Consider the following 43,684-nt stretch of genomic DNA (forward strand, 5'->3'; position numbering starts at 1 on the left):
GGGTCCGGGAGAGCGCCTCCGTCAGGGCCTTGATGGCCCGCGAAACAGTGGGCTGCGACACGCCCAGGATCTCTCCGATCACCGCCTGCACGATGTTCTGACGCAGGTACATCAAAGTCGCCCGCAGCGACCCGGACAGGCCCAGGATCGGCGGATAACCCTCGACCCCCTCCTCGCGCAGCCAGGCGAGCAGCCCGTCGAACTCATCATCAGTGGCCCGTGGTACACCCCATCATGATGGCCCACTCCTTCCAGGGTCATGAGGGCTTTTCTTCTACACCCATGATACCCCACGGGGGCGGGCCATCATCATATCGCCTCACGGAAATGACCCAGAACACACCCATAATAGCCTTCTACAACACGCGACATTTAGGGATTTAGGGTGCGAATCAGTTTGCTTTTATCAGGAACTTACGAACACTGTACGCGAGATCATTCTCAAGCAATTGGCGAACCTCTGTCTGTTCAGGAGTAGGGTCGATCTTGGCTAACGCCTCAGCAAAATCGCGTCGCACTCTTGGATCAATATCGGTAGCCAGGCGCAAACCAAGATGAGACGGAGAAGAGCGTTCTGTCCAAATGATTGCGGCGAGCGAACGAGAAGCCCAGCCTTGGCCAGCAAGAAAGCCTAAGTCTTCATCAAGGATGCCGGTGTTTCTGAGCTTCTGAAGCACTCGGGTCGGCCAGTAACTGGAGCGGTCATCTGACCCAAACAGCTGGTAAGTCAAATGCTTGATTCGAACATGCTGTTCTTCATCTACAGCCAGACAGGCCGCCAAATACAGGGCTTTCGTCGGAGTGCTGCCATTGTCGAACGACATGCGTACAGCACCGAGTCTGTGAGCAAAAACGGCTTGGGAATCGTCGAATTCTGAAGAAACTGGATCGGTAGCTATACGAATGGCAGCCTCGCAGTATTTTCGGCGAGTCAGTTCATCAAGCCCTTCTACTAGATTTGAGGCCGCCAGCAGATAGTCACCACGGTCAGTTAAAGCAACACGAGTATCCTCAGAACGTTTCAGTAATTCATCAATAACAAGACCTCTCCGCTCCGCTGACATAGAACGAATCATGATTGAGTCACCTATAGCATTTGTGCCGATTTCATACATACCAGGAACGTGTTCCAACGAGGATGCAAGTCGATTAAAGGCGGCGCTAGATTCTTCTACTGAACCCTCGATACCAAACAGATCTATGAGCGCTTCTTGAGCCCACTGGACACCTCTCCTGACTTGTTCCTCCAAACAGGGTTGTGCTATCTTTGGAGAATCAGCCAGAGCCTCCATGGTAATACTTTTACGGGCTTTTTGAGAACGGCTCATTAGTGGGACTAAATGCGCAATTGCTCGGTGTTGTAGCAAGGGCTGACTTAACGCGATTCTCGCAATCGTTATGGCCTCATCCTCATCATGAAAACGATAGTGATTAGAATCAATGTCCGACTGCTTCTCAAAGTGTATCAAAACCGTTTTTGCTTGTTCTACCGTTAGTCGATCAGCAGTTTCCGACAAGACTTTAATGGCATTAAGGTACCGAGAGTATTGGCATGCGCAAGGATCAATGAGAGTACCGTTTTCAGCATTTTTGAGCTCGCCAAGAATCCTCTCTAAGAGAATTTCAATCATTTCATTTGGAATGAAGTCCGCCTCAGCGGAGAGCAAACTGTAAGCAGTTCCAACAGTCCAATAGTTCGGTACGTCTAGACTATCCTCAATATCAATGTATCGGTCTGTATACTGGGCAGCGAGATCTTTCATCCCTGATACGTCAGCAGCTCTTGCCAGATGGCGGGCTGCCGCTTCGGGCTCGTTAGCAGCGCCAAGAACCGCACCGAGTACCCGACGCGCACGTTCCTCACCAACCCAGTCGGCCGAAGATATCGTCTGACGCAGTGCACGTTGGGCGGCAATAGCAGCGGGCCTTAGATTCTGAACACGCAACATTTCCAACGCGGTTGTGTACGCACTATTATCTTTGGTCAAAATATAATCTGATGATTCTATCTCCCCCAGAGCTATCTCGACGGGGAGCAGTTCGTCTACCGCGTCCAAAGTCCATCGTGATCGAAAAGCACGACGACTAAATGTCCAAGTTTGTGCATCTGTCCAGCAGCGCGCAAGACAAGCATCGCTAACTGCTTCATCCCACAACGCGTCGGCTTCTCTAAATTGTTGATGTATAGCCTGATGGCGCGCATACCGAGCGATAACTAATGACCCTAGGGCGTATCCAATACGCCTTCTCCTCGCATCACCGAGAACTCCCGACCAATCTTCAGTAGCCTCAGCTAGAAGGAGTCGAGCACGAATTCGCTGCGTTTCATCGAACTCATCATTATCTATGAACCTAGAGAATAAACTCGATGCTTTCTTCAGCCAATCCAGTCGATCATTGGCTAGAGCAATCTCACCCGCAAGTACTGCAAGCCGCAACCAGTCTTCATTACCATCATGTTTAAAATAATCTAATTCTAATAATCGTCCTAACGGATTCATAGTTAAGTCAACCGCGTGCCTGGCGACCTCAGCAATCGCGTTTACCTGTTCATCGTCAGATGCGTCGTTAGCTATTTTTCGCAGATGGCGTGCATTAATTTCAGCTGCAACTACTCTCCCTTTTTCCAAAGCGATCCAGATCTCGTTCATAAAAGTGCGAGCAGCCTCACCGGCTCGTCCGAGCGTGATCAAGAGCTGGGTTCTATAAGTCTCATGTTTCATTGCGTGGGCCTGGAACCCGGACTCACGCAAGAGTTGCTGCCCCTTTTCAAATAGATTAAGAGCACGAACCGGATCTTCGTTACGAATATTGTGTGCTTTTTTGAACTTTTCATCCGCTCCAGTAACTTTTTCTGGTGTCCGCACGATAGCTTCACTAACAACTACGGCATTCACCTCGGGAACCTTGATAGGGGAGAGAGTAAAAGGTCTACAGAATTTCTCGGCAGTCGGCGTTCCAAAAAAATCAATGACAATCTCTGGACGCCCCCTTAACTTCACAGATAGTTCTTCATTATCCCACAACTCCAGAAGAACTGGATGGAGCATTCTTTGACATTGTTGAAAAGCGTCGACAATAGTAGTGTCGTTGGCCTCGCAAGCAACACCAATGATAAATCTCTTAATTTCGATTGGTCGTGTAGTCGTGCGAAATTTTTCGACAGCTTTCTGCAAGTCTGACGCCGTGAATCGTTTATATTTTTTACTCTGCAGGGCAACTCCATCTTGATTGGAGTCGACCGCAATGATGTCAAGACCGTGTTGAGTTTGCCCTAGTCGTCCGTATAACTGCGCGTTCCGCAAACCTTCAACATCACGCAAAATGCGCACCTGAATTCGTTCAAAATCCTTCCAGGAGAGTTTGTCGAACGGGAGAATCGGACTCCCAGTAATAGGAGCTGATACAATACTGCTGGGCCTGTCTTCCAGTTCAGAATCGATTGATAGTGGAGTCCACTCTTCGTCGGTAGGCATATAAACCATTTTCAAACCTTTCCTGCGAGAACGTGCGCTCGAAATTACATGCTTGTCAGAAACATCTTTAGTAATCAAAAAAATTGAATCCATTTCGATGTCGCAGGGGATTCGGAGTAGTCACGCATACCATCATTCGACCCCTACACCGCAATACCGATCGACAGATCTGAACCACTACTTCTGGCGAAAAGTATCATTAAAGAAAAAATTGACACAAATACTTTTATTAAAGCCTGGTGGAGCTAGGGGGATTCGAACCCCCGACCTCTTCCATGCCATGGAAGCGCGCTACCAACTGCGCCATAGCCCCGAAGGGAGACCGCCATCGGCTCGCACCGGGCGGCTGGTGGAGCTAGGGGGATTCGAACCCCCGACCTCTTCCATGCCATGGAAGCGCGCTACCAACTGCGCCATAGCCCCTCGGACGGGCGCCGACCCTCGCGGGCGACGGGGCCAACTCTAAGGACTGGCGCGCCGCCCGGCAAATCCGTCCCGCGTGCGGTACCTCACCCGGGCGGCCGCCCGCGTGCCGTGCGCACCGCGCGCCCGCGTCACACGACCCGCCCGGACGGTCGGCCCCGCGCGACGGCGTCGGCGCGGACCGGCCCGCGCGGCCGGCGCGGCTCACTCCCCCACCGGGGCGGCGTCCCCCTTGTTCCAGGTCCTCACCAGCCATCCCGGCGCGCGCTCGCTGTCGCGCAGCACGGCGTAGTGGCAGTTGTCCATGCCGCGCAGCCCGAACCAGGCCGTGGGGTCCAGGCCCAGCAGGAGCGTGGCCCCCAGGGTCAGGGCGGAGCCGTGGGCGACGACGACCACGCGCCCCTCCCCCGTCCGCGAGGCGATCCGCTCCAGGGCCGTCCCGACCCTGCGGGCCACATCGATGCGCGGCTCGACGCCGACGCCCTCGGGCTGGCCGCCGTCGCGCCACACGGCGTACTGCTCGGGCCACCCGTCCATCATGGCGGCGCGGTCCAGGCCCTCCCACACGCCGAAGGAGCGCTCGATGAGATCGGCCTCGACCTCGATGTCCAGCCCGGTGAGATCGGCCAGGATCTGCGCCGTCGTGCGCGCCCGGCTCAGCGGGGAGGACACGATGCGGTCGGGGCGCGGCGACGCCAGGATCCGCGCCGCCGCGGCGGCCTGCGCCAGGCCGGTGGCGTTGAGGGGGATGTCGACCTGGCCCTGCACCCGGCCCACCAGGTTGTGATCGGTCTGGCCGTGACGCCAGAGAATGAGCTCGGTCATGCCCCGCCCCGCGGGTTCACTCGGCCGGCGCGGCCCCGGCGGCCCCGCCCGCTGCGGCTCCGGCATCCCCACCGGCCCCGACGACCCCGACGGCTCCAGCGGTCGCGCCGGCCCCGTCCCCGGCGTCCCCGGCGGCTCCATCGGCCGCGTCCGCGTCGGTGGGCAGATCGATGAGGGGGCAGTCGCGCCACAGGCGCTCCAGGGAGTAGAACTCGCGGTCCTCGGTCTGCTGGACGTGGACGACGATGTCCCCGTAGTCGATCAGGACCCAGCGGGCCTCGTCGAAGCCCTCGCGCATCTTGCGCTTCGCACCGGCCTTGAACATCGCCTCGTCGACGGCGTCGACGATGGAGCGCACCTGCCGGTCGTTGGCGCCCGAGACGATGAGGAAGACGTCCGTCAGGGCCAGGCGCTCGGAGACGTCGATGGCGATGATCTGCTCGGCCTTGCGCTCGGCGGCCGCGCGTGCGGCGGTGCGGGCGAGTTCGATGGCGTCCGGCGTGGCGCTCACGTATCTTCTCCTGGGGTCGATCGCGCTCAAAGAAGCATGGGGGCCGGCGGCGCCGACAGCGCCGACAACTCGGCGGGCCGGGGCGAGGGCGGCGGGGCGGAGCTGGACTTGCCCCCGCGCAGGAAGAAGAACCACAGCAGGGCGGCCACCACCGCGACGACGAGCAGGACCAGCACGATGAGAACCGCGCGGTTCGGCCCCCGCCGGGGCGCGGGGGCGCTCCTGACGGTCGGCGCGCCCGGCCACGCCTGCCGGGCGGCCACCTCGTCGGGCGTGGGGGCCATGGGCGGTTCGGCCGCCGCGGTGCTGCCGTAGGGGCTGTCCAGGCGAGGAGGGCGCCCGGCGTTGTCAGGACGCCCGGAGTGTCCGGAGTGATCGGGGCGCCCGGGGTGTCCGGAGTGATCGGGGGAGTTGTGCAGAGCCCTCCACCGGGGGCTGTCGATGCCGTCGAAGTCCTCGTCGACGAACTGGACGGAGGTGAGCTCGCCGGTCGCCCCGTCGACGGTGCGCACGCCCTGCACGGAGGAGGGGATCCTCACAATGGGGCGGCGCGACGGCGTCGTCGGGCTCGACGGGGACATCTCCGACGGCGAGGCCTGCGACGGACTCGAGGAGGTCCAGGGCGAGGGCTCGGCCTCGGGGGCCAGGGGGGCCGGCACGATCGGATTGGCGGCGGGCGGGGCGGGTTCGGGCCGAGCCGACGCCCGGGCCAGCGGCTCGGACGTGAAGGACCCCGCCGGCGAGGTCGGCGACCGGTAGTCCGACCGCGGTCCGGGCCGGCCGGGCGAGGCCGTCGGTGCCGGCCCTCCGGGGTCGGGGCTGAACTGGAACGGTCGGCCGGACTCCGCCGGCCCTCGGGCCGGGCCCCCGGAGTCGGAGCTGAACCCGGACGCCCGGGAGCCGGTCTCGGCGGGCTGGGACGCCGCCGAGCGGGAGGAGAACACCGAGCGGCGCTCGGGCACCGTCGAGGGCGCGCCGGAGAAGTCCATGCGCACCGGGGGCGCGTCGGACGAGTCCGGCAGGTCCGCGGGGTCCATCATCCCGGTCTCCTGGGCGGCGATGGCCAGGACCTCGTCGGTGGTCCGACGGGGCCGCCAGCTGGGGACGGAGTCCTGCGGCTCGGACTCCGCGGCGGGCGGCGCGGACGGTGCGGAGGAGGCCGGTGAGGCGGACGGCGCGGACGACGCCGGCGGCGCGGATGAGGCCGATGACGCCGGCGGCGCGGACGAGGCGGACCTCGCGGACGAGGCGCGGCGGCGCCTGCGCGGGGCGGGCTCCGGCGCGGCGGGCAGATCGCCCTCCAGAACGGCGGCCGCGGCGGCCTCCAGCCCCGGCGCGGGCCTGGCCGCGGCCCCGCCGCCGGACCTGGCCGCGGCCCTGGTCCCGCCACCGACTCCGCCGCCGGACCTGGCCGCGGCCCCGGACCCCGGTCCGGGCAGCGCCGCGTGCGCCCCCGTCACGGCCCGCGGCTCGGCGTCGGGCTGGTTGGCGAGGGGGTTCTGCAGCGCCTTCGCCTGCTCCACCGTGAGCTCGCCGGCCTCGACGGCGGCCCTGAGGGCCTCGGCCTCCTCGCGCAGGCGCTTGAGCTCCCGGCGCGTGAGGAGGGGCTGCTGCCCGGTGATATACGCCTCGCGCTCGGCGGCCCGCTCCGCCCGCCTCATCGAACGCCGGGAGCGGCGGAAGCCACCGGAGGAGCCTGCCGGCTGGTCATCATTGACGTCGGTGTTCTCACTCACCGTCGTTCTCCTTCCTCAGGGACTGCTCACGTGCAACGCGCGCCGTCATCGAGGTGGTCGACGCCTGGCGCTGGGTCACACGATAGAGGCCGTACTTGCGGATGTACTGAACAACGCCGTCGGGGACCAGATACCACACGGAAGCACCGCGTCCCACTCGTTCACGGCAGTCGGTCGAGGATATCGCCATGGCGGGCACCTCGACGAGGGAGACGCGGTCCGCGGGCAGACCGCCGTCGGTCAGGGCGTGCCCGGGGCGGGTCACCCCGACCAGGTGGGCGAGGCCGAAGATCTCCTCGTTGTCCTTCCACGTCAGGATCTGCGCCAGGGCGTCCGCGCCGGTGATGAAGTACAACTCGGCGCCCGGGTACTCGGCGGCGATGTCGTGGAGCGTGTCGATCGTGTACGTCGTCCCGCCCCGGTCGATGTCGACCCGTGAGACCGTGAAGCGGTTGTTCGAGGCCGTGGCGATCACCGTCATGAGGTAGCGGTGCTCGGCGGGCGTGACCCGTCTGCCCTTCTTGAAGGGCTGGGCCCAGGTCGGCACGAAGACGACCTGGGCCAGCCCGAAGACGTTCTGAACCTCGGACGCCGCGACCAGGTGGCCGTGGTGGATCGGGTCGAAGGTCCCACCCATGATCCCGATACGCAGGGGCTGTGAACCGACGCTCACGGACGCTCCCTCCCGGGGTCGGGCGGGCCTCTCGGCCGCCAGGACACTCCTCGATCTCGGTTCCGCGCAAGACGCGCAGTACCACCATCCTGCCACGTCATCGCCCTCGGAGCGGGATGAACGCCGGTCGGCGCGGGCGGAACGGGCGGGGAGGACGCCCCTCGGCCACGCCCGGAGCCGCGCCGGGGCCCGGCGCGCGGCCGCCCGGGGCCCGGCGTGCGGCCGCCCGGGGGCCGCCGCGCGGCCGTCCGGGGCCCGGCGTGCCGGGCGACGGGCGCGCCCGCGGATCGCGGTCCGACGCCGGGCCCGCCGTCGGACCGAGCGGCAGAACCATCCCATCTGACTGCTCCCGACGTCATCAACGTCCAAAGCCTCATCGCATGTCACACGCAGGATTCGTGAGCCTCGTCTCTGCTCTATGCTGCCCCCAACCCCTCGAAAGCCCCCGCAGCCGCGAGGCACTCCGATGCACACGGGAGCAACGATGACCCGACACGAACGCCTCTCCGCCATCCTCGGCATGATCGTCGAGGAGGGAACCGTCCACATCGATGACATCACCGAGCGGCTCGGCGTCTCCGCGGCCACCGCCCGGCGGGACCTCGACCTGCTCGCCGAGCAGCAGCTGATCACCCGCACCCGTGGAGGGGCGTCGGCCAACCCCACCTCCTCCGAGCTGCCCCTGCGCTACCGGACCTCCCGCATGGGCGAGGAGAAGACGCGCATCGCCCGCGCCGCCGCCGCCATGGTGCGCCCGGGGGACACGATCGGGCTCAACGGGGGCACCACCACCACGGAGGTGGCGCGCGAGGTCGCCCTGCTGCCGGACCTGACCGACCCGGAGACGCCGGTCACCATCGTGACCAATGCCGTCAACATAGCCAGCGAGCTCACCGTGCGCCAGTGCGTGCGCGTCGTGGTCACCGGCGGCGCCGCCCGCGCCCGCTCCTACGAGCTCACCGGCCCCCTGTCCTCCCTCATCCTCCCCCAGATCTCCATCGGCACCCTGTTCCTCGGCGTGGAGGGCGTGAACGACCGCGGCGTCTACGCCTCCCACGAGAGCGAGGCCGCCGTCAACGCCGCCCTCGTGCGGGCGGCCCGCAGCGTCGTCGTCGTCGCCGATCACACCAAGCTCGGCCGGGCCGCCTTCGCCCTCATCTGCCGCACGAGCGAGATCGATGAACTCATCACCGACGAGGCGGCGGAGCCCGAAGCGGTCGAGGCGCTGCGGGCCGCCGGCGTCGAGGTCCATCTCGTCTGAGCCCCGTGCCCGCCGGGAGCGCCGGACGCGGTGGGATCGACGGGCTGGTCGTCGGGGGCGGTTCCGGCGCCCGCCCCCGCTCCACCCCCGCCAGCCGTCCACATGGTGGGACGGCGTCTCGCATGTCGTGACGCGCCCCGGCTCGCGAGATCGTCACTTAACCCGCGAGCACGTACCTCTAGCAGACGTGCTCGCGGGTCAAGTGACGTGCTCGCGGACCGCGGCGCAGATCCCCGGGCGCCCAGGACGCCGAGACGCGGACGGCGACAGTCCCGACGCGGACGGCGACGGCCCTGGCGGGCCCGGTGCACCCGGGTGAGCCCCGCGCCGGGACCGGCGAACCCGCCCGTCCCGCCCCGGCGGAGGTTCCTGAGAACTCTCTCATCATCGTCTCATGGCCGTCTCCTGGCCCCCGCCGATCCTGGTTCCACAGGCCTGGAAAAGGAGAGGCACAGTGAGTCAGGACACCACCCGCATCGTGCTCTACAGCCATGACGCGCTCGGGCTCGGGCACCTGCGCCGCAATCTCGCGCTCGCCCATCAGCTCGCCCACGACCTGCCGCGCCTGACCGGATCGGGCGTCACCGGCCTGCTGGTCGCAGGTCTGGCGCCCCCCGCTGACTTCCTCCTGCCCCCGGGATTCGACTGGCTCATCCTGCCGGGCTTCACCAAGGGCCCCGTCGGCTACCGCCCCAGGCGCCTGCGGGACACGCCCCAGTCGCTGGCGGCGCTGCGCTCCGCCCTCGTCGCGACCGCCCTGACCGACTTCGCCCCCGCGCTCGTCATCATCGACCGGCACCTGTACGGGGTGCGCGGCGAGCTGCGCGCCCCGCTGCACCGCCTGCGCGAGGCCCGCCCCGCCACGCGCATAGTCCTGGGCCTGCGGGAGGTCCTCGACGACCCCGAGACGGCCGCCTCCGAGTGGGAGGCCCTGGACTCCCCCGACGCCCTGCGCCGGATCATCGACGAGGTCTGGGTCTACGGCGACCAGCACGTCCACGATCCCCTCGCCTCCGGCGAGATCCCGGACTTCCTGCACGACCTCGCCGTCTTCACCGGATACCTCGCCGACGGGCGTGCCCTGCTGGACCGCGAGCGCTGCCGGAGCGAGGCCCCTTTCGTCCTGACCACCGTCGGCGGCGGCTGCGACGGGGCGCGGCTGCTCACGATGGCCGCGGGTCTGACCCCTCCGCCCGGGTACCGCCACATGCTCGTCACCGGCCCCCAGCTCGGCGAGGCCGACGCCGCGGCCGTGCGCGACGCCGCCGCGCCGGGCACCGAGATCCACCGGTGCCCGCCGGGACTGAGCCGGTACATCGAGCGGGCCTCCGCCGTGGTGACCATGGGCGGCTACAACACGGTCTGCGAGGTCCTGGCCTCGTCGGCGCCGGCCCTCATCGTGCCCCGCGAGGAGCCGCGCCGCGAGCAGCTCATCCGCGCCCGCGCCCTTGAGGACGCGGGGGCCGTGGACGTCATGAGGGACGCCGATCTCGACGCCGGGGCCCTGACCCGGTGGGTCGCCCGGGCGGTCACCCGCCGGGTCCTGCGCGCCCACCTGCGGCGCGACGGGCTGCGCGCCTCCACCCGCCGGGCCGCCGCCCTGCTGCGCCCCGATCCGAGTATCAGTCACCGACGACAGGAGAAGGCCTCATGAGCCGCACCGGATACGTTCTCAAGGTCTACCCCCGCTTCTCCGAGACCTTCATCGTCACCGAGATCCTGGCCCGCGAGGAGCTGGGGGACGACCTGACCATCTACGCGCTGCGCCCCACCACCGACTCGCGCTTCCACCCGGAGATCGCCCGGGTCCGCGCGGGGGTGTCGTGGATGCCTCGCCCCTTCAAGGCCTGCGAGCTGTGGAGCCTGCTGGCGGACTCGCTGCCCGACGCCGGGCAGCGCTCGCGCCTGGCCGGGATCATGCCCGTCCTGGCGGACCTTCCGGGTGACGACGTCGCCCAGGGCGTGGCCCTGGCGGCGGCGGCGCGGGCCGACGGCGTGACCCACCTGCACGCGCACTTCGCCTCCCTGGCGGCGCGCATCGCCTGGATCGCCTCGCGCCTGAGCGGCATCCCCTACACGGTGACCACCCACGCCAAGGACATCTTCCACGACGGCGTCGACCCCGTCTGGCTGCGGCGCGTGTGCTCCGACGCCGATCGGGTCATCGCCATCAGCCGGTTCAACGAGCGCCACCTGCGCACGGTGCTGGAGGGGACCGGGGCGCGGATCTGCCTGCGCTACAACGCCCTGGAGCTCGACCGCTTCCCCTTCCGGCCGCCGGCGCCGCCCGCGCCGGGCACCGCCCTGAGGGTGGCCGCGGTGGGCCGCCTGGTGCCCAAGAAGGGCTTCGAGGTCCTGCTGCGGGCGCTGGCCGCCCTGGTCGAATCCGGCGTGGAGGTCACGGCGGTGATCGCCGGCGAGGGGGAGCTCGGAGACTCGTTGGCCGCGCTCGTGCGGGAGCTGGGGCTGGGCGAGCGGGTCCAGCTGCCCGGGGCGCTGACCCAGAGCGAGGTGAAGGCCCTGCTGCACGGCTCCCACGTCCTGGTCGCGCCGTGCGTGCCCGCCGCGGACGGCAATGTCGACGGCCTGCCCACGGTGGTCCTGGAGGCCATGGCCTGCGGGACGCCGGTGATCGCCACCGAGGTGACCGGCATGCCGGAGGTGGTGCGCGACGGCGAGACCGGGATCCTGCTGCCCCCGGGCGATGCGCTGGCCCTGGCCCGCGCCCTGCGGGGCCTGGCCGACGGGTCGGTCGATCCGGCCCCCCTGGCGGCCGGGGCGCGCGGGCTCATCGAGGAGGAGTTCGACTCCCGCGCCCAGGCGGCGGTGCTGTCCGCCTGGCAGCGCGGGCGGCCGGGTGAGCGGCCGGACGGGCAGCCGGACGCGGAGGCGCGGGGGGCGGAGCGGCCGGGTGAGCGGCGGCCGGAGCAGCCGGCCGGGCGGCCGGCCGGCGCCGGGACGGAGGAGGTCGGCTGATGCGCGTGTCCTATGTGTGCCTGGACCCCGGCGTGCCCGTCTTCGGCGCCAAGGGCGCCAGCGTCCACGTCCAGGAGGTGGTGCGCGCCCTGCGCCGCGCCGGTCACGAGGTGGTCCTCCACGCGGCCCGCCGCGGCGGCCTCGTCCCCGCGGACCTGGCCGACCTGACGGTCGTGGAGACGCCGGTGCGCGCGGACGACCCCGCCGGGCGCGAGCGGGCGCAGGCGGAGGCCTCCCGGCGCGCGGCCCGCGACGTCCTGGAGCGCGGCGCCGACCTCGTCTACGAGCGCTACTCCCTGTTCTCCACCGCACTGGCCGACGTCGCGCGCGCCGCGGGCGCGCCCGGCGTGCTGGAGGTCAACGCCCCCCTCATCGACGAGCAGAGCAGGCACCGGGTCCTGGTGGACGGGGCCGGCGCGCTGGCCGCCCTGCGCGCCCAGGCCGGGCGGGCGCGCCTGACCGCGTGCGTGTCCGACCCGGTGCGCCGGTGGGTGGAGCGCCTGGTGCCGGACTGCCGCGCCGCGACCGTGCCCAACGGCGTGTCCCTGGAGCGCATCCGCCCCTCCCGGGAGGATCCCGGCGGTGTCGTCGTCGTCTTCGTGGGGACCCTCAAGCCCTGGCACGGCGTGGACGACCTGCTCCGGGCCGCGGCGATGGCCCGCGCCCCGTGGAGCCTGCGCATCATCGGCGACGGCCCGCAGATGCCCGCGCTGCGCGCCCTGGCCGGCGGCCTCGGGCTCGACGTCGACTTCCGGGGGGAGGTGGCCCCCGAGCGGATCCCCGCGCACCTGGCCGGGGCGGCCATCGCCGTCGCCCCCTACCCGGACTTGGGCGGGGCGGACGAGCAGTACTTCTCCCCCCTCAAGGTCCTGGAGTACCTGGCCGCGGGCCTGCCGGTGGTTGGCTCCGCCGTCGGTCAGCTGCCCGGGATGCTGCGCGGCGCCGGGGTGCTCGTGCCGCCCTCCGACCCGGCGCGCCTGGCCGGGGCGATCGACGCCCTGGCGCTCGACGCGGACGAGCGGGCCCGCCTGGGCGCCGCGGGGCGCCGGGCGGCCGAGGAGCGCCACGGCTGGGACCGGGTGGTGGCCGACGTGCTCTGCCGGCTGGGGCCGGAGGGGGGCGCGTCATGAGCGCCCGCGTGCGCCGCTCGGCGCTCACCCGCACCCTGCGCCTGGTGGGCCCCGACCTGCGCCCCCACCTGCTGATGGTGGCGGGCGGGACCCTGGCCCTGATGTGCGAGGTCGTCTTCCGGGTGCTCGAGCCCTGGCCCATGAAGATCGTCGTCGACTCCGTCCTGTCCTCGCTGGGCACGAGCACCGGCTACGCGCCCGCCAGCGTCCTGGGCCTGGTGGCCTGCGGGGCGGGGCTCGTGGGGCTCGTGTTCATGCGGGCGCTGTGCAACTACCTGGCCACCGTGTCCTTCGCGCTGGCCGGCTCGCGCACGGCGATCGCGCTGCGGGCGCGCGCCTTCCGGCACGTGGCGGGCCTGTCCCAGCAGTTCCACGCCCGCAACCGCAGCGCCGACACCGTCCAGCGCCTGGTCTCCGACATCGCCCGCATGCAGGACGTGGCCGTGACCGCCGGCCTGCCGCTGGCCGCCAACGTGCTCACGCTCCTGGTCATGGTCGTGGTCATGTTCGTCCTCGACCCGCTGCTGGCGCTCGTCGTCGTCGCGGCCGTGATCGTCTTCCTGGTCACCTCCTCGGGCAGCTCCAAGCGGATCACGACGGCGTCGCGGCGCACCCGCAAGAGCGAGGGGCAGCTGGCCAACACCGCCCAGGAGGCGCTGGCCACCATCAAGGTGGTGCAGGCCTACGGTCTGGAGGAGCTGATCCTGGACCGCTTCATCGGGGCCAACCGCGACTCGCTGCGCACCGGGGTGCGCTCCCTGCGCCTGGCGGCGCGCCTGGAGCGCTCCACCGACGTCCTGGTGGGCGCGGCCACCGCCCTGGTCATGGTCGGCGGCGGGCTGCGCGTGCTCCAGGGGGCGATGACGCCGGGGGACCTGGTCCTGTTCACCACCTACCTGCGCACCACCATGAAGCCCCTGCGGGACATGGCCAAGTACACCGGGCGCATCGCCCGCGCCACCGCCTCGGGCGAGCGCGTCGCCGACCTCATGGCGGTGGTCCCCGACATCGTCTCGCCCGCCTCCCCCCTGCCCCTGGGACGGGTGCGCGGGCGCATCGACTTCGACGGCGTGGTCACCCGCTACGACGGCGACGAGGTCCTCCACGGCATCAGCCTGACGGTCGAGCCGGGCGAACACGTGGCGCTCGTGGGCCCCTCGGGGTCGGGCAAGTCCACGCTGGTGTCCCTGGTGGTGCGCGCCCTGGACCCGGTGGCCGGCGAGGTCCGCCTCGACGGGCTGCCCCTGCCGGCGCTCGACCTGGGCGAGCTGCGCGCCGGCGTGTCCGTCCTCCACCAGGACGCGGTCCTGCTCACCGGCACCATCCGCGACAACATCCGCATGGGGCGGCCCGACGCGACCGACGCCGAGGTCGAGGCCGCGGCGCGCCGGGCGGGCGCCCACGACTTCATCGTCTCCCTGCCCGGCGGCTACGCCACCCCCGTCGGGGAGCGGGGCGACACCCTGTCCGGGGGACAGCGCCAGCGCGTGGCCATCGCCCGGGCGCTGCTGCGCGACACGCCGGTGGTCATCCTCGACGAGGCCACCACGGGGCTGGACCCCGCGGCCCGCGCCCTCGTGCTCGACGCCGTCGACCGCCTCGCGCGCGGCCGGACCACGCTCATCGTCACCCATGACGCCGACGTCGCCGTGCGGGCGGACCGGGTCGTGTGGATCGAGGACGGCCGGGTCGTCCTGGACGACTCCCCCGAGCGCCTGCTCGCCCGCTCCCGGATCTTCCGCTCCTGGACCGGGGCGAGCCCGGCGCCGGGCGCGCACGCCGCCGGAGGCGGGCGCCATGGACGCTAGCACCCCGGCCGCCGTCGAGGCCGTGCTCGACCAGGACCGGCTGTCCGAGCTGATCGGCCGGCCGGTGCGCGCCGCCCGGCTGCGCATCAAGCCGGACGTGTCGCTGACGGTGGGCCTGGAGGACGCGGCCACCGGCCGGCCCGCCGGCTGGGCCCGCCTGATGTGGCCCTCCGGCCGCGCCAAGGCGGACAGGGCCGCGCGCCGCGCCCGCGCCCGCGGCCTGCGCACCGTGCGGCGCGAGCTCGACGGCGGTCTGGTGCTGCACGCCGGTCGGCTCGCCTCCGACCCCGCGCTCATGGAGCACGTGGGCCGGGCCGCGGCCGGCGGGCTCGTGGAGGGCCCCGACGGCGCGCGGGTGCTGCGCCACAACCCCCTGCGGCGCCTGGTCGTGCGCACCGGCGCCGGGGTGGTGCGCATCACCTCCGCCCCCCAGGACGACGAGCTGCGCCTGCGGGGCTTCATCGGCGACCGCGTCCCGGGCGCGCCCATCCCCGCCGCGGCCCCCGGGTTCGCCGCGCCGGGCCCGCCGGTGCACGTCAGCGCCCTGAGATTCGTGGGCGACACCGACCTGGAGCGCGCGGCGCGCCCGGGGGCGAGTGCGGCGGGCGCGCTCGCCGCGGCGAGTACCGCGGCCGGGGCCGCCCTGGCCGCCCTGCACGCCTCGACCCGGCGCCTGCCCCCCGACCTGGCGGCCCGTCTGCCCGGGCGGCGGGCGGACGGGCGGCGGGCGGGAGCCGTCCACGCCTCGGTCCTGCGGGCCCTGGACCCGGCGCTGGCGGCCCGGGCGCTCGCCCTGGACGAGCGCCTGCCCGCCGATCCGCCCGCGCCCCGGGTCCTCGCCCACGGCGACTTCACGCCCGACCAGGTCCTGGTGCGCCTGGACGACGGCGCCGTGTGGCTCACCGACTTCGAGCGCTCCCGGCTGGCCCCCGCCGCGACCGACCTGGGCTCCTACCTGGCGGTCGTCGACGGCGCGGCGGCGCGCGCCCTCCTGGACGGCTACGCCGACGCCGGCGGGCGGGTGCCCGACGGGCCCGGTCTCGCGGCGGGGACGGCGCGCGCCCGCCTGGCGCGCCTGGCCGAGCCGCTGCGCCACGCCGACCCGCTCTGGCGCGAGCGCATCGGCCGGGAACTGGAAGAGTTGGAGGGGACATGCGCGACACACTGACTCGACCCCCCGGCGCCGGGTGCGGCCCGGCCCCCGCCCTGGCGCGGATCCCCGGGCTGCGCCGGGCCTGGCCGGAGGCCGACGGCGCCGTCGTCTTCGAGGCCGTGGACGCCGACGGCCTGCTGCGGGCCGGGCGCGTCGACCGCGCCGGGGCCCGGCGCCTGACGCCCTACGCCGCGGACCCCGACCTGCCCGGCCTGTCGCCCGCCCTGGCGGCCGACCTGGGCGGGCGCCTGGTGGTCCACCGGCTGGGACGGCGCGCGGTCGTCGTCGGCGAGCGCCTGGTGCGCAAGCTCGTGCGCCCGGGCCGGGCCGACCGCCTCTGCCCGCCGCGGACGCGGCGCGCCTTCGGGGGCGCCGGCCTGCGCGTGCCCGAGGTCGTGGGCCGCGGCTCCGACCACGTCGACCTGGAGCTCGTGCCGGGACGGCCCCTGCACGAGCTGGGGGACGCGGGGCTGGCCGGCTGGCGGCGCCTGGCCCGGGTGTGGCCCGACGTCGTGCGGGGCGCGGACGCGCGCGCCGCGCTGCCCGAGCACACGGGCGCGCACGAGGCGGCCGTGCTGCACCGGTGGCTGGTCCGGGCGCGCGCGGCCGGGGCCCTGGACGCCCTGGACGCCGCGGCGGGCGGCCGGGGCCGGATCGAGCGGGGCGTCGAGCGGGCGTGCGCCGCCCTGGGCGAGAACCCCCGCCCCGCGGTCGCGGCCCACCGGGACCTGCACGACGGCCAACTCCTGTGGGATGGGCGCGAGCTGTCCCTGATCGACCTGGACACCACCGCCGCCGCCGAGGCCGCCCTGGACCTGGGCAATCTCGCCGCGCACGCCGACCTCGCACGCGTGACCGGCCGCCTGGGCGCCGCGGCCCACGACCGCGTCCTGGGCCTGCTGGACGACGTCGCCGCGCGCCTGCCCACCGCCTCCCGGCGGCTGCGCGCCTACACTGACGCCGCGCGCCTGCGCCTGGCCCTCGTCCACGTCTTCCGCCCCGGCGCCGGCGCCTGGCTGGCGGCCTGGACCCATCTCGCCCTGAACAGCACCACCACCCTCGGATGGAGAGCAGAATGAGACTGACAGTGATCGGCTGCGGCTACCTCGGAGCCGTCCACGCCGCGGCCATGGCCGACCTGGGCCACCACGTCCTGGGCGTGGAGACCGACCCGGCGCGCCTGGAGCGGCTGGTGCGCGGGGAGGCCCCCTTCTACGAGCCCGGCCTGGACGAGCTGCTGCGCCGGGGCGCCCGGGAGGGGCGCCTGCACTACGCCACGGCGCCCGGCACCACGCGCCGCACCCGCGCCGACGTCCACTTCCTGGCCGTCGGCACGCCCCAGTCGCCGTCGGGCCGCGGGGCGGACCTGAGCCACCTGTGGCGGGCGGTCGACACCCTGGCGGCGACGCTGCCGCCGCGCGAGCGCCTGGACGAGCTGCCGCTGGTGGTCGGCAAGTCGACCGTGCCGGTGGGCACCGCCCAGCGGGTCGCCGACCGCCTGGCCGGGCGCGCCCTGGTCGTGTGGAACCCCGAGTTCCTGCGCGAGGGCCTGGCCGTGTCCGACACCCTGCGCCCCGACCGCATCGTCTACGGCCTGCCGGCCGACCCCGCGCGGGCCGAGCGGGCCCGCGCGGTCCTGGACGAGGTCTACGCCCCCATCCTCGAGGCGGACGTGCCCCGGCTGACCATGGACTACCAGACCGCCGAACTGGTCAAGACGGCGGCCAACGCCTTCCTCGCCACGAAGATCAGCTTCATCAACGCCATGTCCGCCCTGTGCGACGCCGCGGGGGCCGACGTCGCCGTGCTGGCCGACGCCATCGGGCGCGACGCGCGCATCGGCCACCGCTTCCTGCGCGCCGGCATCGGCTTCGGCGGGGGCTGCCTGCCCAAGGACCTGCGCGGGCTGGAGCAGCGCGCCGCCGAGCTGGGCGCCGACGGCCTCGCCTCGTTCCTGGACCGGGTCGACGCCATCAACCGCGGGCAGCGCGACCACGTGACGCGGATGGCCCTGGACGCCCTGGGCCCCGATCCCGCGGGCCGGGCGGTGACGATCCTGGGCGTCACCTTCAAGCCGGACAGCGACGACCTGCGCGACTCCCCCGTGCTGGAGGTGGCGCTGCGCCTGAGGGACGCCGGCGCCGTCGTCACCGTCCACGACCCCAGGGGCCTGGCGGGCCTGTCCCGCCACCACCCCGACCTGCGCGCCCAGCCCGACGCCCTGCGGGCGCTGGAGGGCGCCGAGCTGGTCATCCTGGGCACGGAGTGGAAGGAGCTGACGGACCTGGATCCTGCGGCGGCGGCGGCGCGGGCGGCCCGGCCCGTGCTCATCGACGCGCGCAACGCCCTGGTCCCCTCCCGGTGGACGGCGGCCGGGTGGGACTACCGCGGCATCGGCCGCCACGCCGGTCCGCGGCGGAGCGCGCCCGCACCCGATCGCGCGGACGCCGCGGCCGGATGAACCCCGCCGCCGCGCTCCGCCGGGCCACGATCCGCACCCGGCTGACGTGGACGATCATCGCGGTCTCCCTGATCGCCCTGCTCACCTCCGGGGCGGCGGTGTGGGTGCTGGGCCTGCGCAGCCTCCACGACGACGTCGACACGCGCCTGGCCCTGACCCGCGCCGAGCTGCGCCAGATGGCGGGCAGGGGGGCCGACCCGGTGACGGGCCGCGCCCTGACCGACCCCGCGCAGGTCGTCCTGGCGCACCTGGAGCGCTCGAACCTGCCGCCCTTCGACAGCGAGCTCGGCATTGTCGACGGGCGGGCGCGGTGGGTCTCCGCCCAGGGCGACGGGGCGTCCCTCCGGTCCGACACGGCGCTCATGGACCGGCTGCTGGCGCTGTCGCAGACGGACGAGTCGGTCATCGAAACCGTCGAGACGGCCTCCGGGCGCCACCGGGTGCTGGTCGTGCCGCTGAACGACGGCGTCCAGCGGGCCGCCCTGGCGCGCGCGGTCGACCTGGGCGCCGCGGAGGCCGAGCTGCGGGGCACCATGGGCCTGTACGCGGCGTCCGCCGTCGTCACGGTCGCCCTGGCCGGCGCGCTGTCGTGGTTCGGCGTGGAGCGGCTGCTGCGCCCCATCGAGGAGCTGCGCCGGGCCACCGACTCCATCGACGAGCGCGACCTGACCACCCGCGTGGCGGTGCGCGGCCGGGACGACCTGTCCGCCCTGGCCGGCGCCGTCAACCGGATGCTGGACCGCGTCCAGCGCTCCGTCGAGACCCAGCGCGAGCTCCTCGACGACGTCGGGCACGAACTGCGCACCCCGATCACGGTGGTGCGCGGGCACCTGGAGCTCATCGACGCCGCCGACCCCGACGACGTGCGGCAGACCAGGGAGCTGGCCCTCGACGAGCTCGACCGCATGGGGACGCTGGTCGCGGGCCTGCTGGAGGTCGCCCGCAGCTCGAGCGTCGACTTCGTGTCCCCCGCGCCCACCGACGTCGCCGCGCTGACGGCGCAGGTCCTCGACAAGGCCCGCGCGCTGGGGCCCCGGGACTGGATCCTGGGCTCCAGCGCCGAGGTGACGGCCGCGCTCGATGCGACGCGCATCACCGAGGCCTGGCTGGAGCTGGCGACCAACGCGGTCAAGTACTCCGCCCCGGGCTCGCCGATCCGCCTGGGGTCGCTGGTGGCGGGCGACGAGCTGCTCCTGCGGGTGGAGGACCGGGGCATCGGCATCGCCCCGGAGGATCTGCCGACCATACGCCGCCGTCTGGCGCGCGCCCCGCAGGCGGCGGCCATGGCGCCGGGGACGGGCCTGGGCCTGAGCGTCGTGGAGAATATCGCGGCCGCCCACGGCGGGGCCCTTGACGTGGAGTCCGCGCCCGGGCGAGGATCAATCTTCACCCTGCGCCTGCCGCTGACGCCGGCCCGGGGCGCCGCCAACGAGTCGGGAGGAGTCCCGTGAGCACCGTGCTGATCGTCGAGGACGAGGCCCGCATCGCCTCCTTCCTCACCAAGGGCCTCAAGGCCGCGGGCTTCACGCCCCGGGTCGTCACCAGGGGCGGGCAGGCCGTGGAGGCGGTGCTCATGGGCGGGATCGACCTGGTCCTGCTGGACGTGGGGCTGCCCGACATCGACGGCTTCGAGGTCCTCGAGCGCCTGCGCGGGCAGGGCGCGAGGACGCCCATCATCATGCTCACGGCCCGCTCCTCGGTGGCGGACCGCGTCGCGGGCCTGGAGAACGGGGCCGACGACTACATGCCCAAGCCCTTCTCCTTCGAGGAGCTCGTCGCCAGGGTCCGCCTGCGCCTGCGCCCGACGGCGCCGGAGGGCGGGGCGGACGGCCACCTGATCGAGCACGACGGGCTGGTCCTGGACCTGCGCACCCGGCGCGTGAGCGTCGAGGGGCGCTGGGTCGACCTGTCCGCCCGGGAGTTCTCGCTGGCGGAGACCTTCATGCGCCACCCGGGTCAGGTCCTCAGCCGCGAGCAGCTGCTGGAGCGGGTGTGGGGGATGGACTTCGACCCGGGGTCCAACGTCGTCGACGTGTACGTGTCCTACCTGCGGGGAAAGCTCGGCAGGCAGCGGCTGGAGACGGTCCGGGGCGTGGGCTACCGGCTCGTGTAGGCCTGGCCCGCGCGCGGGTCGCCCGGGCCGGCGGCGGTCAGCCGACCTGCGGGCGCGCCTCACCCCGCCCGGGCGCGCGACGCCGCGCCGCGCCCGGCCGTGCGGCATCAGGCCCGGCCCGGGCGAGGGGGCTCAATCGCCGTCGAGATCCTCGGCCTCGTTGCCATCCGCCGCGTCGTTGTCGGGATCGTCCGGGGAGGAGGGTGTGGGCAGAACCTGGGGCGGGGGCGCGACGACCTCGGGCGCCGCCTCCGCCCCGGCGGGCGCCCGCGCCGCCGAGTCCGCCGAGTCCGAGGGCCCCTGCGCCGCCGAACCCGCCGACCCCGCCGGGTCCGACGAGTCCGAGGGCTCCTCGGCCGTCGGCGGGCCCGCGGGGGCCGGGGGCGGGGAGCCCTCCGCGTCGCGGGGCGCGGACGTCATGGTGATCCCCGGCTCGCCGACGGGCTCGGCGGGCCCGCGCAGCACGACCGCGGCCAGGCCCGCCAGGGCGGCCGCGGCGCTGAGCGCCACCCCCGCGGCGACCGCGCGGCCGCGCCGGGCCCTCACGGGGCGCCCCCGCCCTCAGGGCCGCACATGGCCGTCCCCCTCGACGATCCACTGCGTCGTGGTCAGGGCGGCCAGCCCCATGGGGCCGCGGGCGTGCAGCTTCTGGGTGGAGATGCCCAGCTCCGCGCCCAGCCCCAGCTGGCCGCCGTCGGTGAAGCGCGTCGAGGCGTTGACCATGACGGCGGCGGAGTCAACCGCCGCGACGAAGCGGTTCATGCAGGCCACGTCCCGGGTGAGGATCGCCTCGGTGTGCCCGGTGGACCACCGCGCGATGTGGGCGACGGCCTCCTCCAGGTCGGCGACGACGCGCACGGCCAGGTCGGGGCTGCCGTACTCGGTGGCCCAGTCCTCCTCGGTGGCGGGCACCAGCAGGTCCTCGTGGCCGGAGCCGGCGGCCGCGGGGGCGAGGAGGGCGCGGGCGGCGTCGTCGGCGTGAAGGGTCACTCCCCCGGCCCACAGGGCGGCCGCGGCGTCGGGCAGGAGGGCCCCGGCGGCGTCGCGGTGCACCAGGAGGGTCTCGGCGGCGTTGCACACGCCCACGCGCTGGGTCTTGGCGTTGACGATGATCGGCACGGCGGCGGCGACGTCGGCGGAGGCGTCGGCGTAGATGTGGCAGTTGCCGCTGCCGGTCTCGATGACGGGCACCGCGGACTGCTCGACGACGGCCCTGATGAGCCCGGCGCCGCCGCGCGGGACGAGGACGTCGATGAGGCCGCGGGCCCGCATGAGCGCGGCGGCCCCCGCCCTGCCGGCGGAGTCGATGGTGGCGACCAGGTCGGCCGGCAGGGCGGCGTCGGACAGGGCCCCGCGCAGGACGTCCACAATGGCGGCGTTGGTCTTCTCAGCGGCGCTCCCGCCGCGCAGCACGACGGCGTTGCCGGACTTCAGGGTCAGGGCGGCCACGTCGACGGTCACATTGGGGCGCGCCTCGTAGATCATGCCCACCACGCCCAGGGGGACGCGCACGCGGCGCACCCGCAGGCCGTTGGGCAGGGTGCGGCCGTCGACGATCTCGCCGACCGGGTCGGGCAGGCCCGCGATCTCGCGCAGGGAGTCGGCGATGGCCCCGATGCGCTCGGGCGTCAGGGCCAGGCGGTCGACCAGGCCCGCCCTCATGCCCGCGGCGCGGGCGCGCTCCAGGTCGGCCCCGTTGGCGGCCAGGATGCGCGGGGCGGCCTCCACGAGATGGTCGGCCATGGCGCGCAGCCCGGCGTCCTTGACCTCGCGGCGCGCCCCGGCCACCGACCGTTGGGCGGCGCGGGCGGCGGTGGCGGTGCGGGCGACCAGATCGGCGGCCTCCTGCTGGGACGACGGGGCGGCGGCGGTCTCACTCATGGCACCACCATACGGTGCCGGGCGGCCGCGGACTCCGCGAACGGGTACCGGATCACGGCCTGGTGGCGTAGGATGCCCCTGCGAGGGCATTCGACCGTTCCGCCCACGGCTTGAGCATCCGCACCGCTCGCCGTGGGTCGACCACCACCACCCGCGGTCGGGTGCCCTCGCCTCACGTCCGGGCGGAGGCGCCGATCCCCGCCTCTGAGCCGCCAGTTCTGGTGATAAGGGCTCAGTAGTAGGCTAAAAGTAGGCAGAGCGAGCAGAGAAACAGGGACGCCTATGAAGATCACGCACCTGGCGGCGAGCAACTGGCGGAACTTCAAGAACGTGGAGTTCGATGTCGGCGAGCGCCTGTTCGTCGTGGGCCCCAACGCCGCGGGCAAGTCCAACCTCCTCGACATCTTCCGCTTCCTGGCCGACATCGCCGGTCAAGGTGGCGGGCTCGCCTCCGCCGTCGATCGTCGGGGCGGCCTGAAGAAGGTCCGCAGCCTGTTCGCACGCACCAACGCCAAAGAACGTCTCGTCGTCGACGTGACACTGCGGGACGGCGGCGACTCATGGCGCTACAGACTCTCGGTCAAGGGTGAGGGGAAGGGGCGGAACCGCCCCGTCGTCGACGAGGAACTGGTCGTGAAGAACGGAGAGGAACTGCTCAGGCGTCCCGACGACCGGGATCTGATGGATGAGGTCCTCCTGACCCAGACGCATCTCGAGCAGATCGCATCCAACCAGAGCTTCCGCTCCATCGCCGACTACTTCGATCGAGTCCAGTACTTCCACCTCGTCCCCCAGATCATTCGCGACCCCTCGCGCGCTGTAGTCGCCGATGACGACCCCTTCGGAAGCGATTTCATCACCCAGATGAACGCGACCCCAACTCGTATCCGTGATGCGTGGCTCGGGCGCATGCAGCAGGCCCTGCGCGCAGCAGTGCCCGGATTCGAGTCCCTGACCATTGAGACGGACACCGCCGGCAGACCGCATCTGATCGCCGGCTATAAGAACTGGCGGTCAACGCCTTCGAAGCAGAACGAGGCCGACTTCTCCGACGGCACCCTGCGACTCATAGGCCTGCTGTGGGCCATTATCAGGACGCCGGCGAACCCGAGGATCCTGCTGCTGGAGGAGCCCGAGCTGTCCCTCAACAACGCTATCGTGAGAATCCTGCCCTCGGTGCTCGCGCAGGCGCGGCGCTCCTCCGATCTCCAGATCATCCTGTCGACCCACGCCCCCGAGATCCTCAACGACGAGGGGATCGGCCCCGATGAGGTCCTCGTCCTGCGGGTCACGGACGACGGCTCGCGCGCGGACCTCCTCTCCTCGCTGCCGAAGGCGATGGACGACCTCGACCTGGGGCTGACCGTCTCGGAGGCCGTCGACGGACTCATCGCCCCCGCCGATCTCGCGGGTCTGCTCAAGGCCGCGCGGAGTCGTCGATGACGGACAGACCCGCGTCCTGCACGCCCTTCTCAACAAGTGTGCCCCTGAACATCGGAAGGTTATTCAACGGACGGCGATGCGGATCCGGTGGCGAGATCGCCGGGTAGGCGTCGAGCACGTCACTTAACCCGCGAGATCGTCACTTAACCCGCGAGCACGTACCTCTAGCAGACGTACTCGCGGGTTAAGTGACGATCTCGCGCGCGGGGGCAAGTTCCCGCGGGCCCCGTCCGACCGTCAGGGCGCCCGTCGTGGTCGCCGCCCGCCCCGCGGCGCCCCTCCCGAGGTCCCGCGGCGGCGCAGGTTGTCCGAATCTGTTGCAAAGGCCCCGATCGAGCCGGGGCACCGGAAGAGAAACGTTGATATTCCGCGCTTTCCTCCGCCGCCGATCCTGGCCCGGGACGCCTTTGCAACAGATTCGGACACGATCCCGCCCCGAACCGCCCCAGGAGCCCCACCCGCACCACCACGATGAACTTCAACAAGAGATATTGACCGCGGCGGCCCCGCCGGATCCCGATTCTGGCGCTCCGGGAGGATCGTTCGGGCCTGCACCTCGGATGCGCTCGACGGATTCCGCATGATTCCGCGGTTCTGATGGCGGCGCGGTCGAGTGCGGGGCGGAACGATCCTCCCGGAGCGCCATTTCCCGCCTCGGACGGGCTCACGGAGCGGGGAACCCGAGCCCAGTGGGACGAGTGATGCGCATGGAACCCGATCGGCACCGGAACGGGGCCGGCCGTGCGGCATCGGGATCGGCCCGAACACCAACGGGGTCGCCCGCACGGCGCCCTCACGCGCCCGCGGTGCGCGGCAGTTCGGCGAGGTCGTCGCGGTGGACGACGGGGGTGACGTGGTCGGGGGCGGCCCCGCCCCGCCGCCGCGCCTCCAGGACCTCCTCGATCTCGGCGGAGGCGTAGCGGCAGATGCCGCGGGCGATCGTCCCCTCCGGGCCGACCACTTCGATGACGGCCCCGGACTCGAAGTCGCCGTCCACCCCGGTCACCCCGGGCAGCAGGAGCGACTTCTTGCCCTCCACCAGGGCGCGGGCCGCCCCGGCGTCGACGATGACGCGCCCCTCGGGGATCGAGGCGTGGGCCATCCACAGCCTGCGGCTGGGCCGGCGCGGGCCGGTGGGCAGGAACCAGGTGCCCAGCCCGGCCGGGACCCCGGGCGCGCCCAGGAGGCGGACGGCGTCGTCGGCGTCGGCGATGAGGGTGGCGGTCCCCGAGGCGCAGGCGATCACAGCGGCCTGGACCTTGGTGCGCATCCCCCCGGTGCCGATCGCCGACCCCCGCCCGGCGACGCTGACGCGGACCAGATCCTCGGGCCCGCGCACGAGGCGCACGGGCTCGGCGCCCGGCGCGTCCGGGCGGGCGGTCCACATCCCGTCCACGTCGGTGAACAGGACCATGACGTCGGCGGCCACGAGGTGGGAGACCAGCGCGGCCAGGTGGTCATTGTCCCCCAGGCTGAACTCGGTGGTCGCCACGGCGTCGTTCTCGTTGACCACGGGCACCGCCCCCATGGACAGCAGGGCGTCGAAGGTCGCGCGCACGGTGCGGTAGTGGTGACGCACCGCGATGTCCTGGGCGGTGAGCAGCACCTGGGCGGTGACCACCCCGTAGGCGCTCATCGCCGTCTGCCACCGGGAGACCAGGCGCCCCTGCCCCACGCTGGCGGCGGCCTGGAGCAGGCGGAGCTCATCGGGGCGCCGCTCCAGCCCCAGCGGCGCCAGGCCCGCGGCCACCGCGCCGGAGGAGACCAGGACGACGTCGTGCCCGCGCCGGCGCAGCCCCGCCACGAGCCGGGCGACGATGTCGATGCGGTTGAGGTCGAGCCCGCCGTCGGGTCGGGTCAGCGACGTCGAGCCCAGCTTGAGCACCATGCGGGCGCCCGGCGGCAGGCGGTCGGGGCGGCCCGGGACGACCGCGGCCGGGCCCGTGCCAGGGCCCGACGTCGAGCCCGTGCCGGGGCCCGACGCCGAGGCGGCCGAGCCCTGGCCGGGCGCGGGCCCTGGCGCCGCCCCGCGCCCGCTCACGACTCCCCGTCCCAGCCGGGATCGGTCCACAGGCCCTCGGCGGCCTCGTCGCGCAGCTCCTGGCGGGCGGCCTCCTTGGCGTCCATGGACTCGTGGTAGCGGGCCCGCCGCTCGACGTTGGTGCGCCGACGGCGGTAGTCCTCCACGCGCGCGTCCGTGCCCCGGGCGCCCAGCAGCTCGGCCCCGGCGGTGATGGTCGGCTCCCAGGTGAACAGCACGCCGCCCTCGACGTCCCCGATGAGGACGGTGTCGCCCGCGTGCGCCCCGGCCCGCACGAGCTGGTCCTCGACGCCGGCGGCGGCCAGGCGGTCCGCCAGGTAGCCGACGGCCTCGTTATTGGCGAAGTCGGTCTGGCGCACCCAGCGCTCGGGCTTGGCCCCGCGCACCTGGTAGACCTCGCCCTCGGCCGGGTGGCGGATGAGGCGGACCCGGGCGACCGGCTCCGCGCCGCGCCGTGAGACGGCGGCCGGGCGGATGACGGGTCGTTCGGGCCCGGTCCGGGCGGCGGCCTCCCGCCGGGCGGCCCCGACCAGGTCGGCCAGCGCGAAGGACAGCGCCCGCAGCCCGGTGTGGGCGACGGCCGAGACCTCGAAGACGGGCAGGCCGCGGGCCTGGACGTCGGCGCGCACGAAATCGGCCAGCTCGGCGGCGTCGGGCACGTCGATCTTGTTGAGGACCACCACGCGGGGCCGCTCCATGAGCGGGGCGCGGCCGGTGAGCGCCGGGTCGTCCTCCTGCTCGCCCAGGCGCTGGGAGTAGGCGGTGAGCTCGGCCTCGATGGTGTCCAGGTCGCTCAGCGGGTCCCGGCCGGGCTCGAGGGTGGCGCAGTCCAGGACGTGGACGATGACCGAGCAGCGCTCGATGTGGCGCAGGAACTCCAGCCCCAGGCCCCTGCCCTCGCTGGCGCCGGGGATGAGCCCGGGCACGTCGGCGATCGTGTAGCGGACCTCGCCGGCCTCGACCACGCCCAGGTTGGGCACGAGCGTGGTGAAGGGGTAGTCGGCGATCTTGGGCCGGGCGGCGCTCATGGCGGCGATGAGGGAGGACTTGCCGGCGCTGGGGTACCCCACGAGGGCGACGTCGGCGACGGTCTTGAGCTCCAGGACGACGTCGAGGCTCTCGCCGGGCTCGCCCAGGAGGTGGAAGCCGGGGGCCCTGCGCCTGGAGGAGGCCAGGGAGAAGTTGCCGCGCCCGCCCGTGCCGCCGGCGGCGACGACCAGGCGCGCCCGGGGCTCGACCAGGTCGGCCAGGACCGCGCCGTCGGCGGTCTTGACCACGGTGCCCTCGGGCACGGGCAGGACGAGGTCCTCGCCGTCGGCGCCGCGCCTCCAGCCGCCCATGCCGGGGGTGCCGTTGCCGGCTCGGCGGTGCGGGGAGCGGTGGTAGCTCAGCAGGGTGGTCGTGCGCGGGTCGGCCACGAGCACGACGTCGCCGCCGTGCCCGCCGTCGCCGCCGTCGGGCCCGGCCAGGGGCTTGTACTTCTCGCGGTGGACGGAGGTGCAGCCGTTGCCGCCGTCCCCCCCGGCCACGTGGAGGACCACTCGGTCGATGAAGCTGGGCATGGGTCCTCTCCTGGGCGGGTGCGGCCGCGCGGGCGCGGGCCGGGGCGGATGGCGGGTGGCCTGCGACGGCGCGAGGGCGGACGGCCGCAGCCGTCCGCCCTCGCGGATGCCGTGGTGCTCGGAGGGCTCAGGCCTCGGGGAGCACGACGTCGACGACCCTGCGGTCGCGGCGGGTGCCGAACCGGACGTGGCCGGCGGCCTTGGCGAACAGGGTGTCGTCGTTGCCGCGGCCGACGTTGGCGCCGGGGTGGAAGTGGGTGCCGCGCTGGCGGACGATGATCTCGCCGGCCTTGACAAGCTGGCCGCCGAAGCGCTTGACGCCCAGGCGCTGGGCGTTCGAGTCGCGACCGTTGCGGGAGGAGCCGAGACCCTTCTTGTGTGCCATGGTGGAGCCTCTTTCTGTGCAGGCTGGGCGTTGGGGACCGGGGCGTTCAGAATGCCGCGCCGGCGGTCACTTGATCGCGGTGATCTTGACGGCCGTGAGCTTGGCGCGGTGGCCCTGGCGCTTGCGGTAGCCCGTCTTGTTCTTGAACTTGAGGATATTGATCTTGGGGCCCTTCTTCTCGCCGAGGATCTCGGCGGTGACGGAGGCCTTCGCCAGATCGGCGGCGGCGGTGGTCACCGTGTCGCCGTCCACCAGCATGAGGGGGGCGAGGTCGATCTCGTCACCGACCTCGCCGGCGAGCCTGTCCACAACCACGACGTCGCCGACGGAGACCTTCTCCTGACGGCCGCCGGCCTTGACGATCGCGTAGACCACTTGAATGCTCATCTCTGTCGATTCTTCGGACAGCTGCGGCGGCTGCGACAAGGCCCTCCGCACTGGCTGCCTCCTGGGCGGGGTGCGAAACGCACCGACAGGCAACTCTAGGCGATCGGCCCCGGCGGACCAACCCGCCCGCGGCCGCGGCCCCTGTGTTCTTCCGCACGCCGCTCCCCCGCGGCCCTCGCGCGCGGGGCGTGCGGGGCGCGTGCGCGCGGGGCCGCGGAAGGGACTCCCCGAGGAAGACGGCAGCGGGGTGCGCGGGGCGCGCGGAGCCCGCGCGCGAGGGCTGCGCCGGCGCCTCAGTCCCGCTCCGCGGGCGGGTCGGGCTCGGGCTCGTCGTGCTCGGCCCCGTCCGGGGCGAGCCGGTCCTGGTGGGCGTGTTCGGCGGCGGCCGCAATCTGCGCCAGGGCCCCGCGCACGGCGGCCCGGGTGGTGGCGTCGGAGGAGGCGTCGGGGTCCTCGCGCCGGTCCTTGCGCCCGCCGCGCGGGGCCTGGGACGACTCGTCGCGGCCCTTGCGGCCGCGCTTGCGGCCCGCGCGGGAGGCGGAGGCGGACGTGTCCGCCTCCTGGTTCTCCACCGGCGAGGAGTGGACGATGAAGCCCCGCCCGCCGCAGCACTCGCAGGGGGTCGAGAAGGCCTCGACGAGCCCCTGGCCCACGCGCTTGCGCGTCATCTGCACCAGGCCCAGGCTGGTGACCTCCGTGACCTGGTGGCGGGTGCGGTCGCGCCCCAGGCACTCCACCAGGCGGCGCAGCACCAGGTCCCGGTTGGACTCCAGCACCATGTCGACGAAGTCGATGACGATCATGCCGCCGATGTCGCGCAGGCGCAGCTGGCGGACGATCTCCTCGGCCGCCTCGATGTTGTTGCGGGTGACCGTCTCCTCCAGGGTCCCCCCGGCGCCGGTGAAGCGCCCGGTGTTGACGTCGATGACGGTCATGGCCTCCGTGCGGTCGATGATGAGCGTGCCGCCGGACGGCAGCCAGACCTTGCGGTCGAAGCCCTTGGCGAGCTGCTCGTCGATGCGGTGGGCGGTGAAGACGTCCTCGGGGCGCACCCAGTGCTCGAGGCGGTCGACCAGGTCGGGGCTGAGGTCGCGGACGTACTTCGAGATCGTGGCCCAGGCCGCGTCGCCCTGGACGACGAGGGAGCGGAAGTCCTCGTTGAAGACGTCGCGCACCACCCGCACGGCCAGCTCGGGCTCGCCCTTGAGCAGGACCGGTGCCTTGCCGGAGCCGGACAGGATCCGCTTGGACTTCTTGTCGATGGTCTGCCACTGCTTGACCAGGCGCTCGACGTCGGCGACCAGCTGCTCCTCGCTGGCGCCCTCGGCGGCGGTGCGCACGATGACGCCCGCGTCGTCGGGGACGATGCGCTTGAGGATCTTCTTCAGCCGCGAGCGCTCGGTGTCGGGGAGCTTGCGGGAGATGCCGGTCATGGTGCCGCCGGGCACGAGCACGAGGTAGCGCCCGGCCAGCGTGACCTGGCTGGTCAGGCGCGCGCCCTTGTGGCCGATGGGGTCCTTGGTGACCTGGACCAGGACGGCGTCGCCGCTCTTGAGCGCGTCCTCGATGCGGCGCGGCCTGCCCTCCATCCCGGCGGCGTCCCAGTTGACCTCGCCGGCGTACAGGACGGCGTTGCGCCCCCGGCCCAGGTCGACGAAGGCGGCCTCCATGGAGGGCAGGACGTTCTGGACCCGGCCGACGTAGACGTTGCCGACCATGGAGACCTGGGTGTGGCGGGCCACGTAGTGCTCGACCAGCAGCCCGTCCTCGAGCAGGGCGATCTGGTTGAGGCCGTCCTGCTCGCGCACGATCATCTGGCGGTCGACGCTCTCGCGGCGGGCCAGGAACTCGGCCTCGGTGATGATGGGACGACGGCGTCCGGCCGCCCGGCCCTCGCGGCGGCGCTGGCGCTTGGCCTCCAGACGGGTGGAGCCCTTGAGGCCGGTGACCTCGTCGCGCACGTCGCGCCCGGAGTCGGAGCGCGCGCGGGAGCGGCGACGACGACGGCGCCTGGAGCCGACGGGCGCCTCCTCCCGGGCTCCGGCGGGCTCGGCGCCCTCCTGCTCGGCCGGCTCGGCCCCGGCGCCCTCCTCGGCGGTCTGCTCGACGGCGTCCTCCGGCGCCTCCGAGCGGGAGCGGGAGCGGCGGCCGCGACCGCCGCGACGGCGCTTGCGCCGCCCGCCGGAGTCCTCGGCTCCCTCCTCCTCGCGCTCCTCATGGGCGGGGCCCTGTCCGGAATCGGGGTCCTGCTCGGAATCGGCGGGACCGGCGTCGGCGCGGGCGTCACCGGTGCGGGCGGCGCCGGCCTCATTGGCATCGGCCTTGTCGCCCCCGTCGGGGGTCTCGGGGGTCTCGGGGGCCTCGGCCCTGCGCGTCCCGGCTCCGCGGCGGCCGCGGGCGCGGCGCCGGCGGCCGGGCGCGCCCTCGTCCCCGGAGTCGTCGGGGCCGGAGTCGGCCCCGACGGGGGCCTGGTGGTGGGCGGGGGCGGCCGGGGCGTGCTCGGGGGCGGCCTGGGCGGCCGTCGCCCTGCGGCGGCGGCGCCCCCGGGTCGGCCGGGCCCCCTCGGCGGTCCCGGTCCCGCCGGTCCCGCCGGACTCGGCGGGCCCGCTGCGCCTATCGGATGACTCGGCGGGCCGGACGGGTTCCGCGGACTCGGCGGACTTCGCGGACCGGGCGGACTTCGCCGGCCGCGCGCCCCCGCGGGGCTCGGCCGCCGGGGCGGCGCCCGGCGCGGCCTGGGCGGCCGTGACCCTGCGGCGGCGGGCGCGGCTCGGGTCGGGGGCCTGGAAGAGCAGGGAGGCGGCGGGCAGCCGGGGCACCTCGTCCCCCTCGGCGCTCTCGGCGTCCGGCGCGGACCCGTCTCCGGGCTCCTCGGGGTCCCCGGCGCCCTCGGGGGCTTCGGAATCCTCGGCGCCCTTCTCGTCCTCGGGGTCCCCGGCGCCCTCGGTGTCCTCGGGGTTCTCGGCGTCCTCGGCCTCCCCGTCGGGCTCGGCGCTCCCGTCGGACTCGGCCCGTCCGGCGGGCTCCTCCTCGCCCGGCTCCGCGGGCTCCTCCTGTCCCGCGGGCTCGTGCGCGCCCGCGTCCTGCTCGCCCGATTCCGAGTCGTCGGCGGGCGGGGCCGCGGCCTCCCCGTCGGCGGGGTCCTCCTGCGCGTCCTCCCGCCGCGCGCTCGGGGCCGCGGCGGGGGCCGCGTCCGGCGCGGCCTGGGCGGCCGTCGCCCTGCGGCGTCGGCGGGCGGGCGCGGGGGTCCGGGCGGCGTCGTTCGCGCCGTCCCCGGCGGCCGGTGCCGACGAGGATGCTGAGGATGTCGTGGGTGGGGTCATAGTGCACTCTCCGGGCGCCGCGTCGCCCGCCGTACCTGCGGACGCGCGGCGCGATCGGGCTCCCGGGTGCGGGAGCACAGAAGTCTGCGTGTGCGCCTGGCGGCGCCGACCGCCGGCCTCATCCGCACGAGCCGGGACCGCGGCAGCGCTCGAGGCGGCGCAAGGTTCCCGGACGCGGCGGGCGTCGCGGTTCGGACACCGGGGCCGGTACGTGGCACCCGGAGCCGCAGCGAGTATCCCACATCCCCCGCGCGCCTTCAGGAGTCATGCGCCTCACGGCGGGTCCCCGATCGTCGTCGGCGGACGGACGGCGGCGGGCGCCGCGCCCCGGCGGCGCCCGAGGAGGACCGTTTTCGTGACGCGACGTCAGACAAGTCGTATACTTCGCTTATCCGTCCATGCCCGTTAGTGTGGACAACCTTATGATTTCTATTACGTCTCCCGAAAGGTGTCGCAGTGCTGCACGCCCCCATGGCGCTGGACGGACTCGATCTGGCGCGGTGGCAGTTCGCCATCACGACCGTCTACCACTTCATCCTGGTCCCGCTCACGATCGGCCTGTCCCCGCTGGTGGCCCTCATGGAGGCGCTCCACCTGCGCACACGCGACGAGCAGTGGAGGGTCGCCACGAAGTTCTTCGGCAAGATCCTGCTCATCAACTTCGCCCTGGGCGTGGCCACCGGCATCGTCCAGGAGTTCCAGTTCGGCATGAACTGGTCGGAGTACTCCCGCTTCGTCGGCAACGTCTTCGGCGCCCCCCTGGCCTTCGAGGCCCTGCTCGCCTTCTTCATGGAGTCCACCTTCCTGGGCCTGTGGATCTTCGGCTGGGACCGCCTGAGCCCCCGGCTCCACAACCTGTGCATGTGGATGGTCGCCCTGGGCACCAACGTCTCGGCCCTGTTCATCCTGGCCGCGAACTCCTGGATGCAGCACCCCGTGGGCGCCGTCATCGACGAGCAGACGGGGCGCGCCCGGCTCGACGGCGTCGACGGCTTCCTCCGGGTCCTGGCCAACCCGATCCTGTGGACCACCGTCGTGCACGTCATCTCCTCGGCCTTCCTCGTCGCCGGCGCCGTCGTCCTGGGCGTGTCGGCGTGGTGGATGACCAGGGCCGCGCGCGCCGGGCAGGACTACGAGGCCCGCCGGCTGTGGCGCCGCCTGACCCGGCTCGGCGCCGCCGTCATGATCGCCGCCGGCGCCCTGACCGCCGGGTCCGGCCACGTCCAGGGCCAGCTCGTCGTCGCCGAGCAGCCCGCCAAGATGGCGGCCGCCGAGATGCTGTGCCAGACGCAGAGGGGCGCCGGCTTCACCGTGGCCGCCTTCGGCTCGTGCCGCGACGGCAGCGCCGTCCACCTCATCACCGTCCCCCGCGTCTACTCCTTCATGGCCGCCAACGACCCCGACGCCGAGGTCATGGGCCTGAACGACGCCCAGGCGATGTACGAGCGGGCCTACGGCGGGGGCGTGGACTACACGCCCGACGAGACGGTCACCTTCTGGTCCTTCCGCCTCATGATCGGCCTGGGCATGGCCTCCGCCGGCATCGGCGCCGCCGCCCTGTGGCTGACCCGCTCCGGACGCCTCGTCGCCAGTGCGCGCCTGGGCGCCGCCGCCCTGTGGACCATGTGGCTGCCCTTCGCGGCCTGCTCCTTCGGCTGGATCTTCACCGAGATCGGCCGTCAGCCCTGGGTGGTCGCCCCCAACCTGGCGGACCCGGCCTCCCAGGTCCGCATGCTCACCGCCGACGGCGTGTCCACGGTCGTCTCGCCCGCCGCGGTGCTCACCTCCATGATCGTCTTCACCCTCCTGTACGCCGCGCTCGGCGCCGTGTGGTACCTGCTCCTGCGCCGCTACATCCGCGAGGGCGTGCGCACCCCCGCCGGGGAGGACGCCGCCGCGACCGGGGACGGGGCCGCGGCCCCCGTCCTGTCCTTCGAGTACTGACACGGGGCATAAGGAGAATATCGTCATGACGCTGCCCATCGTCTGGTTCATCCTCATCGCCGTCCTGTGGACCGGCTACCTGGCCCTGGAGGGCTTCGACTTCGGAGTCGGCATGCTCCTGAGGATCCTCGGGCGCGACGAGCGCGAGCGCCGCGCCATGGTCCGCACCATCGGCCCCCACTGGGACGGCAACGAGGTGTGGCTGCTGACCGCCGGCGGCGCCACCTTCGCCGCCTTCCCCGAGTGGTACGGGACCCTCTTCTCCGGCGCCTACCTCGCCCTGTTCCTCATCCTGCTGTGCCTGATCGTGCGCGTCTGCGCCATCGAGTGGCGCAGCAAGATCAATTCCCGGGCCTGGCGCGACGCCTGGGACTGGGCCCACACGATCAGCGCCTGGATCCCCTCCGTCCTGTGGGGCGTCGCCTTCGCCAACCTCGTCCAGGGCATGCGCATCGAGGTGGTGCGCACCGCCGACGGCGCCGTCGTCGACCCCGCCCGGGTGCCCGCGCACACGCTCCTCAGGGGCGCCTCCCACCAGCTGACCGGCGGCTTCCTCAGCCTGCTGACCCCCTTCACCCTCCTGGGCGGGGCGGTCACCTGCCTGCTGTTCCTCACCCACGGCGCGCTCTTCACGGCGCTCAAGACCCGCGGCGCCCTGTCCGAGCGGGCCGAGGCCCTGGCCCGCGCCTGCGGCGCCGCCTCGACCGCCGTCACCGCGGCGTGGGCCCTGTGGGCGCAGCTGGCCCACTCCCCCAACGCCGCCTCCTGGGCGCCGCTGGTCCTGACCGCGGTGAGCCTGACCGCCTCCCTGGCGCTGACCCGCGCGGGCCGGCCGGGCCCGGCCTTCGCCGCGCACCTGGCCGGCATCGCCGGCGCCGTCGCGTTCATCTTCGCGGCCATGGCGCCCCACGTCATGCGCTCGTCGATCGACGGCGCCTACTCGCTGACCATCGCGCAGGCGGCCTCGGCGGACGCCACGCTGCTCATCATGACGATCGCGGCCGTGGTCTTCGCGCCGGGCGTGCTGCTCTACACCGCGTGGGGCTACAAGGTCTTCTCCGGGCGCATCAGCGCCGAGGCCATCAACCCCGACGAGGGCGGCCTGCACCCGAGCAGGGTGCGCGACTCCTCCCAGCCGGAGGCCGTCATCGGCTACTGACCCGCACTCCCGGCCAATTGGCTAGGACCACGGTCCCAGACGCACTATTCTGAGGGCGTGAAGCCACTGGACCCCCGACTCACGCGCTACGCGCGGGCCGCCCGGCGCTACATCGCCACCACCGCGGTCACCGGCGTGCTCATCGCCGGCCTCGTCGTCGCCCAGGCCTGGCTCATCTCCCGCATCGTCGCCCCCCTCATGGCGGGGGGCGCGGCGGGACCCGGGACCGCCGCCCTCGTGCGGGCCCTGGCCGCGGTCGTCGCCGCCCGCGCCGCCGTCGTGCACCTCCAGGAGTCGCGCGCCCACCGGGCCGCGACCCGCACCATCATCGAGCTGCGCCGGCGCGTCGTGGCGCACGCGGCGGCGCTCGGACCCCGCTGGCAGGCCGTCAACGCCGCCCGGACCGCCACCGTGCTCACCCGCGGCCTGGACGACCTGGAGCCCTACTTCACCCGGTACCTGCCCCAGCTGATCCTGGCCTCCACCCTCACCCCCCTCACCGCCCTGGTCATGCTCCTCCAGGACGCGCCCTCGACCCTGGCCGTGGCCCTCACCATCCCCCTCATCCCCGTCTTCATGATCCTCATCGGACGCCTGACCCGGCAGCACTCGGCCGAGCGGCTGGCGGCGATGGAGCGCCTGGGGGCCCAGGTCCTCGACCTGGTGGCCGGGCTGCCCACCCTCAAGGCGCTGGGCCGCGAGATCGGCCCGGGCACGCGCATCGAGCGGCTCGGCCGCGCCTACAACCGCACCACCATGGCCACCCTGCGCGTCGCCTTCCTGTCCGGCGCCGTCCTGGAGTTCATCACGACCCTGTCGGTGGCGATCATCGCCGTCGAGGTGGGCCTGCGGCTCCTGTTCGGGCGCATGGACCCGGCCACCGGCCTGCTCGTCATCATGATCGCCCCGGAGGTCTACCAGCCGCTGCGCCGGGTCGGCCTCCACTTCCACGCCTCGGCCAACGGCGTGGCCGCCGCCGACGCGGTCTTCGAGATCCTGGACGCCCCCCCGCCCGAGCGCGGCGACCTGCCCGCCCCGGACCTGAGCCGCGCCGCCATCCGCATCGAGGACCTGTCCGTGACCGCCCGCGGCGCCCGGGCGCCCGCCGGGCTCAGCGCCACCATCCGCCCCGGGCGCCTGGTCGCCCTGGCCGGGCCCTCCGGCGCCGGCAAGACGACCGCCTCCCAGGTCCTGCTCGGCCTGCTCGCCCCCGACGACGGCCGGGTGCTCGTCCTGCCCGAGGGGGGCGGGGCCGTGGACCTGGCCCGCATCGACCCCGCCTCCTGGTGGGAGCAGGTCGCCTGGGTCCCCCAGCGCCCCGCCATCGCCCCCGGCACCCTGGCCCGGGCCGCGGCGGGCCCGCACCGCCCCGCCGCGCCCGGGGACCCCGTGCCGCCCGAGCTCGAGGCGGCCGCGAGCGCCACCGGCTTCGACGAGGTCGTCGCCGCCCTGCCCGAGGGCTGGGACACCCGCATCGGCCACGGCGGCGCCGGACTGTCGGTCGGCCAGCGCCAGCGCCTGGCCCTGACCCGCGCGCTCGCCTCCCCCGCCCCGCTCGTCGTCCTGGACGAGCCCACCGCCCACCTCGACGCCGCCGCCGAGGCCCACGTCCTGGCCGGCGTCGCCGCCCTGCGCGAGGCCGGCCGCACCGTCGTCGTCATCGCCCACCGCCGGGCGCTGCTGGCCGTGGCCGACGACGTCATCGAGGTCCGCTCCGCCCCCCGGCCGGACGGCGGCCGGGCCGAGGAAGACCGGGGCGGGGACGACCAGGACGGGGCCGTGAGCGCGGGCGCCCGCGAGCCGGCGGGGGCGGGGACGTGAGCGCGGTCCTGACCCCCGTCGAGCGGCGCGCCCTGCGCCGCGCCGTGCGCCTGCTCGGGCTCGACCGCGCCCGCTTCGCCCTGGCCGTGCTGATCGGGACCCTCGGACTGGCCAGCGCCATCGCCCTGTCCGGAACGGCCGCCTGGCTCATCGCCCGGGCCTCCCGCATGCCCGACCTCGTCGCCCTGGGCGTCGCCCCGGTCATGGTGCGCCTGTTCGGCATCTGCCGCGCGGTGCTGCGCTACTGCGAGCGCCTCGTCTCCCACGACACGGCCCTGCGCGGCATGACCGCCCTGCGCACCCGCCTGTACGAGGCCCTGGCCGCCTCCCGCGCCGACGTCGTGGCGGGCCTGCGCCGCGGCGACGTGCTCGCCCGCGTGGGCGCCGACGTCGACGCCGTGGGCGACCTGGTGGTGCGCGCCTGGCTGCCGGCCGCCGTCGCGGCGGGCACCAGCGCCCTCACGGCCCTGGCGGTGGGCCTGATCCACCCGCCCGCCGGCCTCGTCCTGGGCGCCTGCCTGCTGCTGGCCGGGATCGCCGGCCCCCTGGTGACGATGCGCTCGGCCCGCGCCGCCGAGCGCGCCCGCACCGAGCGGGCCGCCGACCTGTCCGCGACGCTGCTGACCGCGCTCGAAGGCGGCGCCGAGCTGAGCGTGGCCGGCCGCATGCCCGCCGTCATGGAGGACCTGGAGGACCTGGAGCGCGGCCTGGCCGCCGCCCGCGACCGGGCCGGGCGCCCGGCCGCCGCCGCGGCCGCCGTCGACGCGGCCGCCGCGGGCCTGGCCGTGCTCGGCGGCGTGCTCACGGGCCTGCCCGCCGTCGCCTCCGGCGCCCTGGACGGGGTGTGGCTGGCCGTCATCGTCCTGGTGCCCCTGTCCGCCTTCGAGGCCACCGCGGCCCTGGGCCCCGCCGCCGTCCAGCTCATCGCCTCGGCCGGGGCGGCGGTGCGGATCGTGGAGCTGACCGACCGCGCCGAGGCGAGCGCCGCCGGCCCGGCGCGCCCCCTGCCCCCCGCCCCGCCCGCCGGCAGCCGGCTGCGCGCCCGCAACCTGGCCGTGGGCCGGCCCGGCGGCCCCGTCGTGGCCGAGGGCATCGACCTGGACCTGGGCCCCGGCGACCGGCTGGCCGTCGTCGGCCCCTCCGGCATCGGCAAGACGACGCTCCTGCTCACCCTGGCCGGCATGCTCCGGCCCCGGGCGGGCGAGCTGACCCTGGACGGGGCCGCCCCCTGGGGCGCGGCGCGCGGCGAGGTCGCCGAGCGGGTCAGCCTCACCGCCGAGGACGCCCACGTCTTCTCCACCTCCGTCCTGGAGAACCTGCGCGTGGCCCGCGGATCCGTCAGCCGCCCCGAGGCCGCCGCCCTGCTCGAGCGCGCCGGGCTCGGGCCGTGGCTCACCGCACTCCCCGAGGGGCTGGACACCGAGATCGGCCCCGACGCCACGACCCTGTCCGGCGGCGAGCGCCGCAGGCTCCTGCTCGCCCGCGCCCTGGCGGCCCCCGCCCCCCTCATGCTCCTGGACGAGCCCGGCGAGCACCTGGACGCGGCCGCGGCCGACCGGCTCGTGGCCGACCTGCTCGACGCCGACGCCTCCCGCGGCGTCCTGCTGGTCACCCACCGCCTGTCCGCCCTGGCCGGCGCCGACCAGGTCCTCGTCATGGGGCGCCCCGCCCCGGACCGGCCGGCCGGGGTGCTGCGCCGCGGGACCCACGCGGCCCTGGCCGACCACGACGACGCCTACCGATGGGCCCTGTCTCAGGAGGAGCAATGAGCGACACGACGGACCGGCGCGCCCCCGCCCCCGAAGCCGGCGGCCCGGGAGCCGGCGACCCCGGAGACTGCGTCCGGACCGGCGGCCCCGGCGCCCCCGGAGACTTCGCGCTCCGGGCCGGCGCCCCCAGGATCGAGATCTTCCCCGGCCCGGGCGACGACGAGCTGGTCCTGCCGCTGCCCTCGGGCCCCGGCCCGGACGACCCGGCGGGCGTGGGCCCGCTGGCCTTCGCCGTCCACGTCGACCGGCTGGGCTCGACCCGCGAGCGCTCCGCCGCGCGGGCGCCCCTGGACGACTCCGCCGTCGAGCTCCTGCGGGCCTCGCTCCAGCTGACCAGCTCCCTCCAGGTCCCCCGGGCCCTGCGCGCCCTGGTCGAGTCCGCCTGCTCGCTCACCGGCGCCACCTGGGGCACCATCGCGGTCTACGGGCGCAGCCGCACCACCGGCCGGCGCTCGCGGCCCGTCTCGGCCGGACCGGCCAGCGCCAGCCCCGAGCACCTGGACACGCTCCTGGGCCGGCCCCGCGACGACGGCGTCGTCATCGTCAACGACCTGAGCGCCACGACGGCCTTCACCGGCGTCATCGAGGGCGAGGACCCGGGCTGCATCCTGTCCGCGCCCCTGCGCGCCCACCACCAGGGCTACGGGCGGCTGTACCTGTGCGACAAGCCCGGCGGCTTCACCTGCGGGGACGTCACCACCGTCCAGACCCTGGCGCAGGCCGCCGCCATCGCCGTGGAGAACGCCCGCCTGTACCGCGAGGCCCGCAGCCGCGAGCAGTGGATGGCCGTGTCCCAGGAGCTGACGACGCTGCTGCTGTCCGGGGCGGAGGAGGACGACGCCCTGATCCTGGTGGCCCGCCGGATCCGCGAGGTCGCCCACGCCGACACCGTCGCCCTCATCCTGCCCAGCGTCGGGGACGCCTGGGCCTGCGAGATCGCCGACGGCGCCCACGCCTCCGAGCTCATCGGCACCTTCTTCCCCGCGCGGGGCCGGGCCCTGCGCACCCTGGACCAGCAGACGGGCCTGACGGTGCCCTCCCTGCACGAGGCCTGGGGGGCCTGCGACCTGCTGGTGGAGCCGCTGGCGCGCTTCGGACCGGCCCTGTACGCCCCGATGCTGCACCGGGGCCGCGGCGTCGGCGTCATCCTCCTGCTGCGCGAGCAGGGCGCCCCCACCTTCACCGACCAGGACCTGGAGATCGCCGAACTCGTCGCCGGGCAGGCGACCATGGCCTTCGAGCTGGCCGACGCCCAGCACGCCCAGGAGATGGCCACGCTGCTCGACGAGCGCGCCCGCATCGCCCGCGACCTGCACGACCTGGCGATCCAGCAGCTGTTCGCCGCCGGCATGCAGATCTCCTCCGCGCGCGAGCGCCTGAGCTCGGCGGGCGGGGCGTCCGACCAGGTGGACGTGGTGTGCCGGGTGCTGGACTCCTCGCTGGCCGCCGTCGACGACTCGGTCGGCCAGATCCGCTCCATCGTCCGCTCCCTGCGCGACCGCGACGAGGACGTCAGCCTCGTCGAGCGCCTGCGCCGGGAGTCCTCGCTGGCCCGCACGCTGCTCGGGTTCGCCCCCTCCCTGCTGCTCAGCGTCGACGGGCGGGCGCTGGCGCTGGCCGGGCGGGCGGAGGAGGACGAGCTCATCAGCGCCGTCGACGCCGCCGTCGACCCCGACATCGCCGATGACATGGTCGCCGTGGTCCGCGAGGGCCTGAGCAATGTGGCCCGCCACGCCCACGCCTCCTCGGTGACCGTCGACGTCATGCTGAGCGGCGTCGTGCCCGGCGGCGGCACCGACGTTCCGCCGCCCTCCGGCCCGGGCGCCGCGGAACCCGCCGTGGAGATCGTCTGCCGCGACGACGGCGTGGGCGTGGACCCCAAGGTGACGCGCCGCTCGGGCACCGCCAATATGGCCGAGCGGGCCCGGCGGCACGGGGGCACCTTCGTCATCGGCCCGCGGGCGCGCACCGACGGGACGCGCCGCGGGACGTGCTTCACCTGGCGGGTGCCGCTGACGGGGCGGCCGGTCCCGGACCGGCCGGGTCCGGGGCGGAACTGACAGCGCCCGGGCAAGGAGGCCGGGGCCGGCGGGCCGGCACGGGCGCGTCGGCGCGGGGCCGAGCGGGGCCGGTCCGGCGCCCCGGCGCCGTCCTCGGCCCGGGGCCGCCCTCGAAGCCGGTGGCTCAGGAATTGCGCCAGCCGGAGGCCCTCTGGCCGGCGACCCAGGCGGCGACCTGGGTGCGGCGCTGGAGCCCCATCTTGGCCAGCAGCGAGGTGATGTGGTTCTTCACCGTCTTCTCCGCCACGCCCAGGCGCTCGCCGATCTCCCGGTTGGACAGGCCGTCGCCGATGAGATCGAGGACCTTGCGCTCGGCGTTGGTCAGCTCGGCGGTCGGGTCGTCGTGGTCGGCGCGCCGGCGGGTGACGGTGCGCTCGTCCAGGAGCACGCGCCCGGAGGCGACGGCGCGCACGACGTCGCTGATCTCGGCGCCGTGGACGGTCTTGAGCAGGTAGGCGCGGGCCCCGGCCTCCAGGGCCTCCGCCAGGGCCTCGTCGTCGTCGAAGGAGGTCAGGACGATCGGCAGGGCGCCGGGGACGGTCTCGCGCATCTCGTGCATGAGCTCGATGCCGGTGCCGTCGGGCAGCTGGAGGTCGACGAGGACCACGTCGGGGCGCACGAGCTCGGCCCGGCGCAGGGCCTCCGCTTGACCGCCGGCCTCGGCGACGACCTCGAGGCCATCGGCCCGATCGATGATCTCGGCGATGCCGCGGCGAACGATCTCGTGATCATCGACGATCATGACCCGGACGGTCTCGGAGGCGGTGGGGCTGGGCATGCTCCCGAGCCTAGCAGCGATGGGGACCTACGTCACAAGTTCGGCACCGCCCGCGCCTTTTCCCCGCTGCTGCACCGCCCCGCCCTTACACCGCGGACCGTCTTCGCCCCGCCCTCCGCCGCGAACCGTCCCCGCTACTGCCCCGCTTGCCCTCTACCGCTGTCAGGAGCCCAGGAGGATCCGGGCCGCGGTCCGCGCCCCGTTCTCCCGCTCCACCGCGCGGGCGGCCTCGCGGGCGCGGCGGCGATAGCCCTCCGCCCGCTCGCCCCGGGTCAGGTCCGTGAGGATCCGGGTCGGCCCCTCGACGTCGGTCCGCCCCGGGTCGAGCCCGCCGGGCCCCAGGCCCAGCGCCGCGACCCGGCGGGCGAAGTACGGCTGGTCCAGGGAGAAGGGGATGACGCCCTGGGGCACGCCCGCGGCCAGGGCCCCGTGCGTCGTCCCGGCTCCCCCGTGGTGGACTGCGGCCGCCGTGCGGGGCAGCAGCCAGTCGTGCGGGGTGAAGCGCACGAGGTGCACGTGCTCGCCGTAGTCCCGGTCCCAGTCCGTGAAGCCCGCCGCCGGGTACAGGAGCGCCCGCGTCCCCGCGCGGCGGGCGACCTCGGCCCAGCGGGCGACCTCCCCCGCCGGATCCCTCACGGGCACGGAGCCGAAGCCCACGTAGACGGGCGGCTCGCCGGAGTCGAGGAAGCGCAGCAGGGACGACGGCGGCCGCCACTCGGGCATCTCCAGCACCGGGTGACCCGTGCAGCGGGTGCCGGTCGGCCAGTCCGGTGCGCGGGGCACGAGACGGGGGGAGCAGGCCACGATGATCCCTCCGGTCTCCCCGCCCTCCCCGCGCCCGGCCGCCCCGACGGACTCGCCGGCGCCCGAGCGGTCCAGGGCGCGGGCGATCGGCAGTCCCATCGTCACCGAGCCGCGGCGCACGGCGCGGGAGTACGCGGCGTTGATCCGGCTGCGTCCGGCCCGGGGCGCGCCGACGAGGGAATCGGCGAAGGCCGTGGGGAGCGTCGGCGCCAGGACGAGCTCGGTGAGCCGGCAGCCGCGCCGTCGGGCCAGGAGGCGGCAGGCGGCCAGGCCGAGGAGGCCGGTGACGAGGTGGTCCCCCGGGTGAACCGCCCGCGCCAGGGCTCGGGCGATGGCCCCGGCGCTGTCGTGGAGCCAGCGGCGCACGAGTAGCGCGCCGATCGTCTGGCTCCCCTTGGCGGCCCGGGCGAGGAGGGGCGGGGAGACCGGGCCCATGAGGCGGGTTCCCACGTCGCGGAAGGGAACGCCGCTGTCGGCCGCGAGAGGGGCGTAGTCCTCCAGGCCGAGCAGGAGGACGTCGGCGCCCTCCGCCCGCAGGGCCCGCGCGAGGGCGAGCTGGGGCCGCAGGTCCCCCATGGACCCGATGGCGACGAGGACGTGGGTCATCGCCGGGCCCCCGCGCTCCCCGTCCCATCCCGGTCGTCGATGAGCGCGAGCAGGAGGCCGACGGCGTCGGCGCGGGTCATCTGCCCGCAGGCGACGGAGAAGACGCATCCGACGAAGCAGAGGTAGAAGGAGCGGGCGGCGAGGGCGGCCCCCGGATCGTCCGGGGCGAGCCCGAGGCGGTCGGCCCAGCGGGCGGTGAGATCGGCGACGACGGCGTCGAGTCGCTCGGCGTTGCCGGGGCTGGGCGGGGAGGCGAGCAGCGCGGCGAGGTAGTCGCGGGACAGGTCGCCTCCCCGCTCGGTCAGGCCGGGCGCGCTCGTCACGAAGGCCCGCAGTCCGGCGCGGGCGTCGTCCTGCGAACCCAGCGCGCGCCGGGCGTCGGCGGTGGCGAGCTCCTCCATGCACTGCAGGAACAGCTCGCTCTTGCCGCCCACGGACACGACGGTGCCCACGGACACCCCCGCGGCGGCGGCGATGTCCCGCACGGATGTGGCGGCGAAGCCCCGGAGCGCGAAGAGCCTGCCGGCCTCCACCAGGACCGCGGCCTCGGTCCTGTCCCGTTTGGTCATCTCGAGTCCTTTCTGAACACGTTCATTTATGAACGCGTTCAGATTACCTCTCCCGCTCCGCCCCGGCAAGTCTCTAGCGCCCCTCTCCGCGGGGTCGGTCGCGGCCGGGGCGGGGCCCGGGTTCGCGTCGGCGGGCGGATCGGCTCGCGGCGGGTCCTCCGGGACCGGCCGGGGCGCCCTTGGGCGGCGGGTCCGCGATCTCGGGCGGGTCGGTCCGCGTCAGCGGGCCCGGGGGCGCTCTTCGACCCCATCGGATTTCGGTTCTGGCGCTGCGGGAGGATCGTTCGGGCCGACGCACCGGGCGCATTCGGCGGTTTCCGCATGATTCCGCGGTTCCCACGAAACGGCCGACGAGTGCGGAGCGGAACGATCCTCCCGCAGCGCCATTTCTCGCACCCGCACCCGCACCGCTCCTCCCGGACGCGTGGAACACGGGACCCATGAGGTGCGTGAGGCGCACGGGATGTGATCTGGGGCGGCCCGGGCCGGTGAAAAGGGCCGAGTCCCCCAACCTCGGTTTTTCGTCGTGGGGTGCCGGGGGTGGGGGTGAGGGTGCTCCTCGTCCTGGGATAATGCGGGTTGTCGATGTCCGTGCATGTCCAGGGG

31 protein-coding genes, 2 tRNA genes and 1 pseudogene are annotated in these 43,684 nt (G+C 73.4%); 16 read left to right on the top strand and 18 right to left on the bottom strand.

Annotated features, from left to right (window positions below; genetic code table 11):
- From G446_RS21540 to nadD, 8 genes and pseudogenes are all read right to left on the bottom strand, one after another.
- Positions 1 to 112 (bottom strand): transposase family protein (locus G446_RS21540; protein WP_156916601.1); only part of this gene is annotated, 112 nt, incomplete at its 3' end.
- A gap of 280 nt (positions 113 to 392) precedes the next feature.
- On the bottom strand, positions 393 to 3,476 hold the full coding sequence (locus G446_RS19990; RefSeq protein WP_156916602.1) for a hypothetical protein: 3,084 nt from the start codon (positions 3,474 to 3,476) through the stop codon (positions 393 to 395).
- A 237-nt stretch (positions 3,477 to 3,713) separates the two neighbouring features.
- A tRNA-Ala gene (locus G446_RS0109250) sits at positions 3,714 to 3,789 on the bottom strand.
- A 34-nt stretch (positions 3,790 to 3,823) separates the two neighbouring features.
- Positions 3,824 to 3,899: transfer RNA gene (locus G446_RS0109255), tRNA-Ala, on the bottom strand.
- A 204-nt stretch (positions 3,900 to 4,103) separates the two neighbouring features.
- On the bottom strand, positions 4,104 to 4,724 hold the full coding sequence (locus G446_RS0109260) for a histidine phosphatase family protein (protein ID WP_026409935.1): 621 nt from the start codon (positions 4,722 to 4,724) through the stop codon (positions 4,104 to 4,106).
- 121 nt (positions 4,725 to 4,845) lie between these two features.
- Positions 4,846 to 5,235, bottom strand: a pseudogene (gene rsfS, locus G446_RS17100) (ribosome silencing factor); the annotation flags it as partial.
- Between the two features lie 26 nt (positions 5,236 to 5,261).
- Positions 5,262 to 6,971, bottom strand: a complete 1,710-nt coding sequence (locus G446_RS19995; RefSeq protein ID WP_026409936.1) for a hypothetical protein — start codon at positions 6,969 to 6,971, stop codon at positions 5,262 to 5,264.
- The gene (gene nadD, locus G446_RS0109275) at positions 6,964 to 7,608 is read right to left on the bottom strand and encodes a nicotinate-nucleotide adenylyltransferase (protein ID WP_390884349.1); all 645 of its coding nucleotides are present in this window, start codon (positions 7,606 to 7,608) and stop codon (positions 6,964 to 6,966) included. Before nadD ends, G446_RS19995 begins: the two co-directional genes overlap by 8 nt.
- Before the next feature lie 520 nt (positions 7,609 to 8,128).
- Here nadD and G446_RS0109280 point away from each other — a divergent pair.
- The 10 genes from G446_RS0109280 to G446_RS0109325 all read left to right on the top strand — a co-directional run bounded on the left by G446_RS0109280 (position 8,129) and on the right by G446_RS0109325 (position 20,546).
- Complete coding sequence (locus G446_RS0109280) at positions 8,129 to 8,905, top strand: DeoR/GlpR family DNA-binding transcription regulator (protein ID WP_026409938.1); 777 nt, start codon at positions 8,129 to 8,131, stop codon at positions 8,903 to 8,905.
- Positions 8,906 to 9,359: 454 nt separating this feature from the next.
- Positions 9,360 to 10,559 (top strand): glycosyltransferase family protein, encoded by a 1,200-nt coding sequence (locus tag G446_RS17105; RefSeq protein WP_245574655.1) that lies wholly within the window; start codon positions 9,360 to 9,362, stop codon positions 10,557 to 10,559.
- A complete protein-coding gene (locus tag G446_RS17110) occupies positions 10,556 to 11,881 on the top strand; it encodes a glycosyltransferase (protein WP_084779131.1) in 1,326 nt (441 codons plus the stop codon). The genes G446_RS17105 and G446_RS17110 overlap by 4 nt, the downstream gene beginning before the upstream one ends.
- Positions 11,881 to 13,011, top strand: coding sequence for a glycosyltransferase family 4 protein (locus tag G446_RS0109295; protein ID WP_026409939.1), 1,131 nt, complete (start codon positions 11,881 to 11,883; stop codon positions 13,009 to 13,011). Before G446_RS17110 ends, G446_RS0109295 begins: the two co-directional genes overlap by 1 nt.
- The gene (locus tag G446_RS17115; RefSeq protein WP_034469921.1) at positions 13,008 to 14,819 is read left to right on the top strand and encodes an ABC transporter ATP-binding protein; all 1,812 of its coding nucleotides are present in this window, start codon (positions 13,008 to 13,010) and stop codon (positions 14,817 to 14,819) included. The genes G446_RS0109295 and G446_RS17115 overlap by 4 nt, the downstream gene beginning before the upstream one ends.
- The gene (locus tag G446_RS0109305; protein WP_026409940.1) at positions 14,809 to 15,987 is read left to right on the top strand and encodes a phosphotransferase family protein; all 1,179 of its coding nucleotides are present in this window, start codon (positions 14,809 to 14,811) and stop codon (positions 15,985 to 15,987) included. Before G446_RS17115 ends, G446_RS0109305 begins: the two co-directional genes overlap by 11 nt.
- The gene (locus G446_RS0109310) at positions 15,972 to 17,051 is read left to right on the top strand and encodes a phosphotransferase (protein ID WP_051285878.1); all 1,080 of its coding nucleotides are present in this window, start codon (positions 15,972 to 15,974) and stop codon (positions 17,049 to 17,051) included. Before G446_RS0109305 ends, G446_RS0109310 begins: the two co-directional genes overlap by 16 nt.
- The gene (locus G446_RS17120) at positions 17,048 to 18,433 is read left to right on the top strand and encodes a UDP-glucose dehydrogenase family protein (protein WP_051285879.1); all 1,386 of its coding nucleotides are present in this window, start codon (positions 17,048 to 17,050) and stop codon (positions 18,431 to 18,433) included. The genes G446_RS0109310 and G446_RS17120 overlap by 4 nt, the downstream gene beginning before the upstream one ends.
- Complete coding sequence (locus tag G446_RS0109320; protein ID WP_026409942.1) at positions 18,430 to 19,884, top strand: sensor histidine kinase; 1,455 nt, start codon at positions 18,430 to 18,432, stop codon at positions 19,882 to 19,884. Before G446_RS17120 ends, G446_RS0109320 begins: the two co-directional genes overlap by 4 nt.
- Positions 19,881 to 20,546: a response regulator transcription factor gene (locus tag G446_RS0109325; protein ID WP_026409943.1), complete on the top strand. Its 666-nt coding sequence runs from the start codon at positions 19,881 to 19,883 to the stop codon at positions 20,544 to 20,546. The genes G446_RS0109320 and G446_RS0109325 overlap by 4 nt, the downstream gene beginning before the upstream one ends.
- A gap of 132 nt (positions 20,547 to 20,678) precedes the next feature.
- Here the strand turns inward: G446_RS0109325 and G446_RS0109330 are convergent, their stop codons facing one another.
- Positions 20,679 to 21,092, bottom strand: coding sequence for a hypothetical protein (locus tag G446_RS0109330; RefSeq protein ID WP_026409944.1), 414 nt, complete (start codon positions 21,090 to 21,092; stop codon positions 20,679 to 20,681).
- A 15-nt stretch (positions 21,093 to 21,107) separates the two neighbouring features.
- A complete protein-coding gene (locus G446_RS0109335; RefSeq protein ID WP_051285880.1) occupies positions 21,108 to 22,427 on the bottom strand; it encodes a glutamate-5-semialdehyde dehydrogenase in 1,320 nt (439 codons plus the stop codon).
- Between the two features lie 282 nt (positions 22,428 to 22,709).
- Here G446_RS0109335 and G446_RS0109340 point away from each other — a divergent pair, with 282 nt between their 5' ends.
- Positions 22,710 to 23,870, top strand: coding sequence for an AAA family ATPase (locus tag G446_RS0109340; RefSeq protein ID WP_026409946.1), 1,161 nt, complete (start codon positions 22,710 to 22,712; stop codon positions 23,868 to 23,870).
- Between the two features lie 793 nt (positions 23,871 to 24,663).
- Here the strand turns inward: G446_RS0109340 and proB are convergent.
- The 5 genes from proB to G446_RS17125 all read right to left on the bottom strand — a co-directional run bounded on the left by proB (position 24,664) and on the right by G446_RS17125 (position 31,568).
- The gene (proB, locus tag G446_RS0109345) at positions 24,664 to 25,758 is read right to left on the bottom strand and encodes a glutamate 5-kinase (protein ID WP_026409947.1); all 1,095 of its coding nucleotides are present in this window, start codon (positions 25,756 to 25,758) and stop codon (positions 24,664 to 24,666) included.
- 149 nt (positions 25,759 to 25,907) lie between these two features.
- Positions 25,908 to 27,473 carry a GTPase ObgE gene (obgE, locus tag G446_RS0109350; RefSeq protein WP_026409948.1) on the bottom strand — a complete coding sequence of 522 codons (1,566 nt, stop codon included), beginning with the start codon at positions 27,471 to 27,473 and terminating at the stop codon, positions 25,908 to 25,910.
- Positions 27,474 to 27,600: 127 nt separating this feature from the next.
- Positions 27,601 to 27,858: a 50S ribosomal protein L27 gene (rpmA, locus tag G446_RS0109355; protein WP_026409949.1), complete on the bottom strand. Its 258-nt coding sequence runs from the start codon at positions 27,856 to 27,858 to the stop codon at positions 27,601 to 27,603.
- A gap of 66 nt (positions 27,859 to 27,924) precedes the next feature.
- The gene (gene rplU, locus G446_RS0109360; protein WP_084779132.1) at positions 27,925 to 28,245 is read right to left on the bottom strand and encodes a 50S ribosomal protein L21; all 321 of its coding nucleotides are present in this window, start codon (positions 28,243 to 28,245) and stop codon (positions 27,925 to 27,927) included.
- Positions 28,246 to 28,538: 293 nt separating this feature from the next.
- Positions 28,539 to 31,568, bottom strand: coding sequence for an Rne/Rng family ribonuclease (locus tag G446_RS17125; RefSeq protein ID WP_084779133.1), 3,030 nt, complete (start codon positions 31,566 to 31,568; stop codon positions 28,539 to 28,541).
- Between the two features lie 456 nt (positions 31,569 to 32,024).
- On the opposite strand from G446_RS17125, the gene G446_RS0109370 reads away from it, so the two are divergent.
- The 5 genes from G446_RS0109370 to G446_RS17135 are packed head-to-tail and all read left to right on the top strand — an operon-like array spanning position 32,025 to position 40,321.
- A complete protein-coding gene (locus G446_RS0109370; protein ID WP_026409951.1) occupies positions 32,025 to 33,512 on the top strand; it encodes a cytochrome ubiquinol oxidase subunit I in 1,488 nt (495 codons plus the stop codon).
- A gap of 25 nt (positions 33,513 to 33,537) precedes the next feature.
- On the top strand, positions 33,538 to 34,671 hold the full coding sequence (cydB, locus tag G446_RS0109375) for a cytochrome d ubiquinol oxidase subunit II (RefSeq protein ID WP_026409952.1): 1,134 nt from the start codon (positions 33,538 to 33,540) through the stop codon (positions 34,669 to 34,671).
- A gap of 57 nt (positions 34,672 to 34,728) precedes the next feature.
- Complete coding sequence (gene cydD / locus G446_RS17130) at positions 34,729 to 36,492, top strand: thiol reductant ABC exporter subunit CydD (protein ID WP_084779134.1); 1,764 nt, start codon at positions 34,729 to 34,731, stop codon at positions 36,490 to 36,492.
- Entirely contained in the window at positions 36,489 to 38,261 is a 1,773-nt protein-coding gene (gene cydC, locus G446_RS0109385) for a thiol reductant ABC exporter subunit CydC (protein WP_026409953.1), read from the top strand. The genes cydD and cydC overlap by 4 nt, the downstream gene beginning before the upstream one ends.
- Positions 38,258 to 40,321 (top strand): GAF domain-containing sensor histidine kinase, encoded by a 2,064-nt coding sequence (locus tag G446_RS17135; protein ID WP_084779135.1) that lies wholly within the window; start codon positions 38,258 to 38,260, stop codon positions 40,319 to 40,321. The genes cydC and G446_RS17135 overlap by 4 nt, the downstream gene beginning before the upstream one ends.
- Before the next feature lie 124 nt (positions 40,322 to 40,445).
- Here the strand turns inward: G446_RS17135 and G446_RS0109395 are convergent, their stop codons facing one another.
- The 3 genes from G446_RS0109395 to G446_RS20625 form a co-directional block, all read right to left on the bottom strand.
- The gene (locus tag G446_RS0109395; RefSeq protein WP_026409954.1) at positions 40,446 to 41,099 is read right to left on the bottom strand and encodes a response regulator; all 654 of its coding nucleotides are present in this window, start codon (positions 41,097 to 41,099) and stop codon (positions 40,446 to 40,448) included.
- A gap of 162 nt (positions 41,100 to 41,261) precedes the next feature.
- Positions 41,262 to 42,509, bottom strand: coding sequence for a glycosyltransferase (locus G446_RS18815; RefSeq protein ID WP_051285881.1), 1,248 nt, complete (start codon positions 42,507 to 42,509; stop codon positions 41,262 to 41,264).
- Positions 42,506 to 43,078 (bottom strand): TetR/AcrR family transcriptional regulator, encoded by a 573-nt coding sequence (locus tag G446_RS20625; protein WP_026409955.1) that lies wholly within the window; start codon positions 43,076 to 43,078, stop codon positions 42,506 to 42,508. Before G446_RS20625 ends, G446_RS18815 begins: the two co-directional genes overlap by 4 nt.
- Between the last annotated feature and the right edge of the window lie 606 nt (positions 43,079 to 43,684).

The organism is Actinomyces dentalis DSM 19115 (assembly GCF_000429225.1).
Lineage (GTDB): Bacteria > Actinomycetota > Actinomycetes > Actinomycetales > Actinomycetaceae > Actinomyces > Actinomyces dentalis.

Coding starts and splice junctions, on each gene's coding strand:
- G446_RS20625 (WP_026409955.1), bottom strand. CDS start 43,078: ATGACCAAACGGGACAGGACCGAGGCCGCGGTCCTGGTGGAGGCCGGC.
- G446_RS0109280 (WP_026409938.1), top strand. CDS start 8,129: ATGACCCGACACGAACGCCTCTCCGCCATCCTCGGCATGATCGTCGAG.
- G446_RS0109310 (WP_051285878.1), top strand. CDS start 15,972: ATGCGCGACACACTGACTCGACCCCCCGGCGCCGGGTGCGGCCCGGCC.
- G446_RS17115 (WP_034469921.1), top strand. CDS start 13,008: ATGAGCGCCCGCGTGCGCCGCTCGGCGCTCACCCGCACCCTGCGCCTG.
- G446_RS0109395 (WP_026409954.1), bottom strand. CDS start 41,099: ATGCCCAGCCCCACCGCCTCCGAGACCGTCCGGGTCATGATCGTCGAT.
- obgE (WP_026409948.1), bottom strand. CDS start 27,473: ATGCCCAGCTTCATCGACCGAGTGGTCCTCCACGTGGCCGGGGGGGAC.
- rpmA (WP_026409949.1), bottom strand. CDS start 27,858: ATGGCACACAAGAAGGGTCTCGGCTCCTCCCGCAACGGTCGCGACTCG.
- G446_RS0109305 (WP_026409940.1), top strand. CDS start 14,809: ATGGACGCTAGCACCCCGGCCGCCGTCGAGGCCGTGCTCGACCAGGAC.
- G446_RS0109340 (WP_026409946.1), top strand. CDS start 22,710: ATGAAGATCACGCACCTGGCGGCGAGCAACTGGCGGAACTTCAAGAAC.
- proB (WP_026409947.1), bottom strand. CDS start 25,758: ATGGTGCTCAAGCTGGGCTCGACGTCGCTGACCCGACCCGACGGCGGG.
- G446_RS0109335 (WP_051285880.1), bottom strand. CDS start 22,427: ATGAGTGAGACCGCCGCCGCCCCGTCGTCCCAGCAGGAGGCCGCCGAT.
- G446_RS17135 (WP_084779135.1), top strand. CDS start 38,258: ATGAGCGACACGACGGACCGGCGCGCCCCCGCCCCCGAAGCCGGCGGC.
- G446_RS0109320 (WP_026409942.1), top strand. CDS start 18,430: ATGAACCCCGCCGCCGCGCTCCGCCGGGCCACGATCCGCACCCGGCTG.
- G446_RS17120 (WP_051285879.1), top strand. CDS start 17,048: ATGAGACTGACAGTGATCGGCTGCGGCTACCTCGGAGCCGTCCACGCC.
- G446_RS19990 (WP_156916602.1), bottom strand. CDS start 3,476: ATGCCTACCGACGAAGAGTGGACTCCACTATCAATCGATTCTGAACTG.
- rplU (WP_084779132.1), bottom strand. CDS start 28,245: ATGAGCATTCAAGTGGTCTACGCGATCGTCAAGGCCGGCGGCCGTCAG.
- cydB (WP_026409952.1), top strand. CDS start 33,538: ATGACGCTGCCCATCGTCTGGTTCATCCTCATCGCCGTCCTGTGGACC.
- G446_RS17110 (WP_084779131.1), top strand. CDS start 10,556: ATGAGCCGCACCGGATACGTTCTCAAGGTCTACCCCCGCTTCTCCGAG.
- G446_RS0109260 (WP_026409935.1), bottom strand. CDS start 4,724: ATGACCGAGCTCATTCTCTGGCGTCACGGCCAGACCGATCACAACCTG.
- G446_RS17125 (WP_084779133.1), bottom strand. CDS start 31,568: ATGACCCCACCCACGACATCCTCAGCATCCTCGTCGGCACCGGCCGCC.
- nadD (WP_390884349.1), bottom strand. CDS start 7,608: ATGGGTGGGACCTTCGACCCGATCCACCACGGCCACCTGGTCGCGGCG.
- G446_RS0109295 (WP_026409939.1), top strand. CDS start 11,881: ATGCGCGTGTCCTATGTGTGCCTGGACCCCGGCGTGCCCGTCTTCGGC.
- G446_RS18815 (WP_051285881.1), bottom strand. CDS start 42,509: ATGACCCACGTCCTCGTCGCCATCGGGTCCATGGGGGACCTGCGGCCC.